Consider the following 56079-nt stretch of genomic DNA (forward strand, 5'->3'; position numbering starts at 1 on the left):
GCGCAGGCGGGCGGTCACCACCGTGTTCGCGCCCGTGTCGACCGCGACGTCGGCGAGCCCCAGCCACCGCTGCCAGGGCCCCTGGCGCAGCTGTACGCTCTGCACCTTGGCGTGCGGCACCAGCGAGAGCGTGCGGGTGAACAGGCCCTTGGCGGCGGCGAAAACCGTGTCGTCGGCCGTGTGGCCGAGGCCGCGCCACCGCACCGGCAGGCAGAGCCAGGCCCGCCGCGGGGCCGGGCGCAGCGCCGCCCGGACGGCCTCGATGTCGGTCCGCGGCAGGACCTGCGCGATCACCCGCTGCGCGGTGGCCAGGTCCGCGACCGGCAGCAGCACGCCGTTGTGCGTCCCCGCGACATCCATCTCGATCCGCACCCAGCCCTTCCGCCGCCACAGCAGCGGCCGGACGATCCGTACGGCCTGGATGCGGCCCGGCGGCACCGTCTCGTGCTGCCGGTCGAGCAGCCCGTGATCCAGCCGGAGCCCGTCGGGGGACGCGCCGACCGTCCAGTCGTACTCGCTCAGATAGCGCCCGCCGGTCACCGCCCAGAGCGCCCCGGACGCGGAGACGGCCATCACCAGGCCCGTCCACAGGCTGTCCAGGAACTGCCAGGCGAGGGCGGTGGACACCAGCCCGCCCAGCAGCAGACAGAGGGCGGCGCCGTTCAGCGCCACCGCCGCGGCGAGGGTTTTCGGGTGCACCCGCGCCAGTTCGCGCGTCGGGGCCTCGCCGAGGTCCGCCGCGTCCTCGGGCGCGAACCCGGCGGCGCGCGCGAGGAGTTCGGCACGCAGCTCGCGCGCGCGCCGCTTGCCGAGGAAGGCGAGCTCGTCCTTTTTCTCGGTGCCCAGGACGTCGAGGGTGAGTTTGGCGACGCCCGCCAGCCGGGCGAGCAGCGGTTCGGCGATCTCGACGGCCTGGAGGCGGTCGAGGCGGATGTGTACGGAGCGGCGGAAGAGCAGGCCGCTGCGGATGCGCAGTTCGGTGTCGGTGAGGGCGTAGTACGTGCGGCGCCAGGACAGGTAGCCGTATGTGCCGGCGGCGAGTATCAGCAGCACGATGCCGGCCGCCAGCCAGCCGGGGTCCAGGCCGAGCGCCCAGTTACGGGCCCAGTCCTCTTTCACGAGAAACGCCACCCCGGCGAGTGGTGCCCAGGCCCGGAGCAGCGGCGTGACGGGATGCAGCCGCCGCTCGCGCACGGCGGGCCGGACGGGTGCCCCGGCGGCCGGCTCGTCCATGGCCCCCGTCACCCGCGTAGCCCCTGTCGCCCCCACTGCCCCCGCTGCCCCTATCTCTCCCGGTTCCCCCCGCTCGCCGCGTTCGCCGCGTTCTCTCAGGCCCGCCCGTTCTGCCTTCGGAGCGCCGGTTCTCCCCGTCACAGCCCCGCCGATCGTGCCTCGCCGAGTTCGGTCAGCCGGTCCCGCAGCCGCGCGGCTTCCTCGGGGGCGAGCCCCGGGATGCGCGCGTCGCTGGTCGCCGCCGCGGTGTGCAGCTGGACACCGGCCAGTCCGTAGCGCCGCTCCAGCGGCCCCGAGGTGACCTCCACCAGTTGCATCCGCCCGTACGGCACGACCGTCAGCCGGCGCCACAGCACGCCCCGGCTGATCAGCAGGTCGTCGTCCCGCTCGGCGTACTTCCAGGACCGCCAGTTGCGCGCCAGGAGGTGCCGGATCCACAGCAGGAGCAGCAGCGGCAGCAGTGCGGCCGCCGCGAACGGCGGGCCCGCCAGCCATCCCGCCAGCGCCCCGCCGGCCACCGCGATCGGCACCAGCGTCAACGCCAGGACCAGCCGCCGCATCCGCAACAGCTCTCGCGGCACCCCACGCCACTCCTCGACCGCCACCGAGCCCCCTCCCAGGACCGGTGCTGCGCCCGGTGCCGAACCCGACGGGCCGGAGCCCGCCACCGGTCCCACCGCCCCGGCCGGCCCGTCCTTCTCTCTCCCCGTATCCACCCCTGCACCCATCCCCACGCCATTCCTCCCGGCTTGCCTCCCACACCCTAGGCACAGCCGGTGAACTGCGAGACTGTTCCCATGACGGAGACGACGGTCGGCATCGGCGGCGCGGCGGAGAGCACCGACATGGTGCTCAACATCGGCCCGCAGCATCCCTCCACGCACGGCGTGCTGCGGCTGCGTCTGGTCCTGGACGGCGAACGCATCCAGCACGCCGAGCCGGTGGTCGGCTATATGCACCGCGGCGCCGAGAAGCTCTTCGAGGCGCGCGACTACCGCCAGATCATCATGCTCGCCAACCGCCACGACTGGCTGTCGGCGTTCTCCAACGAGCTCGGGGTGGTGCTCGGTGTCGAACGGATGCTGGGCATGGAGGTCCCCGAGCGGGCCGTCTGGTCCCGTACGCTCCTCGCCGAGCTGAACCGCGTCCTCAACCACCTGATGTTCCTCGGCTCGTACCCCCTGGAGCTCGGCGGCATCACGCCCGTCTTCCACGCCTTCCGCGAGCGCGAAGAGCTCCAGAACGTCATGGAGGAGATCTCCGGCGGCCGGATGCACTACATGTTCAACCGTGTCGGCGGCCTCAAGGAGGACCTCCCGGCCGGCTGGCTCGGCCGGACCCGGGACGCCGTCGCCGCGGTCCGCTCCCGGATGGACGTCTTCGACAACCTGGTCCTCGGCAACGAGATCTTCCGCGGCCGGACCCGCGGCGTCGGTGTGCTCGCGCGCGAGGCGGTGCACGCGTACGGCGTCTCCGGGCCGATCGCCCGCGCCTCCGGTGTCGACTTCGATCTGCGCCGCGACGAGCCGTATCTGGCGTACGGCGAACTTCAGGACACTCTCCGGGTCGTCACCCGCGAGGAGGGCGACTGCCTGGCCCGCTTCGAGTGCCTGCTCGACCAGAGCCACAACTCCCTCGATCTCGCCGACGCCTGTCTGGACCGGCTCGCGCAGCTGCCGCCCGGCCCGGTCAACCAGCGCCTCCCCAAGGTCCTCAAGGCCCCGGAGGGCACGACCTACGCCTGGACCGAGAACCCCCTCGGCATCAACGGCTACTACCTCGTCTCCAAGGGCGAGAAGACCCCCTACCGCCTCAAACTCCGCTCCGCGTCGTACAACAACATCCAGGCGCTGACGGAGCTGCTGCCGGGCACCCTGGTCTCCGACATGGTGGCCATCCTCGGCTCACTGTTCTTCGTCGTCGGCGACATCGACAAGTAGCGCGCGGAGCGCGCATTGCGCTGGCCCCACTGGCTTGAATCAGTACCTTGCCCCTCTCTCGTTCCGCTACGTAACTTCGCCCTCACCCACCGCACTTGGACACGGCACCGCCGTGCCCGGTGCCCAGGAGAGGAGATTGCGTGACCGAGCCCATCGAACCGTCCTCGTTCATCACCGAGACGAACCGCGCGGCGAAGGACACGCTGCCGTTCGACGACAGCACCGATTACCGCGACGCGCATCGCGGACTGCTGGCCGTACCGGACCAGCCCTACATCGTCGCGCGCGACAACCCGGAGCGCGTGGTGTGGAGTTTCGCCGACTACGAGTTCCTCGCCGATGCCGAGGAGGTGCCCGCCACGGTCAACCCGAGCCTCTGGCGGCAGGGCCGGCTCACCTCCGTCGCCGGGCTGTTCCACGTGACCGACGGCATCCACCAGGTCCGCGGCTACGACCTCTCCAACATGACGATCATCAAGGGCCTGGCCGGTCTCGTCATCATCGACCCGCTCGCCAGCCGGGAGACGGCGTACGCCGCGCTCAAGCTCTACCGGGACACGACCGAGGACCAGAGCCCGGTCACCGGCGTCATCTACACGCACTGCCACGTCGACCACTTCGGCGGCGTGCGCGGCCTGTTCGGGGAGCAGGGCGACGCCGTCCCGGACATTCCCTTCATCGCCCCCGACGGCTTCCTCGAACACGCCGTCAGCGAGAACATCTACGCCGGGCCCGCGATGGCCCGCCGCTCCGCGTACATGTACGCCGCCGCGCTGGACAAGGGCCCCACCGGGCAGGTCGGTTCGGGTCTCGGCCTGACGGTCTCCACCGGCGAGGTGACCCTCATCCCGCCGAACCAGAGCATCACCACCGCCACCGCCACGCCCCGCGACCAGTGGCAGGCCGCGGACCGGATCCCCTGGCGCCCCGGCCTCACCCGGCTGGTCGTGGACGGCGTACGGCTGATCTTCCAGCTCACGCCCGGCACCGAGGCCCCGGCGGAGATGAACATCTATCTGCCGGAGAAGCAGGCCCTGTGCATGGCGGAGAACGCCACGCACACCCTGCACAACCTCCTCACCCTGCGCGGTGCCCAGGTCCGCGACCCGCACGCCTGGTCCACCTATCTCACCGAGGCTCTCCAGACCTTCGCCGAGCACACCGAGGTGGAGTTCGCCTCCCACCACTGGCCCACCTTCGGCAACGACCAGATCATCGAGTTCCTCAGCAGCCAGCGGGATCTGTACGCGTACCTCAACGACCAGACGCTGCGCCTGATCAACACCGGTTCGACCGGCATCGAGGCCGCCGAGGATTTCGAACTCCCCGCCTCCCTCAAGACGCAGTGGTACAACCGCGGCTACTACGGCTCGGTCAGCCACGACGTCAAGGCGGTCTACCAGCGCTACATCGGCTGGTTCGACGGCAACCCGGCGCACCTGTGGAACTACCCGCCCGCCGAGGCCGGCCGCCGCTACCTCGACGCCATCGGCGGCGTGGATTCCCTGCTGGCCAAGGCGCAGGAGGCGTACGACAACGGCGACTACCGCTGGGTGGTGGAACTGACCAATCACGCCGTCTTCGCCCCCGGCGTCACCGACGAGTACGCCGGCCGGGCCAAGGACCTCCAGTCGCAGGCGCTGACGCAGCTCGGCTACGGCTCCGAGAACGGCACCTGGCGGAACTTCTTCCTCACCGGCGCCAAGGAGGTCGTCGAGGGGCCCGGCGGCACCCCGACCCAGCCCGGTCTCGACCTCGTCCAGAGCCTCAGCCTGTCCCAGGTCTTCGACACGCTGGCGCAGACCGTCGACGGTCCGCGGGCAGGCGCGGAGCAGTCCGCGCCGATCTCCTTGCAGTGGCATGTGACCTCGCCGCAGCAGCAGGGCGTGACGACCACGCTGCGCAACGGCGCCCTGATCCACGTACCGGGCAAGGACCTGCTGGTCGCCAAACCGCAGGCGACGATCACGCTGACCCGGGATGCGCTGGACAAGGTGCTGATCGCGGCGGCGGTGGCCAAGGGCGGCTTCAAGGAGGCGTTCGAGGCGGCGGTCGCGGAGGGTGCGGTCTCCGTCACCGGCGACGACCCGACCGCCCCCTCAACGGTGTTCGGCTATCTCACCAAGCCCGACACCAACTTCGCCATCGTGACGCCGTGAGGCGGTGCCGCCATGACGCCGTGCTGCCGTGACGCGGTGGCCCTCGTTGTCGTGGCGCGGTGACGTGGCGCGGTGACGCGCGTCGGGCCCCGGTGCCAGATATGTACCTTGGCGCCGGGGCCCGCTTCATCCACAGCCTGTGGACAAGGTGGGGACGGCCGGTATCCGATATCCGGCATCCGAGAACCCGGAACCCAGAGCCCGGAGCCGGGAGTTCTCCCGGAACGGAGAAGCCGGTACAGCGGTCACAGGCCGGTCAGTCTGTCTGCGTGCCTGCCGGCCGGCAGGCAGGCACGCAGACAGCTCAGTCGTTCTGCACGCCCTCGGGAAGCTTGCGGAGCTTCACCTCCGTATGCGTGTGGAACGCGTAGTCGAGCATCTTCGTCGCGTCCGGGTAACGGTTGGTGTTGTCGTTGAGGATGGTGCCGACGACGGTCCGGTTGCCCCGCTTGGCCGCGAACACCAGGCAGGCACCGGCCTTGGTGCCGGTACCGGTCTTGACGCCGATGGCGCCCTGATAGGAGCCCAGCAGCTTGTTGGTGTTGTACCAGGTGTACGTCCGGTTGACGTTGGCGGCCTTCTGCTTGGTGCTGGTCGCCTTCACGACGGTGGCGAACGAGCCGTTGCCCAGCGCGTGGCGGGCGAGTTGGGCCAGGTCGCGGGGCGTCGTGTAGTTGCCGCCGTGCGTGGAGATGCCGTCGAACGAGTCGTACTTGGTGTTGCGCAGCCCGAGCGCCTTGGCGCGGGCGTTCATCTTGTCGATGAACGACTTGGTGCGCTTGGCCTCCGTGTTGCCGCTGCCGAAGGTGTCGGCGAGCGCGTACGCGGCGTCGCAGCCGGACGGCAGCATCAGCGCGTACAGCAGCTGGCGGACCGTCAACTGGTCGCCGGCGCGCAGGTCCGCGGTGCTGGCGCCGTTACGGGCGACGTAGTCGCGGTAGGACTTCTTGACGGTGACCCGCTTGTTCAGGTCGACACCGCGGGTGTCCAGGACCACGACCGCCGTCATGACCTTGGTGGTGCTGGCCATCTCCCGCTTGGTGTCGGCGGCTTTGCCCCACAGCTGGCGGTTCGCCCCGCTGTCCAGCAGGTAGGCACCCAGCGCTTTGACTCCCGAGGGCCCGCTCGCGGCCTCGGCCGTGGACGCGGGCAGGGCAACGGCGATCGCCGCCGTGGACGCGGTCAGCGCAACTCCCCAACGCCGGACCGTGTTACCCCCACAAAGCTTCATTGACGCTCCATTCCGTCGATGTCACGTGGCTTGTCGTGCCGGTACACAACACGACACAGCACGACATGCCATGGCATGCCACTGGATTGATCGACATCGCCTGAGATCACTTGGGTTTGCTTGGCATCGCTTGAGATTGATGAGGATTGCCGGAGAATGCCGGGTATTTCCTCGCGCAATGTGGTGAAGCGAGCGAATACTGCCACTCAAGGCACCCGGACAGGAAACGCAAGATCAATGGCGTTTCGGACCGCGTCAGATTGCTTCCGGGTTGCCGTCGGGTTGAGTTCAGGATGGTGCGGTTTCTGCCCGGGGTTGGCTGTGGGTGATCGGGGGCGGGTACGGCCTTCGGGGGTCTCCGGAGGAACTCCGGGGCGATCCAGGAGGGGGATCCAGGGGGCGCCCCCGGCGAAGGTCCCGCCTGGACGAGCTCGTCCGCACCCGTGCGGCACCGTTCCGCGAACAGGGGGCGTGGGGGCGGCGCTCCCCTGCCGTCACTTCTCGGGTTGCTCGGGTTGCCGAGACCGCTGGGACCGCCAAGACCGCTGGGGTTGCCAGGACTGCTGGGGCTGCCAGGACTGCCGGGGTTATGGGGTCCGGCAGGACGGCTGGGACCGATAGGGCTGCTCGGGCTCCTGGGGCTGCTCGGACTACCGGGGCTGCTCGGTACGGGGCGACTTCTGGACGGCGTCGTGGTCCTGCCAGGCGTAGAAGGTGCCGTCGACCGTGGCGCCCGACCAGGTGCCGCACTGCGTATCGACCTTCGCCGCGAGGTCCTTGGGGAACCAGTCGGCCGCCAGCTTCGGCTTACCCTGCGCCTTCGCCGCCCCCTTGCCGGTGACGCATTCGGCGGGCAGCCCGGCGTCCTTGAACTTGGCCGCGATCAGCCGGTCGTCACCCGTCGTCGAGAAGACGTACTTGATGTCCGTGGCGTCGTCCGACAGCCAGCGCGGCATGGAGGTGCGGGCCTTCTTCGCCTCGGCACCGGTGGCGTACTCCGACCGCTGCTCGTGATGGTCGAAAGGGTTCCACGAATCGGAACCGGAGCAGCCGGTCAGGACGGCACCGGCGGCCAGCGTCACGGCGGCCACTGCCAGCGGACGGGCGGCGGGGCGGGCGAGTACGCGGGCTCGGGCTCGGGAGAAAGTGCGCAGGGAATTCGGCACGGGGGTTCCTTCCGGAAGCGACGGCGGGTGCCTCAATCCTTGCGGCGGATCGGCGGCCGACCGTGCTACCGGGGGAGGTTCTTGCCCGTATGCCTTTGGTCCCACCGCATCCGGCCCCCACCCTCCACAGGAGTACCCGGCGGGGGCCGGAAGACAGACCCGGAGACCTGAGGAGAGAGAACCGGCGGACGGAGGCGGCGGAGAGCTGGGGTGGTGGAGAGCCGAGGTGGTGGAGAGCCGAGGGCTCAGGAGATGGCGCTGCGCAGTACGGCGACGTCGAACTGTTCGGTCTCGTCATGCGCGGTCAGGTCGATGACCTCACCGACACCATCGGCCGGCCTGCCGCCGGGTGCCTTGCCACCTGGCGCCGCGGCTGCTGCCGCCTCGTCGCCGGCGGCCACGTCCTTGTCCTCGTCCTTGTCCTCGTCCGCCACGACGGCGTCCGGCTCGCGTCCGTCCCCCTGGGCGTCCACACTCGCCTGCGCACTCGCCGCGTGCGTACGAGCCTCGGTAAGGGCCGGCGGGGCCGGCGTACGAGCCTGCGCGCGGGCCGACTGCTCGGCGAGTGCTTCGTCGCCGACGACATCGGCCAGGTCGTCCTCCAGCGGCGCGGTGAGCTGACGCCGTTCGGCGGCCGCGTTGCCGAAGAAGTCGAAGCCGCCGAGCGCACGGGAGGTGACGGGGCGGGGCACGGCGGGCGCCGGGATGACGGCGGCGGCGGCCGGAATCCGGCGGAGCGCGGGCACGGCAGACGTGTTCGTACGGGCGTGCCGCGCACCGTTCGCCAGCCGCGCGGCGACCGCCCCGGACTTCTCCTGGCCTCCCGCACCATCCACAGCATCCGTACGGTCCGCAGCGCCCGAACTGCCCCGGCCGCTCCGGTCGTCCTGCTCACGCCGGTCGTCCTGCCCGGTACGGCCGCCCGGCTCGCTACGGCCACCACGGCTGCTCCGACCGCCAGGTACGTCCTGACGGTCCTCGCTCTCGGCACCGGCCGCACCACCGGAACCGGCCGCACTGTCGATCTGCCCCGCGCCGTCGAACCGACCCGCGTCATCGGACCGGCCCGCACCGTCGAACCGTCCACCCTCACGACGGGCCGCGCCGTCGGACCGGGCGCCACCCTCGCGACGGACCGCGCCATCGGCACGACGCGTCGGACCATCGGGATGGACCAGGCCGGCTCGGCCAGGCGCACCGTCCTGCCGCGCCGCACCGTCGCGAGAGGCCGTGTCATCGCGAGGGGCCCCGCCACCCGGACCGGCCGCGCCGCCCCGGGTCTTCGCACCGTCCGGCGTCCGCAGGGCCTCCTGGGCCCGGTCGCGCTGGCGGGCGGCGCTGCCGACCAGCCGCCGCAGCGCCTCGTCGGCCTGCGCGAACGCGGCGGTGCCGAGCCGGCCGTCCGACACCAGGCTGCCCCGGCCGTCCCGCTCCGGACCGCCCTGTTCCGAGCCGTCGTCCGCCGGACCGTCAGCGTCGGCGGGCGGCAACGCCGGGGCCGAGGAGGTACCCGGGGCCGCCGCCTCGATCTCCAGGAGACGCCGGCCTTCCAGCGCGCTGGCCCGCTCGGTCTCCGCGGTGGCGTAGCGGCGCAGCAGTTCGGCGTGCTCGCTGCGCAACCGGGCCAACTCGGCACGCTTGGCCCGGAGTTTGGTATCCAGCGCGGCGCGGATCTCGCGGGCCTCCTCGACATCCGATTCGAGCTCGGCCACCCGCTCCTCGGTCCGCCACTCCTCGCGCGTCCGGGCGCGACTGAGCTCGGCGACCTGCTTGCCGGCCTTACGGTCCCAGGTCCGCAGCAGGACCGCGCCGCCGACCGCGGCGGCCGCCGCGCCCGCGGCGAGCACGCGCTGTGTGAGGTCGTCGCCGACGAACCACGCTCCCGTGGCGCATGCGATCGACGCACCGGCGACCGTCGAGGGAGGAAGCAGCCGGTGGAGGGTTGGTGAATGGCGGTGGCGTCCTCGTGGCATGGCCAGAAACTTACCGTGCGTGCGGGACCGATGGGGCCCCGCACACCGATCCGTTTCCCTGTGGTTACTTCTTGATCAGATCTTTGGACTTCAGATATGCCTGCGCGACATCTGCCGGCTTGAGTCGCTCGGCATCGACCTTGCGGTTCAAGTCGATCAAGTCCTTGGTCGTCAGCACCGCCGTGAGCTTGCCGAGAGCCGTCTCGATCTCCTTGTCACCGGCCCTCTTCGCATTCACCACCGGCAGCACATTGTCGGCGTTCTGGAGCTTCTTGTCGTCCTGGAGGAGCACCAGACCGAAGTTGTCGAGCGTGGCGTCCGTGGTCGTGGTGAGCACCAGTTGATCCGTGCCGTCCTTGACCGCCTGCTTGGACTGCGGGGTGCCGACGCCCTTGGGGTCGAGGCCCGCGATGTCCATGCCGTACGTCTTCTCCAGGCCCGGCTTGCAGAAGGGCCGCGTCTCGCACTCCTCGCCCGACGCGAGTTTGATCTTCTGCTTCGACGCGCCCAGGTCGGAGAGCGTCTTCAGCTTGTGCTGGTCAGCGAATTCCTTGGTGACCGCGAAGGCGTTCTGGTCCGTGGCCTCGCCCACCGGCAGCACCTTGAGACCGCGCGGCTCGGCGAGCTTCTTGAGCGCCGTCACGGTGTTGTCTATGTCACTGGAGGCGACGGGCTTCGCCTTGGGGCCGTTCTGCTTCGCGTTGAGGAATTCCGCGAGAGTCGAGGCGTATTCCGGCACGACATCGATCTGGCCCTTCTCCAGAGCCGGTTCATACAGCTCCCGATTGGCCAGCGTCTGGACGCTCGTTCGGTAACCCGCTTCGTTAAGGATCTTGGAATACATCTCGGCGAGCACCTTCGACTCGGTGAAACCGGCCGAGCCGACGACGATCTCGCCCTTCCCACCACCCTTGCTCTTGCTGCCGCCTTTGTCCTCCAGGCTCTCGCCACCGCACGCGGCCAGCCCGGCCGCCAGCGCGATCACTGTGCCCGCGACAAGCGCGGTGCGCGCCACGCGCGACTTGCTGCTCATGGAATTCACCATTCAGTTCGTTCGGTCAGATCTGGTCTGGTCTGGTGCTGGGTGGAGCGTGCCGAGTGCGGTCAGGTGGGTGAGGTGGTGATCGGAAACGGGGACCGGTATCGGGACCGGGTAACGGGGCTGGGTACAGGGCCGGGTAACGGTGGCTGGGTAACGGAGACTCGGTGTCGAAAGCCCGGGACCAGGGCCCTCATCGGGCCACCGGGGACCGGACCACTCCGGACCGCTACGGACCGGACCGGACCGCTCGGCAGCATGGCAAAGTCGGGGCACCGCGTCAGGCGAGTTTTCCCGACGCGACCGCATCCCCACCGCGGCCGGACCCACCGGTCACACCAGGCACGCCCAGCCCGCGGGGCTCACCGGACCTCTGGGCCGCGCCAACCCCGCCCGGCCCGGCCGACCCCTCGGGCGCACCGGGCACACTGGAGCCAGAGCCGGTGCCGGAGCCCGTCCCGGGACCCGCATCGCCGCGCCCCGTACCCCCTGCCATGCCTCGCGCCGCCGTACGGGCCCCGCGCCGCCGCCCCCGCATCGGGTCGAAGAACCGGTCCGCCAGGACGAGGGCGCCCTCTACGGCCAGCGCCAGCACGGCCACCAGCAGCGCGCCCGCGACCACCTGCGCGGTGTCGTAGTTGCCGAAGCCCGCGGTGATGATCCGGCCCAGACCCCCGCCGCCGGCCAGTGCCGCCAGCGTCGCCGTGGCCACCACCTGCACCGTCGCCGACCGCAGGCCGGTCATGATCAGCGGGTAGGCGAGGGGTATCTCGACCCGCAGCAGGAGCTGCGGCCCCGACATGCCCATCCCCCGGGCCGCCTCGATCACATCGCGGTCCGCCTCCCGCATGCCCACATAGGCGTTGGTCAGCAGCGGCGGCACCGCGAACAGCACCAGCGCGATGATCGTCGGCCAGTCCCCGTGCGTCCCCAGCGGGCTGAGCGTCAGGAGCACCAGCACCGCGAAGGTCGGCACCGCCCGCCCGACGTTGGAGATATTGACCGCCAGCGCCCCGCCCTTGCCGATATGCCCCAGCCAGAGGGCCACCGGCAGGGCTATCAGGCAGGAGATGACCAGGCACAGCGCGCTGAGGTAGACATGCTCGCCCAGCCGGTGCCATACGCCCTTCTCCCCGGCCCAGTTGGCGGCCGTCGTCAGCCACTGCCACGCGCCCGTGATCGCGTCCATCGCTCAGGCCACCGCCTTCGTCGTGCCCGCCCCGCGCCGGGCCCGCGTCCTCGCCCGCGTCCGTGTCCAGGGCGTCAGCAGCCGCTGAAGGCCCATCAGCAGCAGGTCGGCCAGCAGCGCCAGCAGTACGCACAGCACCGTCGCCGTCAGGACCTCCGCCTTGAAGAAGCCCTCCATACCGCTGGCTATGAGATTGCCCAGACCGCCGTAGCCGACGACCGAACCGATCGTCGTCATGGCCACCGTCGAGACCGTCGCGATCCGCAGACCGGCCACCATCGCGGGGAGCGCCAGCGGGAGTTCCACCTCGAACAGCAGCCGCGCGGCGCCGTACCCCATCCCGCGGGCCGCCTCCCGCACCTCGTCCGGCACCGCCGTCAGCCCGGCGAGGATGTTCCGCACCAGGATCGTCAGCGAATACATCACCAGACCGGTGATCACCACCGCCGCCGAGACCCCGAAGACCGGGGTCAGCAGCGCGAACATGGCCAGGGACGGGACGGTGTAGAGCACCGTCGTCAGCCCCAGGACCGGCCCCGCCGCGGCCCGCCAGCGCCGGGCCACCAGCGCCAGCGGAAAGGCCACCAGCAGGCCGATGATCACGGATACGGCCGTGATGCCGATGTGCTGGACGGTCGCGTCCAGCAGCTCGTGGCCACGGGTGCGGACGTACTCACCGCAGATCCAGTCGTTCGCCTGCAAACAGCTCTGCTCAGCGGCCTGCGCGACCGTAAGAGCGCTCGGTCCGGCGTCCATCGTCGTCACCTCCCCCGCCCTGTCGCTCACAATTTCGGTGACTGTCTGCGACCCTATCCCCCACCACTGACAATCGGCCCGGCCCGCCATCCACTCGACACACCGCGTTCACGACCGCCTGCCCACAATGGGGAATCATGATCCGCTTCGACCACGTCACCAAGAGCTACGCCGACGGCACCACCGCCGTCGACGACCTCTCCTTCGAAGTCGCCAAGGGCGAACTGGTCACGCTCGTCGGACCCTCGGGCTGCGGCAAGACCACGACGATGAAGATGGTGAACCGGCTCATCGAGCCCACCAGCGGCACGATCTACCTCGACGGTGACGACATATCCGCCATCGACCCCGTCGAACTGCGCCGCCGCATCGGCTATGTCATCCAGCAGGTCGGGCTCTTCCCCCACAAGACCATCCTGGACAACACCGCCACCGTCCCGCACCTCCTCGGCTGGCCGCGCAAGAAGGCCCGTGCCCGCGCCGCCGAGCTCCTCGACCTGGTCGGCCTGGACCCGGCCACCTACGGCGACCGCTACCCCGACCAGCTCTCCGGCGGCCAGCGGCAGCGCGTCGGCGTCGCCCGCGCGCTGGCCGCCGACCCGCCCGTGCTCCTCATGGACGAACCGTTCGGCGCCGTCGACCCGGTCGTCCGCGAGCACCTCCAGAACGAGTTCCTGCGGCTCCAGTCGACGCTCCACAAGACGGTGCTCTTCGTCACCCACGACATCGAGGAGGCGGTCCGGCTCGGTGACCGCATCGCCGTCTACGGGGCGGGGCGCATCGAGCAGTTCGACACCCCCGCGACGGTCCTGGGCGCCCCCGCGACCCCGTACGCCGCCGAGTTCGTCGGCGCGGACCGCGGGCTCAAGCGGCTCTCCGTCACCCCCGTCGAGACCGGCGACCTCGAACAGCCCCCGATCGTCCACCTCGACGACGAGGTGCGCCACGCGGCCGGCCGGCTGTCCGCCGACGGCGCCCCCTGGGCGGTCGTCCTCGACGCCGACGACAATCTGCACGGCTGGGTCTCCGCGGCGACGCTCACTGGGGCGGCCGCGGCCGGGGGCAGCACCGCCGCCGGGAAGGACACCGCCACCGCAGCCGCCGCGGACGGCGCCCCGCGGGGTGCCACCGTCCGTGCGCACGCCCGGCGGATGGACGCGTGGCTGCCGCTCGGCGCCCCGCTCAAGCAGGCGTTCAGCACGATGCTCCAGTACGACGCGGGCTGGATCGCCGTCCTGGACGGCGACCGCTTCCTCGGCGTCCTCACCCCCGCCAGGCTGCACGAGGCGCTGCGCCGTTCCACCACCGCGGACGCCGCGAACATCGCCCGCGACGAGGTGTCGCTCGACACCGTCCACGACGTCTGATCCGGGCGGCCCCGGGGCGGCCGGTACGGGGACGGCCGACGCGGGGCGCGCGCACGGACAGCGGGCACGGGGCGCGGGCCACGGCACCGCCGCGGCCCGCGCCGGGCGCATCGGCCGCGGGCGCCGTTACGCCGGCGTCGCGCCCGCGTGGTCGTCGTCCTCCGGAAGCTTGCAGATCCGTTCGAGGAAGAGTGCGGCCGCGACCACTGCCGCGCCCGCCAGGACCGAGAAACCGGCGTAGATCGCCTGGTCCCGGCGCGTCGCGACGTCCAGCCCCGCGGTCAGCAGGAAGACCCCGACGCCGCCGTACAGCCCGGCGACCAGCGCCGCCACCAGGGCGCTGGCCTGCCCGAAGACCACCGCACGGGCGGCCACCAGCGGATCCACGCCCTTGGCGCCCGGCCGGCGCTCGCGCTGTGCGCGCAGCCGGGAGCGGATCGAGAGCGCGGTGGCGGTCAGCACGGCGGCGATCAGTGCCAGCACGATCGGCGCGGCCACCGGCACTCTCGGGAGTGTGCCCAGCGAGTCCCACAGCCGGGCGCCCGCCCAGGCCAGCGCCCCGGCCGCCAGGAAGAGCCCGACCAGCACCTTGATGTGTAGCTGCTTCACCGAGCGATCGCCCTTCGCACCGTCATGGCCGTTCCGTCCGTTCCCCATACATGTGTGCCGTTTCCATGTATGCATGCCATCCGGAGGCGTTCCGTACGCATCCGCGGGCACCCGCGCCGAACGCGAGCGGCCCACATCCTTTAACGGCTACTCCGGCAGCCGCAGTTCCAGGTCCGCGCGCGGCACCACACCCTCGTGGCCGACCGCCGCCAGCAGCTCGGCCACCGCACCGCGCCCGGGGACGACCGCCTCGGGGTCGATGTCGTGCCACGGCACCAGGACGAACGCACGCTCATGGGCCCGCGGGTGCGGCAGCGTCAGCTGCGGGTCGTCGGAGATCACGTCCTGGTACGCCAGGATGTCGACGTCGATCGTGCGCGGGCCGAAGCGCTCGTCCCGTACCCGCTCGAAGGCTTCCTCGATGGCGTGCCCGCGCTCCAGGAGGGAGGACGGCGGCAGGGTCGTCTTGATCAGCACCACGGCGTTGAAATACGTGGGCTGCGAACCGGGCTCGACGCCCCACGGCTCGGTCTCGTACACGGGGGAGACCGCCTTGACCCGCAGGCCGGGGGTGTCCTCCAGGGCGTCGATGGCACCCTGGAGCGTCTCCAGGCGGTTGCCGAGATTGCTGCCGAGGGAGATCACTGCGCGTTTGGGGTTGGAGAGCGTCACATCCGCGGCGTCCACGCGCTCCACGACGGAGGCGGGCACCGGCTGTACGGTCGGGTCGCTGCTGGTGTTCATACTCGGCTCCGGGTGATGGTGATGGTCACGTCGTCGAAGGGGACGGTGATCGGCGCGTCCGGCTTGTGCACCACCACCTCCACCTCCTGTACCCCCTCGTGCTTGAGGCACTGATCGGCGATCCGCTCGGCGAGGGTCTCGATGAGGTCGACCGGCTCGCCCTCCACGACGGCCACCACCTCTTCGGCCACGATCCCGTAATGCACGGTCTTCGCGAGGTCGTCGGAGGCCGCCGCCGGGCGGGTGTCCAGACCCAGCACCAGATCGACGAGGAAGGTCTGGCCCTCCTCGCGCTCCCGGGGGAACACTCCGTGGTGCCCTCGGGCCTTCAGGCCACGCAGCGCGACACGATCCACGCGAATCACTCCCACTGGTCTCACTGGCACTTCCGCACCACTGAATCGTCGGAAATTCCGGGCACGCACCAGTCAAACCCGGCGCACAGCCCCTCTCGTTTATCGAATCTACCTGCGAGCACTGACAACGCTCGCCCATGGGGGCTATGGACAACGCCCCGTAGTGCTGCTAGCCGGCCGGGAGGTCGCCCGCGCGGCCTCTTACCCCTGTCCCCACACCCCACCCCTGCCCGTCCCCGACTTGGCTCGAACGGGTGCGCCCCGGTCACCCCGCTGACCCCTGCCGCTGACCGGTACGCGGCGCCGGGGCGGCAGGCCCCGGGCGCCCCGGACGGCGCGGCACGGGCCCGGCGAAGAGGACCGGTTCACACCCCGCCCGGCGCCCCCGCCCCGCCTGCCGGACCGGACGCGTCCCCGTCCTCCCCCTCGTCGCCGTCGCCGTTCCCGTCGTCCTCGCGGTCCGCCAGCACCGGCGACCCGTGGTGCGACCACACCCGCCAGCCCGCTTCCGTACGCCGGAAGACATTGGTCGCCACGACCAGTTGGCCGATCAGCGGGCCCACCGAGCCGTCCTCCTCGGCGGGTCCGCCGCTGAGGATGTTCTCGGTGCACGTCACCAGCGCGGTGTCGCCGATGACGTCGATCTCCACGTCCGTCAGAAAGAACTGGATGTACTCGGTGTTCGCCATGATCAGGGCGTACGAACGGAGCACCTCGCCGCGCCCGCGCAGCACCGGCCACCCCGGGTGCACCACGCTGACCTGGCCTTCCAGCCAGAGCTCGGACAGCGCCTCGTGATCGCCGCGCTCGATGGTCTCGTACAGGGTCGTGTTCGCCTGTTCGACCAGCTCGATGTCCGTCAGTGGGCCCAAGCCGCTCACACCGTTCCCGTCACGTTGGTCGCGTTGACTGCCGTGTCCGCCGGGCCCGCCGCCGTACGCGCCGTGCCCGTCGTCCGTCTCGTGCCCGTCGTAGGTACCGTGCTCGTCATTCCTGTCGTCCCCCCCGTGCTCCCGTACCAGCGGTGCCGGCCGTTCCGGTCACCGTGCTCTGCGCCGCGCCCTCCACCGCACGGGCCACCCGTACGGCGTCCGCGCTGGCCCGGACGTCGTGCACGCGCACCGCCCAGGCCCCCTCGCGCGCCACGATCGCCGACACCGCCGCCGTCGCGGCGTCCCGCTCCCGCGCGGGCGGCGGAGCGGCTCCCACGCCGCCCGCCAGCACTCTGCCCAGGAACCGTTTCCGCGATGCGGCGACCAGCAGCGGCCTGCCCAGCGCCCGCAGCCGCGCCAGCTGGGCGACCAGGGCGAGATCGTGTCCGGCGTCCTTGGCGAAACCGAGGCCCGGGTCGATCACGATCCGCTCCGGGTCCACCCCGCCGGCCACCGCGCGCTCCATGCTCTGCGCCAGCTCGTCGACGACCTCCGTGACGACGTCGGTGTAGACGGCACGGTTGTTCATGTCGATGGACCGGCCGCGCCAGTGCATCACCACGAACGGGACGTACGCCGCGGCCACCACCGGCACCATCGCCGGGTCGGCGGCGCCCCCGCTCACGTCGTTGACCAGCCGCGCACCGGCCTCCACGGCCTGCTCGGCGACGCTCGCGCGCATCGTGTCGACGGACACCACGACACCGGCCGCGGCCAGTTCCCGGACGACCGGGACGACCCGGCGCAGCTCCTCGGCCTCGTCCACCCGCGCCGCGCCCGGCCGGGTCGACTCGCCGCCCACGTCCACCACGTCGGCGCCCTCGGCCACCAGGTCGAGGCCGTGTTTGACCGCGAGTTCCGGATCGAACCACTCGCCGCCGTCGGAGAACGAATCGGGTGTGACGTTGACGACGCCCATCACCGCGCAGCGGTCCCAGTCCGGCAGTCCGGCCACCCGGCCACGCAAGGTACTCATGGCACAAGCCTAGGGCGTGTCGTCACGGTGGCGCCGCTCGCCCGGAGGGCGGGGCCCGCGGCGTCCGGTGCGGTGCGTCGTACGGCGGCGGGGCACCCCGGTACCGGGTGTGCCGGGGCGGGCGCCACCGTGCCGACGCGCCCCAGGGCGTGCGCCGGCCGGGCGGACGGCCATCCGCCGGGGCGGCCGGACGGCGGGGCGCCGGGCGGCCCCGCGACGTGCCCGGGGGCGTACGGAACCCGAACCGGCTCCGTACGCCCCCCGGGCGACCCGCTCCGCCGGACGGCTCTCCGGCCGCCCGGCGCACGGTCCTCAGGCCACCTTCTCGACCGCGGGCGGGGCCGCCTCCGCGGTGTGCGCGCAGGGCTGCGGCTCCGTCCCCTTCCGGCGGCGCAGCACGCGCGGCAGGCCCAGCTCCAGGTAGCCCTCGGCCTGCAACGTCGCCAGGCCGATGCGCGGGATGTCGCGGCTGTTGCGGAAGACGACGAAGCGGGGCTCCCAGCGGGGCTGGAACTTGTCGTTGAACTTGTACAGCGACTCGATCTGGTACCAGCGGGAGAGGAAGACCAGCATCCCGCGCCAGATCCGGATGACCGGCCCGGCGCCCAGCTTCTCGCCGCGCTCCAGAGAGGAGCGGAACACCGCGAAGTTCAGCGACACCCGCTTGATCTTCAGATCCGGTGCGGCCTGCAACGAGGCGACGATCAGCAGCTCGTTCATCCCCGGGTCGGCGCCGCGGTCGCGGCGCATCAGCTCCAGGGAGATCCCGTCGGTGCCCCAGGGCACGTAGTGCTGCATGGCCTTGAGGTCGCCGAACGGGCCGCCCTCCTCGCCCTCGGCGGGGGCCAGGTGCGCGGTCGCGATCACCGCGTCACCGTCGGTCACCGCGTCGATACGGCCGAGCGCCATGGAGAAGCCGCGCTCGGTGTCGGTGTCCCGCCAGGCGTCCGCGGCCCGCTGGATGCGGGCCAGCTCCGCCGGCTCCAGATCCCGCACCCGGCGTACGCGGGTCTCGTAGCCGTTGCGCTCGATGCGCTTGACCATCTGCCGTACGTTGCGCATCGCGCGGCCGGAGAGGGTGAAGTCGGGGACGTCCACGATCGCCTCGTCGCCCAGCTCCAGGGCGTCCATACCGGTCTCCCGGGTCCACACCTGGCCACCGGTCTCGCTGCACCCGGTGACGGCCGGCGTCCAGGAGTGCGCCCGCGCCTCCTCCATGAAGCGCTCGATGGCGCCCGGCCATGCCTCGACGTCGCCGATCGGGTCGCCGCTCGCGAGCATCACGCCCGATATCACCCGGTAGCAGACCGCGGCCTTGCCGGTCGGCGAGAAGACGGCGCTCTTGTCGCGGCGGAGCGCGAAGTATCCGAGCGAGTCCCGGCCGCCGTGCTTGGCGAGCAGCTCGCGCAGCCGCTGCTCGTCGTCCGCGGTCAGCCGGGCCACCGGGTGCTCGGGGCGGAAGGCGAGGTACGCGGTGGTGGCGACGGTCAGCAGGCCGAGGGCGCCGAGGGAGTAGCCGACGGTGTAGTCGACCTTGTGCGTGTAGCCGACCGGGCCCTCGAAGCCGAACATGCCCCACAGCACGTGCTGCGCCTTGTCCCAGAAGGAGGGCGAGCCGACGATCTTGTGGGGGTGGGAGCTGACGATCACCATGCCGATGGCGAAGCTCACACCGCCGAGGACGATGAAGTTGGCGACGGCTTTCCAGCGGCTGCGCGGGTCGGGGAGGGCCGCGAACTCGCTGCGGTGCCGCACCAGGAACACCAGCAACAGAAGGGAGAGCACCGCGCCGGCAATGGAGTGGCGGTACACCAGCTGGGCGGCGATCCCCACCGGGAGCAGCGCCACCGCGGCCACCCAGGCCCGCCGCTTACGGCGCTTGAGCCCATGGGCCAGCAGGAGCAGGAGGATACCGACGACGATCGACGCGGCGGCCGCCAGCGGGCTCACCGCGCCCGGCAGCACCTCGGCCAGCGCGTGCACCCGGCTGTGCCGGAAACGCGGGAACATACCGGCCGCGAGGTTCAGCAGGCCGACGACCGCTCCGGCCGTACCGATCAGGGTCGGCACCGATTCGGGTCGAGGTCCACGGAGCCAGCGTGGCGTGCGCCACGCAACCGTCTCCGACTTTTCGCCATCTAGCCTGTCAGACATCACTTTCCCGTCGCCCCGGTCGAGAGAACATGCGAGCCTTGTCGCAGCATCTGGACTTTTTGCGCCCTGTATGACGGCGTTTCAGGGCTCGGGGTTCCATTAGCGGCCACGGTTGGACCGGCCGCCCGGCAGAAAGCACCACATGGGTCTCACCAGCAAGAAAGTGCTGCTTCTTGCCGTCCTCCTCGCAGTGGCACTTTTCGTCCTCACCATTTGGCTCTGGCCCCGTCTGTCGAAGGGAAACTGGCGCGCCGTCCTCGGCCGCGTCGGGCTGCTGCTCGCGACCCAGCTCTCCCTCTTCGCGTCGATCGGCCTGTTCGCCAACAATTCCTTCGGCTTCTACGCCTCCTGGGCCGACCTCTTCGGCCAGGAGCAGCAGCCGGGCGTAGTGACCAACTACGAGTCCGGGCCGGACGGAACGAAGCTGAAGATGCTGGGCACCGAGCGCGTCAGCGTTCCCGGTGGTTCCCGCGCCGAGGTGGGCGGCCGGATCGACAAGGTCCTCGTGCGCGGTGCGAAGTCCAAGATCACCAGTCCGGCGTTCGTCTATCTGCCGCCGCAGTACTTCCAGGCGAAGTACGCGAAGAAGAAGTTCCCGGCGTCCGTGGTCCTCACCGGCTACCCGGGCACGGCCGAGGCCCTCTACAAGAAGCTGCACTTCCCGCAGACGCAGCATGATCTGCTGCGGGAAAACAAGATGCAGCCGACGGTCCTGGTGATGATGCGGCCGACCGTCGCGCCGCCCCGCGACACCGAATGCGTCGACATACCGAATGGGCCGCAGACCGAGACGTTCTTCACCAAGGACTTGCGCGCGAACCTCTCGGAGCACTACCGAATAGGGGAGAAAGCCAAGAGCTGGGGCATCATCGGCGACTCGACCGGCGGCTACTGCGCGCTGAAGATGACCATGCGGCACCCGAATGACTTCTCCACCGCGGTCGCCCTCTCCGGCGCCTACAAGGCCCCGATCGATGCCACCACCGGTGATCTTTTCGGCGGCAGCAAGAAGCTGGAGCGGGAGAACGATCTGATGTGGCGCCAGAAGCATCTGCCCGCCCCGCCGGTCAGTCTGCTGGTCACCAGCAGCAAGCACGGCGAGGAGAACTACAAGGACACGCTCAGTTTCATCGAGCAGACCAGGTCACCGTCCCGTGTCTCCTCGATCATCCTCGACAGCGGCGGCCACAACTTCAACACCTGGCGCCGCGAGATCCCCGCCGCCCTGGAATGGCTCGGCGGCCGTCTCAGCGTCTGAGGTGACACCCCGTAGGGCCGGGGGCCGTGGCACCAGCCACGGCCCCCGGCCCTTTGCGCAGCGGCCCCGCGCGGGTCAGCGGCCGATGATCAGGCTCATCGCCTCGGAGCGGGTCGCGGCGTCCCGCAGCTGGCCGCGGACCGCCGAGGTGATGGTCTTGGCGCCCGGCTTGCGGATACCGCGCATCGACATGCACATGTGCTCGCACTCCACGACGACGATCACGCCGCGCGGCTCCAGTATCTGCATCAGGGAGTCGGCTATCTGCGTCGTGAGCCGCTCCTGCACCTGCGGGCGGCGGGCGTAGACGTCCACGAGGCGGGCGAGCTTGGAGAGCCCGGTGATCTTTCCGTCGGCGGACGGGATGTAGCCGACATGCGCGACGCCGTGGAAGGGCACCAGGTGGTGCTCACAGGTCGAGAACACCTCGATGTCCCGGACCAGCACCATTTCGTCATGGCCGATGTCGAACGTCGTCGTCAGCACGTCCGCCGGCTCCTGCCACAGCCCGGCGAAGATCTCCTTGTACGCGCGGGCGACCCGGGCCGGCGTCTCCAGCAACCCCTCCCGGTCGGGGTCCTCGCCGACCGCGATGAGCAGCTCGCGTACAGCGTTCTCGGCGCGTTTCTCGTCGAATGCGCCGATCGTGCCGTCGCCGTCCAGCGTCACGGGGTCCGTCATGTGGTGCCTCGCTCCTTCTGCGCCCGCTCGAAACGCGGAATGCCGCGCCCCCAGGCTAAAACCTGTGGGGCGCGGCATTCATTCCGGGGCCGGTGACGGCTCCGGATCAGCTCTCGGAGCTGCTGTCCTCGGGGGTGTCCGTCTTCTTCTCCGTGGAGACGGTGGCGGACGTCGGGACGGAGCCGTTGGCCGGACCCAGTTCCTTCGGCGACAGCACCGGCGGGCGGGTCGAGGGCGTACGGCGCGAGGAGCCGGTCCACGCCGGGCGGGCCGGACGCTTCACGATGTGCTTGAAGACCTCGGCGATCTCGTCCTTGCCCAGCGTCTCCTTCTCCAGGAGTGTCAGGACCAGGTTGTCGAGGACATCGCGGTTCTCGACCAGGATCTCCCACGCCTCGTTGTGCGCGGTCTCGATGAGCTTCTTGACTTCCTCGTCGACCAGCGCGGCGACCTCTTCCGAGTAGTCGCGCTGGTGACCCATCTCGCGGCCCAGGAAGGGCTCGGAGTTGTCGGTGCCGAACTTGATCGCGCCGAGCCGCTCGGTCATGCCGTACTGCGTGACCATCGCGCGGGCCGTGGCGGTGGCCTTCTCGATGTCGTTCGCGGCGCCCGTGGTCGGGTCGTGGAAGACCAGCTCCTCCGCCGCGCGGCCGCCCAGCATGTATGCCAGCTGGTCGAGCATTTCGTTGCGGGTGGTGGAGTACTTGTCCTCGTCGGGCAGGACCATGGTGTAGCCCAGGGCCCGGCCGCGGGACAGGATCGTGATCTTGTGGACCGGGTCGGAGTTCGGGGAAGCCGCCGCGACCAGGGCGTGTCCGCCCTCGTGGTACGCGGTGATCTTCTTCTCCTTGTCGGACATGATCCGGGTCCGCTTCTGCGGTCCGGCCACGACGCGGTCGATCGCCTCGTCCAGGAAGTGGTTGTCGATCAGCTTCGCATCACTGCGGGCCGTCAGCAGCGCGGCTTCGTTCAGGACGTTGGACAGGTCCGCGCCGGTGAAGCCGGGGGTGCGCTTGGCGACGGCCGTGAGGTCGACGTCCGGCGCGACCGGCTTGCCCTTCTGGTGCACCTTGAGGATTTCGAGACGGCCCTGCATGTCCGGGCGGTCGACGGCGATCTGCCGGTCGAAGCGGCCGGGGCGCAGCAGCGCCGGGTCGAGGATGTCCGGGCGGTTGGTGGCGGCGATGAGGATCACGCCGCCCTTCACATCGAAGCCGTCCATCTCGACGAGGAGCTGGTTGAGCGTCTGCTCGCGCTCGTCGTGGCCACCGCCCAGGCCCGCACCGCGGTGCCGGCCGACGGCGTCGATCTCGTCGACGAAGACGATCGCCGGGGCGTTCGCCTTGGCCTGCTCGAAGAGGTCGCGCACCCGGGAGGCACCGACACCGACGAACATCTCGACGAAGTCGGAGCCGGAGATCGAGTAGAACGGCACACCGGCCTCGCCGGCCACGGCGCGGGCGAGCAGCGTCTTGCCCGTACCGGGCGGGCCGTACAGCAGCACGCCCTTGGGGATCTTGGCGCCGACGGCCTGGAACTTCGCCGGCTCCTGGAGGAACTCCTTGATCTCGTGGAGCTCCTCGACCGCCTCGTCGGCCCCGGCGACGTCCGAGAAGGTCGTCTTGGGGGTGTCCTTGGTGATCAGCTTCGCCTTCGACTTCCCGAACTGCATGACCCGGGAGCCGCCGCCCTGCATCTGATTCATCAGGAACAGGAAGACGACGACGATGAGGACGAAGGGGAGCAGCGAGAGCAGCACGCCGACGAACGGGTTCTGCTTCGACGGAGCGACGGTGTACCCGTCCTTGATCTCACCCGTCTGGTACTTGGCTTGCAGGTTCTTCGCCACGTCGACGCCCTGGTCGCCGATGTAGCTCGCCTGGAGCTTGTTGGAGCCATCGATCTTGTTGTCACCCGACAACTCGATCTTGATCTTGTTCTCGTCGCCGGTCGTCAGCTCGGCGGATTTCACCTTGTTGTCAGCGATCGCCTTGACGACCTGACCGGTGTCCACCGTCTTGTAGCCGCCGGACGAGCCGACGACCTGCATCAACACGACCACGGCGAGGACGGCCAGCACGATCCACATGACCGGCCCACGGAAGTATCGCTTCACGTCCATCCATACGGAGCCGCTGAGGCCCCGTCCCTCCTGCCACAGTGAGGCACAACAGCCCTGTGGAGAGCTGGTCGTGCGTACGGTGTATTACTGGCCCGAAAAAAGACTGCCATCGGACGGTACCCCAGCATTGTCACCCGACGCCGCCGCCCACGGTGAACAAAGCGGCCTGGGATTCCGTCCTTCCCTGTTCCAACGGCCGGAGCCCCCGGGGGGTTCCCACCGCCCGGCAGGGACGGGGTCCGGGCCCTCGGCCGGCCACGGTGACCGGCGAGTGGTGGTGCCGCCTCAGCCGCCGTAGACGTGCGGTGCGAGGGTGCCGACGAACGGCAGGTTGCGGTACTTCTCCGCGAAGTCGAGGCCGTAGCCGACGACGAACTCGTTGGGGATGTCGAAGCCGATCCACTTCACGTCGATGGCGACCTTGGCGGCGTCCGGCTTGCGCAGCAGCGTGCAGACCTCAAGAGAGGCGGGCTCGCGCGAGCCGAGGTTGGACAGCAGCCACGACAGCGTCAGACCGGAGTCGATGATGTCCTCGACGATCAGGACGTGCTTGCCCTTGATGTCGGTGTCGAGGTCCTTGAGGATGCGGACCACGCCGGAGGACTGGGTGCCCGCGCCGTAGGAGGACACGGCCATCCAGTCCATCGTGACGGGGGTGGACAGCGCGCGCGCCAGGTCCGCCATCACCATCACCGCGCCCTTGAGGACACCGACGATGAGCAGGTCCTTGCCCGCGTACTCCGCGTCGATCTTCGCGGCCAGTTCGGCCAGCTTCTCGTCGATCTCTTTTTTGCTGATGAGTACCGACTGAAGGTCGGCGCCCATGTCCTTGTCGTCCACCCGTGCCACTCTCGTTTGGTTCGGTGTTCATGCCAGTCGTCAGACTCATGAAAGCGGGGCGGCGCCCTGCGGCTCAGCCCTGCCGAATCACCAGTCTGCCACCCTGGCGTCGCACACCTACTCGCCCGGGGAGGTTGATGGCGCCCTGACCGCGCCAGGCCGTGATCAGCCGGTCCACTTCTTCGATGTGGCGGGCGAAGAGGGAACCGGCGGGGGAACCGGCGCCGATGGCGGCCCGGCGCAGCACTCGGCGGCGTACCGCGGCGGGCAGGGCGAAGAGGGCGGCGACGTCCAGGGCGCCGGAGTCGTCGAGCACGGTGCGCTCGGCGTCGGCGGCCCAGGCGTCCAGGGCATCGGCGTCGTCGCGGGAGAGCTGGGCGGTCCGGGCGAGCGCCTCGACGACGCCCTTGCCGAGCGCTTTCTCCAGCGCGGGCAGTCCTTCGTGGCGCAGCCGGGAGCGGGTGTAGGCGGGGTCGGCGTTGTGCGGGTCGTCCCAGACGGGCAGGGACTGCATCAGGCACGCCTTGCGGGCGGTCTGCCGGTCCAGTTCCAGGAAGGGGCGGCGGTAGCGGCCGTTGCGGCCGGTGGTGGCGGCCATACCGGAGAGCGAGCGGGTACCGGAGCCCCGGGCGAGGCCGAGCAGCACCGTTTCCGCTTGGTCGTCGCGGGTGTGGCCGAGGAGGACCGCGGCGGCGCCGTGGCGCTCCGCGGCGGCGTCCAGGGCGGCGTAGCGGGCGTCCCGGGCGGCGGCTTCGGGGCCGCCGTCCCTGCCGACGCGGATGGTGACGGCCTCGACGGGGTCGAGCCGCAGGGCCCGCAGCCGCAGGGCGACCTCGGCGGCACGGAGGTCCGAGCCCTCCTGGAGGCCGTGGTCGACGGTGATGCCCCCGGCGCGTACGCCCAGCCGGGGGGCTTCGAAGGTGAGGGCGGAGGCCAGCGCCATGGAGTCGGCGCCGCCGGAGCACGCGACGAGGACGAGCGGGGGGTCGCGGCGGTCCTGGGTGCAGTGCTGGTTCAGTACGTCGTGGAGTACGCGGCGGACCGCCAGGCGTATCGCGGCGACCGCTGGATGGGGACCCATGTCCGATTCCAATCGTTCAGCTGGGGTGCCTCGGGCCGTGGACGCGGATTCGTCACACAGAGTGCCTAGATGGTGACAGAGGCGAGCAGTTCCCCGAGCATTGCACGCCTATCCATCGGTCACGGTCCCTCAGACGGGTGATAAAAGGGGCGCTCTTCTGCCGTGCGGCGTGCCCAGCTCACGCCGCTGCCTTACGGTGCCCCGTCCGCTTTGCGATGCACCCGCGCGATCCAGTCCGCCGGTTTGGCGATCTCCTGCTTGGTGGGGAGGGTGTTCGGCGAGGTCCAGACGCGGTTGAAACCGTCCATGCCGACCTCCTCGGCGACCGCGCGGACGAACCGCTCGCCGTCGCGGTACTGGCGCAGCTTGGCATCCAGGCCGAGCAGCTTGCGCAGCGCCTGGTCGAGCCGGCCCGCGCCGCTGGCCCGGCGCTTCTGGAACTTCTCACGGATCTCGGCGACGGAGCCCACCACCTCGGGACCCACCCCGTCCATGACGTAGTCGGCATGGCCTTCGAGCAGCGACATCACGGCGGTCAGCCGGCCGAGGATCTCGCGCTGGGCCGGGGTCTGGACGAGGTCGGTGAAGCTGCGCTCGTCCTCCTCGCCCGCTTCGCCCTCGGGCTTGGCGCCGACCAGCGACTGGGCGGCCTCGCGCAGCCGCTCCAGGAGGGCGCCGGGGTCGATGTCGGTCTCGCCGAGGAACGACTGGATCTCGCCCTCGATGTGGTCGCGCAGCCACGGTACGGCGGTGAACTGGGTGCGGTGGGTCTCCTCGTGGAGGCACACCCACAGCCGGAAGTCGTGCGGGTCGACCTCCAGCTCGCGCTCGACGTGCACGATGTTCGGCGCGACGAGCAGCAGCCGGCCGCCCTGGGCCCCGGCCGGCAGATCGCGGGAGGGGGGCGCGAACGTCTCGTACTGGCCCAGGACCCGGGAGGACAGGAACGACAGCAGCATGCCCAGTTCGACGCCGGTCACCTTGCCGCCGACCGCGCCGAGCACCGCGCCGCCGGGGACCGTCGCGCGGCGGTCCGCCATCTTGGCCAGCAGGGGCTTGAGGACCGCCCGGAAACCGGCGACATTCGCCTTGATCCAGCCGGCCCGGTCCACCACGAGGACCGGGGTGTCGTGGGGCGCCTCGCCCGTCGCGCCGGGCTGCGCCATCCGCGTGAACGCGCGGACGTGCTGTTCGGAGGACTTGGCGTGCCTGCGCAGCTCGGCGACGATCGCCCGCGCCTCGTCCCTGCTCACCTCTGGACCAGGCCGTACGAACCTGGTCGCGGTCGCCACCGCGAGATTCCAGTCGACCATCTCCGCACCACCAAGGCTCGTCATGAGTTCACGGTACGTGGCCGCCCCGCCCGGGGGTAGCCGACTTGGGGTTCTCGCCGGTATCGGGTCCGGCGCCGCAGGCCGCGGCGGGGGCCGTGCCCTTCCGCCACTCCCGTCACTCGCGCCGCGGAGCGAGCGGGAGTCAGCGGCACCCGCACTCCGCCACCGCCGAGGCGAGGGCGTCCAGGGCCTTCTGGGCGCCCTGGGGATCGGTGGTGCCGCTGGTCATGAACGCGAAGACCAGCTGGCGTCCGTCGGCGTCGACGACGGTGCCGGCCAGGGTGTTCACACCGGTCAGGGTGCCGGTCTTGGCACGTACGGTGCCGGCGCCGGAGCTCTTGTCCGGATAGCGCCCGCTGAGGGTGCCGGTGAAACCGGCCACCGGCAGGCCGGTGACGACGGAGCGCAGTTCGGGATGGCCGGCCGAGGAGGCGTCCAGCAGCAGACGGGAGAGCAGCCCGGCGGAGACCCGGTCGTCGCGGTCCAGGCCGCTGCCGTCCGCGAAGACGGCGCCGGTCAGCGGGAGGTGCCGGGCGGCCAGCGCGTCGCGTACGGCGGTGCCGGCGCCCGCGAAACTGGCGGGCTTGCCCGCGGCGATGGCGGTCTGCCGGGCCAGGCCCTCGGCGATGTCGTTGTCACTGTGGATGAGCATCCGCTCGACGAGGGCGGCGAGCGGCAGCGAGTGGACGGTGGCGATCCGGCCGGCCTGCTGGGGGGCGCGGGCGGCGGTCGGGTCGCCGTCGACGGTGATACCGCGCTCGCGCAGCTGCCCGGCGAAGGCGCGGGCGGCGGCGACGGCCGGGGCGGCGTCGCGCGGCGCGGTGCCGTATTCGCTGTCGTCCAGGCGGGCCTCGTCGGCCATCAGTGCACTGACGGGGGCGATGTTCTCGTTGGGGCCGATGGGGTGCTGGTCCGGTCCGGAGTAGGCCGAGGTGTCGTAGCCGAGCGTGACGGTGGTGGTCCCCCGCTGCTTGAGGGCGCGGGCGGTGTCCTCGGCGAGGGTGCGCAGATTCGCGGGCCGGTCGGCGGCGGGGCCCGGTTTCGGCGCGTGGGCGGTGAGCGTCGGGTCGCCGCCGCCGACCAGGACGATGCGGTGTTTCCCGGTGTCCCCGGCCTTCCCGGCGTCCCTCGCCTCCCCCGCCTGCCCGGCTTTCCCGGCTTTCCCGGTGCCGTCCACGACGGTGGTGGCGATGCGGTGGTCGGGGCCGAGCGCGGAGAGCGCGGCGACGGCGACGGCGAGCTTGACCGTGGAGGCGGGGGTGGCGGGCTCGTCCGCCCGGACGCCGAACACCTCGCGGCCGGCGGCGACGTCCCGTACGGAGGCGGTGCGCAGCGGGCCGAGCGCCGGGTCCTTCAGCAGCGGGGCGAGCGCATCGGCCAGCCCCGCGCCGGTGGGCAGGGGCGCCCCGGCGCGGCCGGGGCCGCCGTGCGCGGACCCGCCGAGTGCGGACAGCACCGGGGGCGCGCTGCGGACCGGCTCCGGCCCCGCACCGTGCCGTTCGCCGCCGGACTCGGCCCCGGCCGCCACGGCCCGCTCGGCCGTACGCTGGCCGGCGTCCCACGGCCCGGACACCGCCACCGCACCGCCCGCGACGGCCAGACCGGTGGCGGCGGACACCGCCGTCAGCCGCCAGGTCTGGCGCGTACGGCGGGGAGCGGCGCGCCACCCCCGGAGCGCGGCGTCCCCCGCCGCCCTCGCCGATCGCTGCGCCGACTGCCATCTGACCTGCCACGATCTGGTCTCCGGCACTTCGGACCAGCCCCTTTCGCCACCACACACCTGCGTGGGGGACACTTAACCACCAGACGTATGTGTTGATCATGGAGGAGCCACCCGTGGAGTTCGACGTCACCATCGAGATCCCGAAGGGTTCGCGGAACAAGTACGAGGTGGACCACGAGACCGGTCGCATCCGCCTGGACCGTCGACTCTTCACCTCGACCAGCTACCCGGCCGACTACGGCTTTGTCGAGAACACCCTGGGCGAGGACGGCGACCCGCTGGACGCCCTCGTCATCCTGGACGAGCCGACCTTCCCCGGCTGTCTCATCAAGTGCCGTGCGATCGGCATGTTCCGGATGACCGACGAGGCCGGCGGCGACGACAAGCTGCTGTGCGTCCCGGCGTCCGACCCGCGCGTGGAGCACCTGCGCGACATCCACCACGTGTCGGAGTTCGACCGCCTGGAGATCCAGCACTTCTTCGAGGTCTACAAGGACCTGGAGCCCGGCAAGTCCGTCGAGGGCGCCGACTGGGTCGGCCGCGCCGAGGCCGAGGCCGAGATCGAGGCGTCGTACAAGCGCCTGGAGGCGCAGGGCGGCGCGCACTGACACCGCGGCCGGTGGCCGGGCGTCCGGCGGCTCTTCCTGACCGCCGCGCGCCGGGCCACGCACGCTGATTTTCGTACGCGAACGGGCGGCACCCACTCGGGGTGCCGCCCGTCGTGCGTGCCGGCCGCCGCGGACGGGGCCGGCGCCGTCAGAAGCCCCGGGTGCGCTTGGCGGCGCGGCGCCCGGCGCCCGGTTCCTCGGCGCCCGGCGCCCGCAGGAACAGCCGGGCCGTCTCGCTGCCGAGGTTGACCCCGACGGCGATGGCCAGTGCCAGCGAGACGGCCTTGATCAGCGAGGTGAGGCCGTCCTGCATATTGCCCTGGGCGAAGTTGAGCAGCCCGAAGTACGTGGCGCTACCGGGCAGCAGCGGGCCGATGGCCGCGGTGACGTACGGCAGCGCGGAGGCGTAGCGGTAACGGGAGAGCAGCTGGCCGAAGAGGCCGACCAGACCGGCCGCGATGGCGGTGGCGGGCACCGCGTTCACGTGGGCGACGTTGGCGAGCGCCCCGTAGACGACCCAGGCGACACCGCCGTTGACGGTCGCGAACAGCACGGTGTGACGTTCCTGCTGGAGCAGCACGCAGAACGCCAGCGCCAGCAGCATGGACGCGATGATCTGCACCACCGGCACGTTGTAGGCCGCCAGCGACTGCTGCGGGCTGAGCCGCTTGAGTCCGGGGTCCAGTTGCAGACCGAAATAGAGCACGGTGAGGACGCCGACGACGATGCCGACGATGAGGTAGCCGACCTCCAGCAGCCGGGCGGAGGCGGTGATGTAGTAGCCGGTCAGGCCGTCCTGGACACCGGCGACCAGCGCCCGTCCCGGGATCAGCGCGAACAGCCCGCCGGTGATCACCGCGGACGCCTGCACATTGGCGTGCACCAGGCCGAAGGCGACGCCCATCGCGGCGGGCGGCATCGCGGCGACCACGAACTGGTAGAACTCCGGCAGTCCGCGGCCGGAGGCGAGCCAGGCCAGCCGGTCGCCGAGCATCGAGCCCACCGCCGCCGCGAGGAACACCAGCAGCCCGCCGCCGACCAGCATGCTCGCGCCGCCGGAGAGCAGCCCGGAAGCGAGCGTCAGCGCCCAGCTCGGATAGGGGTGCCGGTTACGGCGTATCTCGGCGAGACCGCGGTACGCCTCTTCGAGGGTGATGCCCTCGGAGGTGATGTCGTCGACGAGCCGGAAGACCGCGGACAGCCGGGTGTAGTCGACGCCGCGGCGCCGAACCGTCCGGCTGGCCGTCACCGGGTCGTCGACCAGCGACGGCTGGTAGGAGATCGACAGCAGGGTGAAGGTGACGGTCGGCTCGACGCGCTCCAGCCCGTAGGCGTGCGCGACACCGAACATCGCGGCCTCGACGTCCTCGGCGCCCTCGCCGCCGGCCAGCAGGATCTCGCCGATACGCAGCGTGAGGTCGAGGACGCGCGGCACGGCGGGGCCGGTCTCGTCGGCGCGCTCGGCCCGCTCGGGGACGGGGCGCTCGCCGATCGGCATCCGCAGCATGGTCCGCATCCGGTCCTGCCAAGGGGCTTCCTTGGTGAGACTGATGAGGGGGACGCCGTGCGGCGGGGTGAAGGCGTAGCCGCCGGGCAGCGGCGTCTGGCCGGTGGTGCTGCCGGGCGGCGCGAACGCCGAGCCCTCCTCCTCGGCGTGCGTCTCCGGCCGCAGGCCCTGCGGCAGCGCGAACTCGGAGGTGGGGCTCTCGTCCTCGGGGAGCGGCGGGTACGGCACGCCCAGGGGCGGGGTGAAGGCGCTGCGCACCTCCTCGGGGTGCGGTTTGCGCACCTCCTCCGGCCGGCGCTCCTCGGGGATACCGCCGTGGTCCGCGGTACCGCCGCGGGCGCCACCGCTCCGCCCGCCGCCGCTGCCGTTCCGCGCACGCCTCGCGTCCTTGCCGGAGGGCGGCGTGCCGTTCGTGCCGTTTGTGCCGTGCTGGCCGCGCTCTGGGTCCGACGCCACGTCTCTCCGCTCCTCGTACGCCTCCGCAGACCGTCAAGGACACGATGCCTGATGCCGGGGGCGAGCGCGCGGGGCGGGGGGTACCCGTTGAGATGTGCGGGCGTGTACGGGTGCGGACGGGGAGTGTGGGGCGCACGGGGTGCGGCCCGGCGCACTCCCGGGAATCAGCGCTTGGCGTGCCGCCCGCGGCGGCCGTCGGACACCGCCGCCGGCCGCGGCGCGAACTCGTCGGCGACCGGTCCCGGCGTCCCCGCCGCGGCCTCCTTCTTCGCCTTGCCGCGGGCCCGGAGGAGCTCGATGACGACCGGCACCACGGAGATCAGCACGATCGCGACCAGGATCAGCTCGATGTGCTTGTGGACGAACTCGATGTTGCCCAGAGCGGCGCCGAGCAGCGTCACTCCGGCGCCCCAGAGGGTGCCGCCGATGATGTTGAAGACGAGGAAGGAGCGGTAGTTCATCCGGCTCACGCCCGCGATGATCGGCGTGAAGGTCCGCACGATCGGCACAAAACGGGCCAGGATCAGCGACTTCGGTCCGTGCTTCTCGAAGAACGCGTGCGCCTTCTCGACGTTCTCCTGCTTGAAGAGCTTGGAGTCCGGGCGCTTGAAGAGCGACGGGCCGACCTTGCGGCCGAAGAGATAGCCCGCCTGGTCACCGAGGACCGCGGCCAGCACGACCAGCCCGCACACCAGCCAGAGCGGCTTGTCCAGCTTGCCCGCCGTCACCAGCAGGCCGGTGGTGAACAGGAGCGAGTCGCCCGGGAGGAAGAACCCGATCAGCAGACCGGACTCCGCGAAGACGATGATCAGGACGCCGATCAGGCCGAATGTCGCGATGAGATAGTCCGGGTCCAGCCACGCGGGGCCGAGCGCGAGAGTATTCACGGGGTGAAGGCTCCTGGGTCGAGGGCGCCGGAATGAAGGGTACGGAGGGGGAGACGAACAGGTGACAGGCGCGGTGTGCGCGGCCAAAGCTATCAACGCCGGGTGAACCCCCTTCGTTCCAGTCGGCCCCCCGGCCACCGCCCCGCCCCGTTCCGGCCCTCGCGCCACGCCCTTCCCCGCGCTTCTCCCCGCCGCTCCCCCGCCTCTCCCTCCCCCGCGTCAGTCCCCGCCGCTCCTCCCGGTCCGCCGTCCCGCGCACCGCGACCGGTGGCCGGTCCCGCCGGGCCGGGTGATGCTGGCCGTAAGGAGGTGCGCGCCATGGGCATCGAGGAGTACAGCGGCGGGCAGCCGCCCCAGGCCGACGTTCTGGTGGTGACGACCAACGACGTCCCCGGATTCCATGTGCAGCAGGTGATCGGCGAGGTCTTCGGGCTGACGGTGCGCTCGCGGCACCTCGGCAGCCAGATCGGCGCGGGCCTGAAGTCGATGCTCGGCGGCGAGCTGCGGGGCCTGACCAAGACCCTGGTCGAGACCCGCAACCAGGCGATGGAACGGCTGGTGGAGCAGGCCCGCGCGCGCGGCGCGAACGCGGTGCTGATGTTCCGCTTCGACGTCACGGAGGCGGCCGACGTGGGCACCGAGGTGTGCGCCTACGGGACCGCGGTGGTGCTCGCCCCCAAGAGCTGAGCGCGCCTCGCGCGGGCGTACGGACCGGGCGGACAGCCCGGCCCGTACGCGAGCACAGCCGGCGGATCTCGGACAGGGCGGATCACCGCTGGCGGATCACAGCCCTCGGACCGCGTTGGCGAGAATCGCCTCCCGCAGATAGGCCGCGTACCCCGCCTTGACCGCGTCGTACGTGGCGGTGAAGCGTGCATCCGCCACGTACATCTCGGCGAGACAGGTGTGGATCTCATACGTGCAGTCGTAGAAGTTGCCGGTGATCTGCTGCCGGTGCTCCTCGGCGAGGTCCATCGCCGCCGCCGATTCCGGCTCGGCGCCGGTCTCCATCAGCGCCGCGAAACGCCGGTTGAGGTCGTCCGCCGCCTCCTGGATCCGCAGCCAGTCCGCCTTGCCGTACGACGCCGTCCTGCGCTGTGACTGCTGGTAGGCGTCGGTGGCGCCCCAGCGCTCCTCGACCTCCCCGGTGTACGCGTCCGGGTCGAAGTCGCCGAAGACCTCGAACTTTTCCTCAGGGGTGAGGGTGATGCCCATTTTCCGTGCCTCCATGGCGTGTTCGACGGCCGCGGCCATCTCCTGGAGTTTCCCGATGCGCGCGGTCAGCAGGTCGTGCCGGCGCCGCAGATGCTCGTACGGATCCGCGCCGGGGTCGTCCAGGAGGGCCGCGACCTCGTCGAGCGGAAAGCCGAGCTCCCGGTAGAACAGGATCTGCTGGAGCCGGTCCAGATCGGCCTCGCCGTAGCGCCGGTGACCCGCGTGCCGGCGCTCGCCGGGTACCAGCAGCCCGATCTCGTCGTAGTGGTGCAGGGTGCGCACCGTGATCCCGGCGAACCCGGCGACCTGTCCTACGGAGTAGCTCACGTCCGCTCCTTTCTCGTTCCGCGCTCCACGATGCGTCCTCACGCCGCGTGAGGTGCAAGTCCGGATACTGAAAGGCGGGTGGGGCGGCCGGTCCGGGGGTGGGATCCTGCCGCTCATGGTGGGGATAACGGATCTTTCTACGTACCTGGCGGGACTGGCCCTGATCATCCTGCTGCCGGGGCCGAACTCGCTGTACGTCGTCTCGGTGGCGGCCCGGCTCGGGCCGCGGGTGGCGTACCGGGCGGCGGCCGGGGTGCTCTGCGGCGACACGGTGCTGATGACGCTGTCGGCGGGCGGGGTGGCCTCGCTGCTCCAGACCAGCCCGGTGCTGTTCGCGATCGTGAAGTTCGCCGGAGCGGGGTACCTCTCGTGGCTGGCGTTCGGGATGCTGCGCGGTGCCTGGAAGCTGTGGCGGGGGCGCGACACCCGGCACGCGGCGCGCGCCGCGGCCACGGCGACCGCGGAGGGTACGGCCACGGGGACGGCCGCCACCGCCGAGGAGCGGCCCGCGGCCGGGTCCCCGGCGCCGAAGGGGGCCGTCGAGCGGCCGTACCGCAGGGCGCTGGTGGTCAGCCTGCTCAACCCGAAGGCGATCCTCTTCTTCATCTCGTTCTTCGTGCAGTTCGTGGACCCGGCCTATGCGCATCCGGTGCTGTCGTTCCTGACGCTGGGCGCCTGGGCGCAGCTGTTCAGCTTCACCTATCTGTCGGTCCTGATCTTCAGCGGGACGTTCCTGGCGGCGACCTTCCGCCGCCGCAAGCGGCTGACGGCCGGTCTGTCGGCGGGGGCCGGCGCGGCCTTCCTCGGCTTCGCGGCGAAGCTGTCACTGGCCAGCACGGGCTGACGGGGCGACCGGAAGCGGCCCGGGGCGCCCGGGGCGGCTACCGAGGGCCGGGGCCGGGCGCCTCAGACCCGGTCCCGGATCCGGACGAACACCCGGACCCGGCGCCGGACCTCGGCCCCGGCCGGACGGACACCCGAACGCGAGGCGACCAAAAAGCCCTCCATACCCCCTATGCCCGTATTGTCGGGCCCCAGGAGGTGTGCCCATGCCCGATACACCCGTGCCCGCCCACGTGAACGTCGCCGTCATCTACTACTCCGCGACCGGCACCGTCGCCCGGCTCGCCCAGCAGATCGCGGACGCCGCCGAGCACGCGGGCGCCGAGGTGCGGCTGCGCCGGGTCGCCGAACTGGCACCGCAGACCGCGATCGACTCGAACCCGGCCTGGGCGGCGAACGCCGCCGCCACCGCCGACATCCTGGAGGCCACCCATGAGGACATGCTCTGGGCGGACGCGGTGATCTTCGGCTCCCCCACCCGCTTCGGCAATGTGACGTCCCAGCTCAAGCAGTTCATCGACACCCTGGGCGGGCTCTGGCAGCAGGGCCGGCTGGCCGACAAGGTCTACAGCGGGTTCACCGCGTCCGCGACCCGGCACGGCGGCCAGGAGTCCACCCTGCTCGCGCTCTACCACACCGTCCACCACTTCGGCGGCATCCTCGTCCCGCCCGGCTATACGGACCCGGCGAAGTTCACCGACGGGAATCCGTACGGCACCTCGCACGTCGGCGGCCCGGAGACCCCGGTCGACGAGGACGCCCATACCGCCGCCCGGATCCAGGCGGAGCGTGTCGTGAAATTCACCAAAGCCATCAAAACCGGTCTTTCAATGGCCGGTTGAGGGTAGCTCCAGCACATGACACTCCACAGCGGCGCATCCGAAAGCGACCGGACACGCACCGGACACGCGGTCAACCCCTTCTACGGCGAGGCCGATCCGGTCGCCGGCATGGAAACGGCACCGCCGCGCCACACCCTGCCCGACGGCCCGCTCGCCCCCCACACCGCCTACCAGTTCGTGCACGACGAGCTGATGCTCGACGGCAACTCCCGGCTCAACCTGGCGACGTTCGTCACGACCTGGATGGAGCCGCAGGCCGGCGTCCTGATGGCCGAGTGCCAGGACAAGAACATGATCGACAAGGACGAGTACCCGCGCACCGCCGAACTGGAGAAGCGGTGCGTGGCGATACTCGCCGACCTGTGGCACGCGCCGGATCCGGCGGCCGCCGTCGGCTGTTCGACCACCGGGTCCAGCGAGGCGTGCATGCTCGCCGGGATGGCCCTCAAGCGCCGCTGGATGCGGCGCAACGCGGACCGCTACCCCGGCACCGCCCGGCCCAACCTCGTCATGGGCGCCAACGTCCAGGTCTGCTGGGAGAAGTTCTGCAACTTCTGGGAGATCGAGGCGCGCCAGGTCCCCATGGAGGGCGACCGCTTCCACCTCGACGCGGCGTCCGCCGTCGCCCTGTGCGACGAGAACACCATCGGCGTGGTGGCGATCCTCGGCTCGACCTTCGACGGGTCGTACGAGCCGGTGGCCGAGATCTGCGCGGCGCTGGACGACCTCCAGGAGCGCACCGGCCTGGACATCCCAGTCCATGTGGACGGCGCGTCCGGCGGCATGGTCGCACCGTTCCTCGACCCGGACCTGGAATGGGACTTCCGGCTGCCGCGGGTCGCCTCCATCAACACCTCGGGGCACAAGTACGGCCTGGTCTACCCGGGTGTCGGCTGGGCCCTGTGGCGCGACGCCGAGGCGCTGCCCGAGGAACTGGTCTTCCGGGTCAACTACCTGGGCGGTGACATGCCGACCTTCGCGCTCAACTTCTCCCGGCCCGGCGCGCAGGTCGCCGCCCAGTACTACACGTTCCTGCGGCTCGGCCGGGACGGCTACCGCGCGGTCCAGCAGGCAACCCGGGACGTGGCCTGCTCGATGGCCGAACGGATCGGCGCGCTGGACGACTTCCGGCTCCTCACCCGCGGCGACGAGCTGCCGGTCTTCGCCTTCACCACCGCCGACGACGTCACCGCCTTCGACGTCTTCGACGTGTCCCGGCGGATGAAGGAGCGCGGCTGGCTGATCCCGGCCTACACCTTCCCGGCCAACCGCGAGGACCTGTCCGTACTGCGGGTGGTCTGCCGCAACGGCTTCTCCCAGGATCTCGCCGACCTCTTCGTCACGGATCTGGAGCAGCTGCTGACCGAACTCCGCCGCCAGCCGCATCCGCTGGAACGCCCGGAGCGGATGGCCACGGCCTTCCACCACTGAGCGACCACGGCCGGGCCACCCACCGCGGGCGACCCGGCCGTCGGCGTCACGGGGCGCGGCGGGGCGGCGCCGACGGACCCGCCGACGGACCCTGAGCGCCCCGGCAGCCGGCCCCCGTCCGGCCGAGCTCGGCCCCCGGCCCCCGGCCCGCCCGCACCGCCCCAGTGACTAACCCACGTCCCCGCCGGCGCCCTCGCCACCGGCCCCATCGGCGCCCGCACCCTCCCGGCCGCCGTCCGCACCGCCGTCCCGCGTCGCGTACGGGTTCTCCTCCCCGTCCGCGAGCACACCGACGAACGGCGCCCCCTCCCCCGCGAAGACGTACGCCCCGCCCTCGATCCGCTCGATCAGCCCGCGCGTCCACTCGGCGCCGCTGTCCGCGGAGTGCACCCACATATGCATGATCTCGCCGATGTGGCCGAGCTGACCGGGCCCGCCCTCCGGCGTGTAGTACCCGGTGACCTCACTCCGCCACGCCGCCAGCGCCCGCACCCGCTCCTTGAGCAGCGCCACCGCCTCGGCCCGCGGCAGATCGAGGAGGAATCCGATGCCCGCGCTGAGCACATCGGCCTTCTGGTCGTGCTGCGAGAGCGCCGCGCGCAGCAGCGCGAAGAACTCCGCCTCGCCCGCCGCGGTCAGCTCGTACTCGGTACGCGGCGGACCGCCGGCGGTGCTCGGCGCGATGTCGTGGGCGTGCAGCAGCCCTTCCTTGGCCATCTGCTTGAGCGCGTGGTAGATCGAGCCCGGCTTGGCGTTGGACCACTCGTGGGCGCCCCAGTACTCCAGGTCGTTGCGCACCTGATAGCCGTGTGCCCGCCCGTGCTGCCGCACGGCGCCCAGTACCAGCAGCCGGATCGCCGACATCGTCTCCTCACCATCCCTCATACGCCCCCGGCCCACCGCACGGGCACCACTGCGGTCACCCTACGACGCCCACTGTTCAATTTTGACTAACGCTCCCGTACGGGCTCACCCCGCGCCCTGCTCCCGCTCCTCCGCCACCAGCTCGAAGGCCGTCTTGCCGTCCAGCGTTTCGCGGATGATGTCGGCGTGACCGGCGTGCCGGGCGGTCTCCTCGATCAGGTGCAGCATCAGCCAGCGCATCGACTGCTCGCCCCCCGGCGGGAACCAGGGCGCCTCGGGCAGCGGGAAGGTGTCGTTCAGGCTGGGTACGGAGCGGACGAACTCCTCGGTCCCCCGCGCGACCTCGTCCCAGAACGCCAGCATGCCCGCCGGCGTCTGCCCCTCCTCCAGCTGGAAGCTCAGGTGCCAGTTCGTCTCGTCCCGGGCGACAGAGCGGGGCACCTGGCGCGCCCTCTCGACCCAGCCCTGTTCGGTCTCCGCCGCATGCTTGACCAGCCCGGCCAGCGACAGGTCGCCGGCGGTCGGCCGCTGCGACGCCTGTTCGTCGCTCAGCCCGAGAACCGCGCGCCGCAGACCGCCGCGCTGCGCCTCCAGAAAAGCCAGGAGCGCACCGCGCTCGTCGCCGTCCGCCTCGGCAAGAACATGAGTGGGCATGAGAACCGCCTTCCGTGACATCCATGTGCGGACCGGCGATCCGCCGTCCCGCTTCCGACCTCACGCACGCTACGAGCCATCGCGGACAGCAGCTGTCCGCATTCCGCCGGGACACGGGCCACGAATTGCTCCGGGAGCGGAAACGGCCGCGGAGCGGCAGGCGCCACGGAGCGAACCGCCCCGGCCGCCCGCCCGCCTCAGAACGGGAACTCGGTCCGCCCGTGCTGGATGGAGACCCACTTCTGCGTGGTGAAGGCTTCGACGGTCGACTCGCCGTTGAGCCGGCCGAGCCCCGAGTACTTCTCGCCGCCGAAGGCGACCAGCGGCTCGTCCTGGACCGTGCCGTCATTGATGTGGATCATGCCGGTCTCGATCCGCCGCGCGAACCGCGCACCGCGCTCCACATTGCCGGTGTGCACCGCGCCGCTCAGCCCGTACGGGGAGTCGTTGGCGAGCCGTACCGCCTCGTCCTCGCCGTCGAACGGCACCAGCACCACCACCGGGCCGAAGATCTCCTGGAGGTGGATACCGGAATCCGCGGGCAGCCCGGTCAGCACGCTCGGCTCGACCAGGTTGCCGTGCGTACGGCCCCGCAGCAGGGCCGTCGCCCCCTCCGCGAGTGCCCGGTCGACCAGCGCGGTCAGCGCCTCCGCCTGGAAGGAGTTGATCAGCGGACCGATCTGGGTGCGCGGATCGCGTGGATCGCCGGTGCGCAGCGCCGCCACCCGGGCCACGAACTTCTCGGTGAACTCGGCCTCCACCGAGCGGTCGAGCAGCACCCGGTTGGCCGCCGTACAGACCTGGCCCTGGTAGATGAACCGGCTGAAGACCGCGGCGTCCACGGCGTAGTCGATGTCGGCGTCGTCCAGCACGATCAGCGCGCTGTTGCCGCTGAGTTCCAGGACGACGCGCTTGAAGTGCCCCGCGCTGACCGCGGCGATATGCCGGCCCACCTTGTCCGAGCCGGCGAAGGAGATCACCTTGGGGACCGGGTGCGCGATGAGCGCGTCGCCGACCTCGGCGATATCGGTGATCACGACGTTCAGCAGCCCGGCCGGCAGCCCGGCGTCCCGGAAGAGCGCGGCGATCAGTCCACCGCCGACGATCGGGGTGTTCTGGTTGGGCTTGATCACCACGGCGTTGCCGAGGGCGAGCGCCGGGGCCACCGACTTCATGGTGATCAGGAAGGGGAAGTTGAAGGGGCTGATGACGCCGATGACGCCGACCGGCCGCCGGTAGAGGCGGTTCTCCTTGCCGTCCACCGGAGAGGGCAGGATGTGCCCCTCCGGCCGCAGCGCCAGCTGTATCGCCTCGCGCACGAACTCCTTGGCGAGGCGCACCTCGTAGCCGGCCTTGGCGCGGGTGCCGCCGAGTTCGAGGACGAGCGCCTCGACGATCTCGTCCTCGCGCTCCTCGATGATCCGCAGCAGCCGTTCGAAGACGGGCCGCCGGGTGTAGGGACTCGTCGCCGCCCAGTCGCGCTGTGCCCGTTCGGCGGCGCGGTACGCCTGGTCCACCTGGTCCACACCGGCGACCGTGATGGACGCCAGCTTCTCCTGGTCGTACGGGTTGAAGTCGATGATGTCCCACGAGCCGCTGCCGGCCCGCCACTCACCGTCGATGAACTGGTGGGCAAGGTCGGCGAAGAAGGACATGACATCCCTACTCTGTGCGGCACTGCGGGGGGGGGCTGATCCGGCGTCATCCTACCGGCGGGTCAGGTCAGTTGGAGCAGACCGCGCAAAAGATCCCGGCTCTGCGAGGGGTTGGGGCTGTCCTCCTGGAGCCGCGTCATCGCCCGCTCGTACTGCCCGACCTCGTCCGGCTTGTCCACGTACAGGGCGCTGGTGAGCTGTTCGAGGTAGACGAGGTCGGAGAGGTCCGACTCCGGGAAGCGCAGCATGGTGAAGGCGCCGCTCTCACCCGCGTGCCCGCCGAAGTTGAAGGGCATGACCTGGAGCCGGACATTGGGCCGCTCGGAGATGTCGATGAGGTGTTTGAGCAGACCGCGCATCACGGCCCGGCCACCGTACGGACGGCGCAGCGCGGCCTCGTCCAGTACACAGTGCAACTGCGGCGCCCGCTCCGCGATCAGCAGCTTCTGCCGCTCCTGACGCAGCGCGACCCGGCGCTCGATGTCGGCGGCCGGGGCGCCCGGCATGCCACGGCTGACGACCGCGTGCGCGTACTCCTCGGTCTGCAACAGCCCGTGCACGAACTGCACTTCGTACGCCCGGATCAGGGAAGCGGCCCCCTCCAGCCCCACATAGGTCTGGAACCATCCGGGCAGCACATCGCCGTAACTGTGCCACCAGCCCGCGACATTGGCCTCTTTGGCCAGTGCGAGCAGCGCCTCGCGCTCCTTCTCGTCACCCACGCCGTACAGCGTGAGGAGGTCCTCGATATCGCGTGCCTTGAAGCTCACCCGGCCCAACTCCATGCGACTGATCTTCGATTCGGACGCACGGATCGAATAGCCGGCCGCTTCGCGGGTTATCCCGCGGGATTCGCGCAGCCGGCGGAGCTGCGACCCCAGCAGGATCCGTCGCACCACCGACCCGCTCGACTCACTTGCGGACACCTCTCCGACCCTCCCGTGGCCCCACCCCGTCCAACAGTGGGCCGCAGTCTGCCACGTTCAGGCTCCGTTGAGTGCTCATCCGGTTACTGATATGTGAGAGCACCTGCGACCCCTCCGCAAGAAGGCGTAGGAAAAATTACGCGCTAATCCGCCCGGCCCTACGCAATCGAGGCGCGTGCACGTGCATCTGCCCTTGCATCTGGCGTACGCATTGGGAACCATGGGCGTCGCACGCATGCACGCTCGTGAAAGATCCGCCAGATCCAGCTGACCGGCCAGGGTCATGACGTCCGCGAACGCCAGGAGTGCCTCGCATGGGGACCAAGGTTTTGACCATGCTCGCGCCGTTATGGCAGGGCCTACCTGCCGTTGACCCCTTGGCCGTCTCCGGATCCGCGTCCTGCGCCCTCCCGCCACGGTACGAATCGGTCGGCGGCGCACGGAAGTTCACCCGCGAGACACTGCACGGCTGGGAGCTGGACGAACTCTTCGACGGCGTCGCCCTGGTGGTGTCCGAGCTGGTCACCAACGCCCTGCGGCACGCCGTTCTCGACGCACCGGCGCTCGGCGCCGACGGGCTGCCGGCCCGGCTCCACCTGATGCGCTGGTCCTCCCGGCTGGTGTGCGCGGTGCGCGACCCCAGCGACGCCTCACCGGTCGCCGGGGAGGCCGATTCGGCCGCGGAATCCGGGCGCGGGCTGTACCTCGTGGACTCCTTCAGCGACAGCTGGGGCTGGCACCCGCTGTCCGGCACCGCCCACGGCAAGATCGTGTGGGCCCTCTTCCGGCTGCCGTAGGACGGCCGGAACGAGCGGGGGCGGACCGCTCCCGGCTCCGGGCGGCGGCACCCGCCCACCCCGGCCCGGCCGCGGCCCGCCCCGGTCGCGTACGCGGTGGTCAGTCGCGTACGAGGTGGTCGAACTCCCCGTCCTTGACACCCGCCAGCATCGCCGCCACCTCGGCCGGCGTGTAGATCAGCGCGGGGCCGTCGGGGAAGCGGGAGTTGCGTACCGCTATCTCGCCGCCCGGCAGTTTCGCGAACTCCACGCACGACCCCTGGGAGTTGCTGTACCGGCTCTTCTGCCAGGCCGCGCCATGGAGATCCGTTGCGGCCATGCCGTTGTATGCGTGGGTCACAAGGTTCTCCCGGTGATAACTGGTGTCAACTGCCCGGGATCATAGCCGCGTTCACATGCAGATGCATGCGCATATGCACGTGCACGACAGGGGGTACCGACGCAGTCACAGCTCGTCGAGCACCTTCCCCAAAGCCTCCGTCACAATCGCGCGCCAGCCGCCGCCCATGACCCGGTGCGCCTGCACCTGATACGGGTCGTCGGGGTCGAAGCCCTCGTGGACCAGGAAGAGGCGGGTGCCGCGCCCTTCGGGCTCCAGCGTCCAGGTGATCGTCCAGTCGGCGAGGTTGCCCTGCCCCTCGTCGGCGTCCCGCCACCGCATCCGCAGCATCCGCTCCGGCTCGTACGCCGCCACCTCGGCGATGACGGTGCCGGAGAAGTTGGCGTTCGGCCGGGGCAGCGCCGTCATCTCGTAGCGGTGGCCGACCTCCAGCCGGAAGTCGCCGGGCATCAGCCACCGCGCGATCAGCTCGGGTTCGGTCAGCGCCCGCCACACCTTCGCGGGCGGATGCGCCAGGAACTGCGCGACCCGGATGGTCGTCGGGTCGTCGTCGGTGGCTTCGAAGGTGTTCATTGCGCCTCTTCGTCGGGAATTCGGTCGAGCAGCTCACCCAGGCCCGCGAGTTTCGCGCGCCAGAACCGCTCGTAGGGGCCGAGCCAGTCCTGGACCTCGCCGAGCGGCGCGGCCTCCAGGCGGTAGATCCGCTGCCGGCCGGCCCGCTCCTCGCTCACCAGCCCGGCCTCCCGCAGCACCTTCAGATGCTCGGACAGGCTCGGGCGGCGCATCGCGAACCGCTCGGCCAGCTGCTGGACGGGCTGCGGCCCGTCCTCGCGCAGCAGCCGCAGCACCTCACGCCGGGTGCCGTTGGCGAGCGCCGCGAAGACCCGGTCCTGGTCGGATACGGAGCGGACGGCGGGCGGTACGGAAGTGGCTTTCACGCGGGAAACAATACGTAGGCGATGCCCTACGCGTCAAACGTAGGAATTTCCCTACGTATTGATCACCGCCACTCCTCCGCCGCTCACCCCGCCCCCGTCACCGCGACGGGTACGGCAGCAGCGCCATCTCCCGGGCGTTCTTGACCGCGCGGGCCAGCTGCCGCTGCTGCCGGGCGGTGACCCGGGTGATCCGGCGGCTGCGTATCTTGCCGCGGTCCGAGAGGAACTTCCGCAGCAGACCGGTGTCCTTGTAGTCGATATAGGTGATCCCCGCCGCGTCCAGCGGATTGGGGCGGTGCGCGGGCTTGCCGCGGGGGTCGTGCCGACGGGTCATGGCGGAGAGCTTCCTTACCTGGGCGAGACGGGCGGGACGTGGGCGAGGAGGCGCCGTGGCGGGCGGCCGGAATTACGGGACGGGGTCGAGGAGTTCGTCGAACGCTGGCGGCAGGCGCTTCCAGGCCGGCGGGCCGCCGGCGAACTCCGCGTCGGTGAGCAGACAGGACGCCAGCAGCGACGCCAGCCCCTCGCGGTCCAGCCCCGGCGAGGTGAAGACCAGATGCTGCGCGCGGTCGCCGTGCTCGGGATGCCAGTCCAGCGCGGCGGCGGCCCGCCGCATCGGCGGCACCAGCTCCCAGGCGGCGTCCGGCAGCGCTGCCAGCCACGGTCCGGCGTTCTCCACGCACAGCGCGCCGCCCGCCGCGTCCCAGGACAGCAGCGTGTCCGGGCGGTCGGCCAGCCAGAACCGGCCCCGGCTGCGCGCCGCGGCGCAGGTCAGGTCCTCCAGCGCCGTATAGAGCCGCTCGGGGTGGAAGGGCCGGGTGTGCTGCCAGACGAACGTGGTGACGCCCGCCGCGTCGGCCTCCTGCGGCAGCAGGGCACAGGCCGGATGCTGGCGCGCCGCGGCCGCCTCGACGTCGAAGCCGCCCATCGCGACGGCCGCCAGCTCCGCCGACTCGACCGGTATCCGGCGCGCGGTGGGGTGCAGCTGCGCGAGCAGCGCCAGATCGGCGGGCTCGGCCGTCTCCTCCCCCGTGGCGAGCGCCAGCACCGGCGCGTACTCCAGCTGCCGCGCCCAGGTGTCCGCGACGGTGCGCCGGTCGGTGGCCGCGGCGGCGAGCCCCGCCTCGGCGAGGTCGTCGCCGCAGCCGAGATAGGGCAGCAGCAGCGCGGGATCGACAGCGGTGATCACGCCGGTCAGCGCCAGATTCTCGCTGCCGCACGCGGTGACCACCTCGGCCATCGCCTTCGGCTCGACCGAGTCCCACAGCTCGACGACCGCCAGCCGGCAGATCCGCCCCGCGGCCAGCCGCTCCAGCTCGGGCACCAGGTCCTCGCGCAGCGCACAGCAGGCGCAGTCGTTGACCAGCGGGGCCTCGCCGGTGTCGAGCGTCCCCCCGGCGTCCCGGACCGTCCGCCGGACGGTGCCGGCGGCGGCCGAGGCGAGGTCGTGATGGAGGGCGACGCTGCCCGGGACGGTGTGCAGCAGCCGCGCCACGGCGGCCCGCCGCGCATCCGCGTGCAGGCCGCCCACCAGGACCACGCTGAGCCGCTCCATCAGCGCTTCTCGCGCGCGGCGTACCGGCGCTCGAACCGCTCCACGCGGCCCGCGGTGTCCAGCACCCGGGCGGTGCCGGTGTAGAAGGGGTGGCTCGCCGACGAGATCTCGACGTCGATGACGGGGTAGGTCCGCCCGTCCTCCCAGGTGACCGTCCTGTCGCTGGTGGCGGTCGAGCGGGTGAGGAAGGCGAAGTCGGCGGCCCGGTCGCGGAAGACGACGGGACCGTACGGGGGGTGGATACCGGGCTTCATGAGGCTCAGCGCTCCTCTCGGAAGGTGACGTGACGGCCGGCGACCGGGTCGTACTTGCGCAGTTCCAGGCGGTCGGGGTCGTTTCGGCGGTTCTTGCGGGTGACGTACGTGTAGCCGGTGCCGGCGGTGGACCGGAGCTTGACGACCGGGCGTAGTTCGTTGCGGGCCATGTGGTTAGTATACGGAAATGGTTTCCATTTTCAATAGGTCCTCACCAGGGCCTCCGACCGGAAGGACCGCACCGTGTCCGCCCACTGCCAGCTGACCGGCCGCAAGCCCGGCTTCGGCAACTCCGTCTCCCACTCGCACCGCCGCACCGCCCGCCGGTTCGACCCGAACATCCAGCGCAAGCGCTACTGGCTGGAGAGCGAGGGCCGGCACATCCGGCTCACGCTGAGCGCCAAGGGCATCAAGACCGTGGACCTGATCGGGATCGAGGCGGCCGTCGCCCGCATCCGCGCACGAGGAGGGCGGGTCTGATGGCGAAACAGAGCAAAATCGCCAAGAACGAGAAGCGGCGGGCGACCGTCGCGCGCTACGCGGCCCGGCGGGCGCTTCTGAAGGCCGTCATCCGCGATCCGCGCACCCCGCGGGCGGAGCGGGACGCCGCCCAGCGCGAGCTGGCCCGCCAGCCACGGGACGCCAGCGCCACCCGGGTCCGCAACCGGGACGCGGTCGACGGCCGCCCGCGCGGCTACTTCCGCGCTTTCGGCCTCTCCCGCGTACGGCTGCGCGAGCAGGCCCACGCGGGCTACCTGCCGGGCGTACGCAAGTCCAGCTGGTAGGCCGGCCCGACCGGCCCGCGCACCGGCCGTCCGGCCCGGGGTACCTCCCCCTGGCCGGGCGGCCGGATGTTCGGGTAATACTGGACAGACTGCCCGCAGGCATACCTGACGAAAGCGAGAGCGCCGTGTTCCGGAACGCCTTCGAACCCTGGCACCTGATCCTGATCGTCGCGGTCCTGGTGCTGGTCTTCGGCTCCAAGAAGCTGCCCGACATGGCACGCGGCCTCGGCCGCTCGATGCGCATCCTCAAGTCCGAGGCCAAGGCCCTCAAGGACGACCGCCCGGCCGCCGAGCCGCACCCCGAGGCCGCCGCCCAGCCGCCGCACCCCCGCCCGGAGTCGACGCCGACCCACTGACCCCCGGGTACGCGCCCGTCGGCGGCCTCAGCTGCCGGCGGCCCCCGACCGGCACGGCGAGTGCGACGAGCGCGACTGCGGCTGCGGCTGCGGCTGCGGCTGCGGCGAGTGGGACGTCGACGGTGCCCGGCGCGGGCTCTCCCCCGGGCGGCCTGCGCCGCGTCCCGCGGGCCCACGGCCCCCGAACGCCCCGGCGGGTCGCGCCACGGCTGGTCGAGCCGCTGCCCCGGTCACGTAACGGCACCGGTACGCCGGTCCGGTGCCCCGCGACCAGGCTCGCCACCCCATCCGTCACCTGCGTCACCGCACTTCACCGCGCATTTCACCGCGCCGCTTCAAACCCACCGGACCGCCGGTCCCCACCAATGAGCGAAAGCGCGGGCCCTCCCGTACCGGACGCGAATTCCCCGCGTTGGTCCTGATATCCGTCGTACGGCCCATCGGGCAGCTTCCAGCCGCAGCGCCGCCGGGCAGCAGAGGTACGACGACGCACGGTCGCGCCGCCGGTATAGCCGGCGGCCGCACCGGCCGGGCGGCCCAGGCCGAGCGGCCCGCCGGACCCGCTCGGCCGGCCGCCGAGGACCCGGCTCACCTCCGGCGCGTACGGCACCTGCGCAGCAGCAGCGCCCCGCCGAGCAGCGCCCCGGCGCCCGCACCGGCCACCGCGCCCGGTCGGTACGCGCCGGTTTCCGCCAGCACTGGTCCTGCCTGTCCTACCGTTTCCGCGGCCCCGGCCCCGGCCCCGGCTCGGGCCCCCGCAACCGCCACCGGCCGCCGCCCCGGCCCGCCCACGGCGCCCGCCACCGGGTCCGGCCGGTCCGACCGTGCGGTGGCCCCGCGCACCACCTGAGGGCGCTGTGCCACCTGAGGACGCTGCGCCACCGGGGAACGCCGCGCGGCGGGCCCGGACCGCTCCCCGTTCCCGCAGGACGTGCCCCCGGCGGGCTGGAGCAGCCCGACCACGGCGACGGTGTTGCCGCAGACGCCGACCGGCAGGTGGACCGGCGCCTGGACGGCGTTCCCGGACAGCACCCCTGGCGAGCGCGCGGCGCCGCCCCTGGCGGTGGCCCCACGCGGCCCGCCGTGCACCGCGTCGCCCCCGGGCCGCCGGTGCCGCCCGCCGCCCGTACCGCGGCCGCCGTCCCCGCACGAGTTGCCCATCCCCGGGTTCAGCGCGCCGACGCCCGCCACCGAGTTGCCGCACACCGTGACCGGCGCGTGCACCGCCACCTCGACGGTGTTCCCGGACAGCACCCCTGGCGAGTGCGTGGCGCCCCCGACGGCGCCGGCGTCCGCGTACACCGGCCCGCCGCTCGCGCCGAGCGCCCCCGAGGCCGCCGCCACGACGAGCACGCTTCTCTTCAGGCTCTGTCTCATGCCTCAGTTCTCCTCTGCACGTCATGCCACCCGGACCGGGCGCCCGCAGCCCGGCGGGAGGTACTCGCACGACCGGGCGGCCGGCAGCGCGAACGCGGTGCCGGCCGCCCGGGAGCACAAGCGGTGGAACGTAGCGGGCCGAACGGCCTCAGCGGTTGCCGCGGCCGTTGGCGGACAGCACCGGGATGTCGTCCACGAGGTGCGACAGCGCCTCGTCGCCCTTGGCCTGCGTCGAGTTCTCGGCGCACTGCTGGTTCTGCGGCGACGCCAGGACGTTGACGTCCTGCACGGTGATCGGAATGAGACCGATGAGCGAGCCGACGTTCACCTTCGCCGGCAGACCGACGCAGAGGTCGTTCAGGGAGCCCTGGACGGCACCGAGCTGGGTGCTCAGCGTGCCGTGCGTCGTGGAGTTGCCGTACGCCGTCTTGGCGCCGTTGCCGTTCACAGTGGTGGTCCCGTGGTCGTTGCCGACCGCCATCGCCTGCGGAGCGGCCGCAGCGGACAACCCGACCAGCGACGCGGCCACAGCCGCACCCGCCATCATCTTCTTCATCGTGCAACCCTTCAGGAGAATGAACTCCCGACTCGGGAGCCCTGTTTGAATAACCGATTACGAGGGTCCGGGTTCCGCACCATCACCCGAACAGATGGAATTCCGCCTTCCGAAAAGACGTCATCCGCCTTTTCGCGGCCCCTCATCCCGCATACGTTATGCCGCTTCCGTCCGCCCGGCGAATATCCCGGGCAATCTCTGCGCGGCGCGGGCAGCGGAAACCCGGGCCGCCCAGAAGAAGGAGGGCTGGGCGACCCGGGCGCTGTGCAACCGGTCAGCGGTTGCCGGCACCGTTGCCGGAGAGGATCGGAATCCGGTCCAGAATGTGCGACAGCGCCTCGTCGCCCTTGGCCTGGGTCGAGTTCTCGGTGCACTGCTGGTTCTGCGGCGAGGACAGGACGTTGAGGTCCTGAACCGTGATCGGGATGAGGCCGATGAGCGAGCCGATGTTCGCCTTGGCGGGCAGACCGATGCAGGGCTTGTTGAGCGAGCCCTGGATCAGACCGATCTGCGGGCTCATGTACCCGGTCGTGGTGGAGTTGCCGTACGCCTGCATCGCACCGTTGCCGTTCACGGAACTGGTTCCGTGGTCGTTGCCGACCGCCATCGCCTGCGGGGCGGCGGCAGCGCCAACACCGACAATGGACGCAGCCGCAGCCGCGGTCGCCAAAGCCTTCTTGATCATTATTGATCCTTCGTGTTTCGGAGTGCCCTTGGGCCGGGCGTTATGCCCAACTCGCAAGGGCGAGTTTGGTTGTGCTCATTCACTCAAATGAGCTTGTACCCTGATCCGTCTTGCCGGTTCGGGCAAACATCATGGGACATGCGGAACGATTCACCGGGTAGGACCAAACGGCACCGGCGGCCTGGAGTTCGGCCAGCTCTCGCGGTGCGCCGGTATACAGCCGATGCGGTGCGATATCCATGCCCGACCACCGGGAATCACCCCACGGCAGCGAAGTTCACGCGGCATCGAATTCCGTACGGCCGAGCGGCTATGGCGCCCACCGGCTGACGGCCGGCGCCCCGCCCGGGAATTACTTGCCGAGCGGCATACCGCCGAGCAGCGGGACGCTCTTGGTGGCCCCCGCGGCGGCACCGACCAGGCCCTTGGGGTCGGCCTTGACGCTGTCCGCCGCACCCTTGACCGACTTGACCAGCGGCTGGAGCTGGTGGCCGTCCAACTGCTTGCTGTTCAGGGCATCGGTCAGCCCGCCGTTGAGGCTCATGGTCGGCGTGGCGGTATCGGCGGCGAAAGCGGGAACGGCCGCGCCGAGCGCCATGACGGAACCGGCAACAACCGCGGCAGACTTCGCGTACTTCACTTCAACTGTCCCTTCTCGGGCGGTGCTTGCTGGGATCGCGGCGGCAGCGCCGCGTGAGCATGCACTTCGCTGCTCTGATCACCGCTTTCCTTATGACTAACGAGACCCGCCGCCCGGAGAAACTCCGAAGTTCCCGGTTCTTGGTGACGCCACCCGAAAGGTGCGCCCCTCACCTTCGCCGCGCACCGGGCCGGACGCCGACCGGCCCCGGCACGCATGGTCTGCATACCGGGGCCGGTTCGGAACGACGCGGCTGGGGTTATTCCGAATCAGGTGTTGAGGCAGTTGTTGCCGAACGCCGGGTTGAGCAGCCCGATGATGTCGATGGTGTTACCGCAGAGGTTGATCGGAATGGCGATCGGGACCTGGATGGTGTCACCGGAAATAACACCGGGAGATCCGACGGCAGCACCCGAGGCACCCGAGTCGGCGAAAGCCGGCGCAGCCGACCCCACCGCCATGAGCGTGCCGGCAGCGACTGCGGCGACCTTTGCGTACTTCACTTTCAGTCCTTCCCGCAGCGGGTCAGTAGCGGACACGTCCTTCGTGCCGCACGGCGCGAAACCTGCTCGCCCGTAACTCCGCTGTCGATGTGGATAACGATTTCCCCTCGCCAACGAAACTCCTGCGGGGAAGTTTTCGGAAAAATCGCCTGAATGATACAAAAACATTTCAGGAGATCACCACCGCGCATAGGACGCGGGAAAACCACCGCAGTTCGAATGGACAAGGGACCGCCGAATACGAATTCCTACCGAAAAGGGGGTCGAGAATTCCCGGCCCAACGGTTCGTAACGCGGTGCCGCAGGCCCGGATCACTCGGGAAGAGAGAGCCGGTGCTCCGAACCTGCGGCCGATAGCCGGCTCAGCGGTTGGCGACACCGTTGCCGGACAGCACCGGGATGCCGTCCAGGATGTGCGACAGCGGCTCGTCGCCCTTGGCCTGCGTCGAGTTCTCGGTGCACTGCTGGTTCTGCGGCGACGCCAGGACGTTGACGTCCTGCACGGTGATCGGGATGAGGCCGATGAGCGAGCCGACGTTCGCCTTGAGCGGCAGACCGATGCAGGGCTTGTTCAGCGTGCCCTGGATGAGCTCCAGCTGCGGGCTCATCTTGCCGTGCGTGGTGGAGTTGCCGTACGCCGTCTTGGCGCCGTTGCCGTTGACCGTGGTGGTGCCGGAGTCGTTGCCGACCGCCATCGCCTGGGGGGCGACCGTCGCCGAGATGCCGACGATGGACGCGGCTACAGCCGTCGTGGCCAGGACCTTCTTGATCACGATTTGCCCTTCTTGAAGCGGAGTGCCCGTATCCGGAGCGCACTGGTCAACTCGCTTAAGAGGGTGCGGTTTCGCCGATTCACCCAAATGCCACGAATCCATAGACACATATCACCGCATCCGGGCGTGGTGGGGCCGTGGGCCTTTGATATTGGGCATGCCAAAAGGCCGATACGCATTCGCGTACCGGCCTTTGTGCCGAGAGGCCCGTCCGAAAGCGACGGGCCTCAGCCACGGGCGGTGGTCAGCCGTTGACGCAGGTGTTGCCGAACGCCGGGTTGAGCAGCCCGATGATGTTGATGGTGTTGCCACAGAGGTTGATCGGCACATCGACCGGGACCTGGATGGCGTTGCCGGAGATGACACCCGGGGAGCCGTACGCGCCACCGATCGCGCCGGCGCCGTGGCCGTGCGGACCGCTGGTGGCAGAGGCCATGCCGGCCCCGCCGACGACGGCGATGCCCGCGATGGCGGACAGGGCAACAGCCTTGGAGACAATCTTCACGGCAAACCTCTTTAACTGAGCAGCGATCAGGGTCTGGAACGCGTCGCTTAGAGCGACAAGCTGCTCAACGCAACAACCGGGGCGGAGGTAGCGGCCCAATCGAGTGAACCTGTTCCTCTTTGTGCCAGGAGTGGCAGTGGTGATACCGAGCCGCTCCGTCGCCCTGGCCCGCTGCCGTTCCCCGCCATCGTCGCACGGTTCGATTGTCAGTGGCGGCATGTGCAATGGCGTATGACGAACGTGGTGAAGGTGACTCACGCCCAGGTGCCGGCCTGGCGGCTGCGGCGGCAGAGCCCGACGCCGCGTACGACCGCCGCTCCGGCTCGCCGGGGTCCGGGCACAGGTAGCCTCCACCGCCGAACCGGCCCTCGCGACCCGGCGGACGGCGCCGGCCACCGATGCCGTGCGGGTGGCGCCGGCGGCGCGTGCTGGTAGTTCCGGCTATCGCAAGTTGCGCAATGACGGCCCTCCAGCGCCGGTATCTCGTCATGATCAATCGCGATGGCTTTCGATGTCACTCGCCGCTTTTCCCTTCAACTAAGGAAGGCAGAAGGACACCGTTGCTGGATCTCAGCTGCGCGTCTTACCTACGTGCCCTTCCGTTGTGACTGCTATGGCCGTGCACGGGCTCGGTGCCAGACCGGTCGCGGAGCCGGAGGCTGATCAGCGCGGTAATCGTGAAGGCGGCGACCTGGTAGAGCATGGCGTGCCGGAACGCGGTGTCCGCATCGGCGGCGGGGGCGTAGTAGGCGAGTCCGGCCGCGGTCACTCCGATGGATCCGCCGAGCTGCTGTGCTGTGGGCAGCAGTCCGGAGACCGAACCGGCGGCGGGGCCGTGCACCTCGGCCAGGACCAGGGTGAACACCGAGGCGGTGAAGGCGCCGAACGCGGCTCCGCCGATGGCCAGCAGGGGCAGTGCCGCCTGGCGTCCCGCTGCCGAGCCGATGAGCGGGGCCAGCGCCAGGCACATCCCGGCCAGTACCAGGGACGCGACGGTGAGCACCATCGGCCCGTGCCGGCGGGTGAGAGCAGGCGCGGCTCTGCTGCCGACGACGGCGGCAGCGGCGAACGGTGCTGACGTCAGCGCGGCCGCCAGGGCCGAGTACCCGACGGCGGACTGAAGGTGGAGGAAGAGCAGGTAGGTGAAGGAGGGCACGCCCGTGTTGAACACGAACACCAGCAGCGTGCCCCTGCGCGCCGACCGGTCACGCAGCACCGCGGGATGGATCAGCGGGTCGGGCCGGTGCGGGAGGCTGTGGACGAAGTGGCCGAGGGCGGCAACAGCCACGGCGAATCCGGCCCATGTCCACCAGGGCCAGCCTGCTTCCCGCCCCAGCGCCAGGGGCAGGACCAGCGCGCCGGCTCCCACGGTGACCAGCAACGCACCCAGCTTGTCGACGCGGAGTCCGGCTGCCCCGCGGGTGCGGGGCAGCGCGGTCGCTCCGGCCAGCGAGGCGAGCGCCACCGGCACGGTGAGGAGCATCACCGGCCGCCAGCCGAGGCCGAAGAGATCGGCACTGAGTACGAGGCCGCCGATCAGGGGCCCGGCCAGGGACGCGACGGCCATGGTGGCGCCATACAGGCCGAGGGCGCGCGGTCGGCGTGTCGCGGGGGTGGTGGCCTGGATGAGCGACAGGACCTGGGGCGCGACCAGGCCGCTGCCCGCGCCCTGCATCAGCCGGGCCGTGATCAGTGATGCGGCGTCGGGGGCACACGCGCCGGCCACCGAGCCCGCGGTGAAGACCACGGTGCCCGCCACGAACAGGCGGCGGTAGCCGTACCGGTCGCCGAGCCGTGCGGCGGGGATGAGCAGGCACGCGTACGTCAGGGTGTATCCGGCGAGGACCAGTTGCACGGCGCCCGGACCGGCGCCCAGGCCGGCCTGTATCGCCGGCGCAGCCACCTGGGCGACAGTGACGTTGAGCAGTTGCACGAAAGTGGCGCTGAGCACCACCGGCAGCACGAGGCGTCCGCCGTTCACGGCAGCAGCGCCGCGGCGAGCTCATGGGGCCGGGCAGCGAACGGGCTGTGGCTGCCCGGGAGGGTGCGCACGGTGAACGGGTTGTCGGGCATGGCCCGGTCGGCTTCCGCGATCATCAGATCCTGCACGGCCATCGGCAGTGCCCGGTCGTCCGCGCAGCGCAGGAAGGTCCGCGGGATGCGCCCCCACCGTTGGAGAGTCACGATGACCGGGGTGGTGGGGATCGCCAGAGGTAGATCGGGGCTCAGTGCCGAGCGCCAGCGGTCGAAGCGGTCCAGGGGGGTGTCGTGGTAGTGAGTCTGCCGCAGTTCCTCGATGTAGGCGGGGTCCTGCGAGAGCGGGTTGATCCGCACGGCGCCCAGTTCCCCGGGGTCGCCGAGGTTCAGGCTCTGGCCTCGTGCCGTGGCGTTCTCGGGCGAGCCGAGGTAGTCGAAGAACCGGGGCCGTCCGGCGGGTACGAAGGCTGAGAGGTAGACGATCTCGTTGACGAGTTCGGGTGCGCGCTCGGCGGCGAGTGACGCGGGGCCGCCGCCCGCGCTGTGCGCGACGAGCACGACACGACGGTGGTGGCGGGCCTGGCGCAGCGTGTCCAGCACGGCCTCGGCGCTGTCGTCCATCGTCACGGTGGCGAGCGCAGACTTCTCGATCAACAGGCCCGGCTGGCCCGGCTGGAGGTATCCGCTGGGCAGTGGCGCGTCGAAGCCGTGCCCCGGCAGGTCGACGGCCATGCTCGCGGCACCGAGTGCGGCGAGTGCACGCTGCGTCGCCGCCCACTGCCCGGAACCGTGCCAGGCCCCGTGCACGAAGACGAAGACGGTGTCTGTGGAGGAAAGAGCAGTCATGACCGCATTCCATGCGACCCGACCCCGATCATCCATCGAAAGATCTGACAAGCTGACCTACGATACATATGAGATATGGATGGGAGGCTGACATGGAGGCGCGGCACCTGCGATACGCACTGACCCTCGCCGAGCACGCACACTTCGGCCGGGCGGCCGGTGCGCTGGGCATCGCGCAGCCTCCGCTGTCCAAGCAGATCGCCGACCTCGAACGGGAAGTGGGCGCCCGCTTGTTCGACCGCACCCGCCAGGGGGTGTTCCCGACAGCTGCGGGTGCGGCCTTCCTCTCCCGGGCCCGCAGGGCACTCGACGAGATCACGGCGGCCTCGGTCGACGCGGCCAGGGCAGCACGCGGCGAGACGGGACGGCTGCGCCTGGGGTTCATCGCCTCGGCGCTGCTCGAACCCCTGCCGGACGTCCTCGGCCGGTTCGGCCGCGAACGGCCCGACGTGCGGCTGGAACTGCACGAGATGGCGACCAACCGCAGCACGGCCGCGCTCGTCGCCGGCAAACTTGACGTGGCGATCGGCCTCGGCCGTCCACGAGGCGTCGGGGCCGAGCAGTTGGTATCGGTCCCGATCGGACACGACCACCTGGTCGCGGTCGTGAGCAGCACGCATCCGTACGCGGGGCAGTCGTCCGTGGACGTGGACCAACTGCGGCGACAGCCGCTGATCGTGGCGCCGGGCGAGGACGAGCCCGCCGTCGTCACCGGCCTGCGGACCCTGCTGGGCAAGGACTCCCCGGCGCTCTCCGGCGCGACCGTCGCGAGGGACATCCACACCATCATCGGCCTCGCTGCCTGCGGGGTGGGCGTCGGTCTGGGGCCCTCCCGCATGCTGACGGCCCCACGACGGGGCACGTGGTTCTGCGAGGTGACCCCGCACACACCTCTGCCCGATCTGGTCCTGTCCTTCCAAGCCCGGGACCGCTCCCCGGCACTGAACGCCTTCCTCGACATCATCCGCCAGAACTGCCCCGAGGTCGGTGCCGCGCTCGACCACCGGCTCCGCCCACTCGGACCACAATGAAGAAGGCGACGGTGCCTCGACTCCTACCTGACTTTGCCTCGCCGGACGAGTGGGAGGAGTTCACCGCCGTTCCTGTGCTTCGGCACCGAGCTCCGCCGCACTGCCGGCACGACTGAACCAGAACCCCATCGCACGTTCATCCCCAGGCGTCAGCTGCGGTGAGCGATCTCGGCGGCGTAGTTGTTGTCCTGGCCGCCGATGCGTCTCCAGGTGTCGGCGGTGTTCTGGTGAATGCCGAGCAGTCGGCTCACTATGACGGCGGGCAGCTCGGAGGCCAGCTCGACGAGGGCAGTGCTGCGGGCCATGCGCGGCCGAACACCGAGCGGGTGGAGGCGGCGGACCAGCTGGCTGCGGCTGAGGTGCTGACTCGGGAAGCGGCCCGGAAGCAACCAGCGCTCCCCGGCTGTGTCCGTGGCCATTGCCCGGACGTGGAGCGTTCGGATGTAGTCGTCCAGAGACAGGGGCATCTGGGCCGGGACCTCTCCGAGCCGGAGCAGCACCGTGCTCGGGCTGACCTCCACGTGTTTGGCGGCGAGGGCAACGATCCGGGACAGGTCCTGGGCGAAGAGGAGAGCGAGGAGTCCGGCTGCTTTGTCGGACACCGGGATCTCGTCGTCGTGGATGAGCCGGTTGACCAGCTGCCAACGGGTGTCCCTGGCGATGAGTTGACCGGTGAAGGTCGGGATGGCGAGTCCGACAGCCATCTGCCGGGTGTGTCCATTGCGGCTGGTCCAGGCGAGAAAGCCGTGTACCCGAGGGCCGCGGGCGGGGTAATCGTCCAGCCAGGCGTCCAGAAGGTCCTGGGTACATGCGCTGAGGGCGACATTCTGGGTGCGGAGCCAGTTGGGCAGCCGCACTACCTGGGTGACGTAGGCGCGGACGCCATGCGCTTGCGCCTGGCTGACCGGGCGGCGCTGAGAGAAGCGACGGAGGCGACGCAGCAGGTGCCAGGTGACGTACGCCTGGAGCACCTTGCGGCTTTCCGGGGCACGGACCTGTGCGGTCCTTGTCGGCAGCCAGCGTTCGAGGGCGGCGAGTTGCTCGTCGCGCGCGGGCAAGGCGCCGCCGGCGACCAGGTGCATG

58 protein-coding genes and 1 pseudogene (2 of these 59 only partly in view) are annotated in these 56079 nt (G+C 70.9%); 14 read left to right on the plus strand and 45 right to left on the minus strand.

The features are described 5' to 3' along the window. Both ACLJWH_RS34660 and ACLJWH_RS34665 read right to left on the minus strand, forming a co-directional pair. Window positions 1-1233 carry the 5' portion of a PH domain-containing protein gene (locus tag ACLJWH_RS34660; RefSeq protein ID WP_411145767.1) on the minus strand. Its footprint begins 96 nt before the window's first position, so the window shows 1233 of its 1329 coding nt (coding positions 1-1233); its start codon is at window positions 1231-1233; its stop codon lies beyond the left edge, outside the window. A gap of 137 nt (window positions 1234-1370) precedes the next feature. Continuing rightward, complete coding sequence (locus ACLJWH_RS34665; RefSeq protein WP_411145768.1) at window positions 1371-1961, minus strand: PH domain-containing protein; 591 nt, start codon at window positions 1959-1961, stop codon at window positions 1371-1373. Window positions 1962-2030: 69 nt separating this feature from the next. On the opposite strand from ACLJWH_RS34665, the gene ACLJWH_RS34670 reads away from it, so the two are divergent. Together ACLJWH_RS34670 and ACLJWH_RS34675 are read left to right on the plus strand one after the other, a co-directional pair. Continuing rightward, on the plus strand, window positions 2031-3173 hold the full coding sequence (locus tag ACLJWH_RS34670) for an NADH-quinone oxidoreductase subunit D (protein ID WP_411145769.1): 1143 nt from the start codon (window positions 2031-2033) through the stop codon (window positions 3171-3173). Window positions 3174-3313: 140 nt separating this feature from the next. Further along, window positions 3314-5332 carry an alkyl/aryl-sulfatase gene (locus ACLJWH_RS34675; protein ID WP_411145770.1) on the plus strand — a complete coding sequence of 673 codons (2019 nt, stop codon included), beginning with the start codon at window positions 3314-3316 and terminating at the stop codon, window positions 5330-5332. Window positions 5333-5636: 304 nt separating this feature from the next. On the opposite strand, the gene ACLJWH_RS34680 is transcribed toward ACLJWH_RS34675, so the two are convergent. From ACLJWH_RS34680 to ACLJWH_RS34710, 7 genes and pseudogenes are all read right to left on the minus strand, one after another. After that, window positions 5637-6563, minus strand: a complete 927-nt coding sequence (locus tag ACLJWH_RS34680) for a D-alanyl-D-alanine carboxypeptidase family protein (protein WP_411145771.1) — start codon at window positions 6561-6563, stop codon at window positions 5637-5639. Next, entirely contained in the window at window positions 6560-6769 is a 210-nt protein-coding gene (locus tag ACLJWH_RS34685; protein WP_411145772.1) for a hypothetical protein, read from the minus strand. The genes ACLJWH_RS34680 and ACLJWH_RS34685 overlap by 4 nt, the downstream gene beginning before the upstream one ends. A gap of 444 nt (window positions 6770-7213) precedes the next feature. Further along, window positions 7214-7729: a hypothetical protein gene (locus tag ACLJWH_RS34690; protein WP_411145773.1), complete on the minus strand. Its 516-nt coding sequence runs from the start codon at window positions 7727-7729 to the stop codon at window positions 7214-7216. A 245-nt stretch (window positions 7730-7974) separates the two neighbouring features. Next, window positions 7975-9702, minus strand: coding sequence for a hypothetical protein (locus ACLJWH_RS34695; RefSeq protein WP_411145774.1), 1728 nt, complete (start codon window positions 9700-9702; stop codon window positions 7975-7977). Between the two features lie 64 nt (window positions 9703-9766). Then, entirely contained in the window at window positions 9767-10735 is a 969-nt protein-coding gene (locus tag ACLJWH_RS34700; protein ID WP_411145775.1) for an ABC transporter substrate-binding protein, read from the minus strand. A 427-nt stretch (window positions 10736-11162) separates the two neighbouring features. Then, window positions 11163-11930, minus strand: a pseudogene (locus tag ACLJWH_RS34705) (ABC transporter permease); the annotation flags it as partial. A gap of 3 nt (window positions 11931-11933) precedes the next feature. Further along, window positions 11934-12686, minus strand: a complete 753-nt coding sequence (locus tag ACLJWH_RS34710; protein WP_411145776.1) for an ABC transporter permease — start codon at window positions 12684-12686, stop codon at window positions 11934-11936. 137 nt (window positions 12687-12823) lie between these two features. Between ACLJWH_RS34710 and ACLJWH_RS34715 the strand changes: the two genes are divergently transcribed. Then, the gene (locus ACLJWH_RS34715) at window positions 12824-14053 is read left to right on the plus strand and encodes an ABC transporter ATP-binding protein (protein WP_411145777.1); all 1230 of its coding nucleotides are present in this window, start codon (window positions 12824-12826) and stop codon (window positions 14051-14053) included. A gap of 126 nt (window positions 14054-14179) precedes the next feature. Here ACLJWH_RS34715 and ACLJWH_RS34720 read toward each other — a convergent pair whose 3' ends face one another. The 6 genes from ACLJWH_RS34720 to ACLJWH_RS34745 form a co-directional block, all read right to left on the minus strand. After that, window positions 14180-14662 carry a DUF3180 domain-containing protein gene (locus ACLJWH_RS34720; protein ID WP_411145778.1) on the minus strand — a complete coding sequence of 161 codons (483 nt, stop codon included), beginning with the start codon at window positions 14660-14662 and terminating at the stop codon, window positions 14180-14182. A gap of 147 nt (window positions 14663-14809) precedes the next feature. Next, window positions 14810-15406, minus strand: coding sequence for a 2-amino-4-hydroxy-6-hydroxymethyldihydropteridine diphosphokinase (gene folK, locus ACLJWH_RS34725; protein WP_381682195.1), 597 nt, complete (start codon window positions 15404-15406; stop codon window positions 14810-14812). Beyond that, window positions 15403-15762: a dihydroneopterin aldolase gene (gene folB, locus ACLJWH_RS34730; protein ID WP_052861500.1), complete on the minus strand. Its 360-nt coding sequence runs from the start codon at window positions 15760-15762 to the stop codon at window positions 15403-15405. Before folB ends, folK begins: the two co-directional genes overlap by 4 nt. Window positions 15763-16127: 365 nt before the next feature. Further along, window positions 16128-16634 (minus strand): nuclear transport factor 2 family protein, encoded by a 507-nt coding sequence (locus tag ACLJWH_RS34735; RefSeq protein WP_411145779.1) that lies wholly within the window; start codon window positions 16632-16634, stop codon window positions 16128-16130. A gap of 115 nt (window positions 16635-16749) precedes the next feature. Next, window positions 16750-17670: a dihydropteroate synthase gene (folP, locus tag ACLJWH_RS34740; RefSeq protein WP_411145780.1), complete on the minus strand. Its 921-nt coding sequence runs from the start codon at window positions 17668-17670 to the stop codon at window positions 16750-16752. 312 nt (window positions 17671-17982) lie between these two features. Further along, on the minus strand, window positions 17983-19824 hold the full coding sequence (locus ACLJWH_RS34745) for a phosphatidylglycerol lysyltransferase domain-containing protein (protein ID WP_411145781.1): 1842 nt from the start codon (window positions 19822-19824) through the stop codon (window positions 17983-17985). Between the two features lie 142 nt (window positions 19825-19966). Between ACLJWH_RS34745 and ACLJWH_RS34750 the strand changes: the two genes are divergently transcribed. Further along, window positions 19967-21082: an alpha/beta hydrolase gene (locus tag ACLJWH_RS34750; RefSeq protein ID WP_411145782.1), complete on the plus strand. Its 1116-nt coding sequence runs from the start codon at window positions 19967-19969 to the stop codon at window positions 21080-21082. Between the two features lie 75 nt (window positions 21083-21157). On the opposite strand, the gene folE is transcribed toward ACLJWH_RS34750, so the two are convergent. From folE to dacB, 6 genes are all read right to left on the minus strand, one after another. After that, window positions 21158-21763: a GTP cyclohydrolase I FolE gene (folE, locus tag ACLJWH_RS34755; protein ID WP_411145783.1), complete on the minus strand. Its 606-nt coding sequence runs from the start codon at window positions 21761-21763 to the stop codon at window positions 21158-21160. A gap of 106 nt (window positions 21764-21869) precedes the next feature. Continuing rightward, complete coding sequence (ftsH, locus tag ACLJWH_RS34760) at window positions 21870-23885, minus strand: ATP-dependent zinc metalloprotease FtsH (protein ID WP_411145784.1); 2016 nt, start codon at window positions 23883-23885, stop codon at window positions 21870-21872. 285 nt (window positions 23886-24170) lie between these two features. Then, on the minus strand, window positions 24171-24710 hold the full coding sequence (hpt, locus tag ACLJWH_RS34765; protein WP_411145849.1) for a hypoxanthine phosphoribosyltransferase: 540 nt from the start codon (window positions 24708-24710) through the stop codon (window positions 24171-24173). 88 nt (window positions 24711-24798) lie between these two features. Beyond that, entirely contained in the window at window positions 24799-25806 is a 1008-nt protein-coding gene (gene tilS / locus ACLJWH_RS34770; RefSeq protein WP_411145785.1) for a tRNA lysidine(34) synthetase TilS, read from the minus strand. A gap of 191 nt (window positions 25807-25997) precedes the next feature. Then, window positions 25998-27143, minus strand: coding sequence for a zinc-dependent metalloprotease (locus ACLJWH_RS34775; RefSeq protein ID WP_094793866.1), 1146 nt, complete (start codon window positions 27141-27143; stop codon window positions 25998-26000). 139 nt (window positions 27144-27282) lie between these two features. Continuing rightward, window positions 27283-28890 (minus strand): D-alanyl-D-alanine carboxypeptidase/D-alanyl-D-alanine-endopeptidase, encoded by a 1608-nt coding sequence (gene dacB / locus ACLJWH_RS34780; RefSeq protein WP_411145786.1) that lies wholly within the window; start codon window positions 28888-28890, stop codon window positions 27283-27285. A gap of 86 nt (window positions 28891-28976) precedes the next feature. Between dacB and ACLJWH_RS34785 the strand changes: the two genes are divergently transcribed. Then, a complete protein-coding gene (locus ACLJWH_RS34785) occupies window positions 28977-29471 on the plus strand; it encodes an inorganic diphosphatase (RefSeq protein WP_003968257.1) in 495 nt (164 codons plus the stop codon). Between the two features lie 148 nt (window positions 29472-29619). On the opposite strand, the gene ACLJWH_RS34790 is transcribed toward ACLJWH_RS34785, so the two are convergent. Then, on the minus strand, window positions 29620-31434 hold the full coding sequence (locus ACLJWH_RS34790) for a threonine/serine exporter family protein (protein WP_411145787.1): 1815 nt from the start codon (window positions 31432-31434) through the stop codon (window positions 29620-29622). A gap of 164 nt (window positions 31435-31598) precedes the next feature. Continuing rightward, complete coding sequence (locus ACLJWH_RS34795) at window positions 31599-32321, minus strand: DedA family protein (protein WP_411145788.1); 723 nt, start codon at window positions 32319-32321, stop codon at window positions 31599-31601. A 318-nt stretch (window positions 32322-32639) separates the two neighbouring features. Here ACLJWH_RS34795 and ACLJWH_RS34800 point away from each other — a divergent pair, with 318 nt between their 5' ends. Further along, window positions 32640-33008, plus strand: a complete 369-nt coding sequence (locus ACLJWH_RS34800; protein ID WP_052861483.1) for a YbjQ family protein — start codon at window positions 32640-32642, stop codon at window positions 33006-33008. Window positions 33009-33104: 96 nt separating this feature from the next. Here the strand turns inward: ACLJWH_RS34800 and ACLJWH_RS34805 are convergent, their stop codons facing one another. After that, window positions 33105-33863: a MerR family transcriptional regulator gene (locus tag ACLJWH_RS34805; RefSeq protein WP_411145789.1), complete on the minus strand. Its 759-nt coding sequence runs from the start codon at window positions 33861-33863 to the stop codon at window positions 33105-33107. Window positions 33864-33978: 115 nt separating this feature from the next. Here ACLJWH_RS34805 and leuE point away from each other — a divergent pair, with 115 nt between their 5' ends. From leuE to ACLJWH_RS34820, 3 genes are all read left to right on the plus strand, one after another. Then, complete coding sequence (leuE, locus tag ACLJWH_RS34810) at window positions 33979-34707, plus strand: leucine efflux protein LeuE (RefSeq protein WP_411145790.1); 729 nt, start codon at window positions 33979-33981, stop codon at window positions 34705-34707. 220 nt (window positions 34708-34927) lie between these two features. Further along, on the plus strand, window positions 34928-35548 hold the full coding sequence (wrbA, locus tag ACLJWH_RS34815) for an NAD(P)H:quinone oxidoreductase (protein ID WP_411145850.1): 621 nt from the start codon (window positions 34928-34930) through the stop codon (window positions 35546-35548). A 15-nt stretch (window positions 35549-35563) separates the two neighbouring features. Continuing rightward, entirely contained in the window at window positions 35564-36979 is a 1416-nt protein-coding gene (locus ACLJWH_RS34820; RefSeq protein WP_411145791.1) for a glutamate decarboxylase, read from the plus strand. A 168-nt stretch (window positions 36980-37147) separates the two neighbouring features. Here the strand turns inward: ACLJWH_RS34820 and ACLJWH_RS34825 are convergent, their stop codons facing one another. The 4 genes from ACLJWH_RS34825 to ACLJWH_RS34840 all read right to left on the minus strand — a co-directional run bounded on the left by ACLJWH_RS34825 (window position 37148) and on the right by ACLJWH_RS34840 (window position 41078). Further along, on the minus strand, window positions 37148-37843 hold the full coding sequence (locus ACLJWH_RS34825; protein ID WP_411145851.1) for a PadR family transcriptional regulator: 696 nt from the start codon (window positions 37841-37843) through the stop codon (window positions 37148-37150). Window positions 37844-37948: 105 nt separating this feature from the next. Further along, on the minus strand, window positions 37949-38497 hold the full coding sequence (locus ACLJWH_RS34830) for a DinB family protein (protein ID WP_411145792.1): 549 nt from the start codon (window positions 38495-38497) through the stop codon (window positions 37949-37951). Between the two features lie 197 nt (window positions 38498-38694). After that, window positions 38695-40152 carry an aldehyde dehydrogenase family protein gene (locus ACLJWH_RS34835; protein WP_411145793.1) on the minus strand — a complete coding sequence of 486 codons (1458 nt, stop codon included), beginning with the start codon at window positions 40150-40152 and terminating at the stop codon, window positions 38695-38697. A gap of 62 nt (window positions 40153-40214) precedes the next feature. Next, a complete protein-coding gene (locus ACLJWH_RS34840) occupies window positions 40215-41078 on the minus strand; it encodes a helix-turn-helix domain-containing protein (RefSeq protein WP_131125871.1) in 864 nt (287 codons plus the stop codon). Between the two features lie 314 nt (window positions 41079-41392). On the opposite strand from ACLJWH_RS34840, the gene ACLJWH_RS34845 reads away from it, so the two are divergent. Next, the gene (locus ACLJWH_RS34845; protein ID WP_411145794.1) at window positions 41393-41875 is read left to right on the plus strand and encodes an ATP-binding protein; all 483 of its coding nucleotides are present in this window, start codon (window positions 41393-41395) and stop codon (window positions 41873-41875) included. A gap of 100 nt (window positions 41876-41975) precedes the next feature. On the opposite strand, the gene ACLJWH_RS34850 is transcribed toward ACLJWH_RS34845, so the two are convergent. The 7 genes from ACLJWH_RS34850 to rpmG all read right to left on the minus strand — a co-directional run bounded on the left by ACLJWH_RS34850 (window position 41976) and on the right by rpmG (window position 45132). Beyond that, window positions 41976-42215 carry a DUF397 domain-containing protein gene (locus tag ACLJWH_RS34850; RefSeq protein ID WP_411145795.1) on the minus strand — a complete coding sequence of 80 codons (240 nt, stop codon included), beginning with the start codon at window positions 42213-42215 and terminating at the stop codon, window positions 41976-41978. Between the two features lie 105 nt (window positions 42216-42320). After that, on the minus strand, window positions 42321-42788 hold the full coding sequence (locus tag ACLJWH_RS34855; protein ID WP_411145796.1) for an SRPBCC family protein: 468 nt from the start codon (window positions 42786-42788) through the stop codon (window positions 42321-42323). Beyond that, window positions 42785-43153, minus strand: a complete 369-nt coding sequence (locus ACLJWH_RS34860; RefSeq protein WP_411145797.1) for an ArsR/SmtB family transcription factor — start codon at window positions 43151-43153, stop codon at window positions 42785-42787. The genes ACLJWH_RS34855 and ACLJWH_RS34860 overlap by 4 nt, the downstream gene beginning before the upstream one ends. A 97-nt stretch (window positions 43154-43250) precedes the next feature. Beyond that, entirely contained in the window at window positions 43251-43487 is a 237-nt protein-coding gene (rpsR, locus tag ACLJWH_RS34865) for a 30S ribosomal protein S18 (protein WP_411145798.1), read from the minus strand. 72 nt (window positions 43488-43559) lie between these two features. After that, the gene (locus ACLJWH_RS34870) at window positions 43560-44708 is read right to left on the minus strand and encodes a CobW family GTP-binding protein (RefSeq protein WP_411145799.1); all 1149 of its coding nucleotides are present in this window, start codon (window positions 44706-44708) and stop codon (window positions 43560-43562) included. Continuing rightward, window positions 44708-44962, minus strand: coding sequence for a type B 50S ribosomal protein L31 (locus ACLJWH_RS34875; protein ID WP_411145800.1), 255 nt, complete (start codon window positions 44960-44962; stop codon window positions 44708-44710). The genes ACLJWH_RS34870 and ACLJWH_RS34875 overlap by 1 nt, the downstream gene beginning before the upstream one ends. 5 nt (window positions 44963-44967) lie before the next feature. Continuing rightward, entirely contained in the window at window positions 44968-45132 is a 165-nt protein-coding gene (rpmG, locus tag ACLJWH_RS34880) for a 50S ribosomal protein L33 (protein WP_052861459.1), read from the minus strand. A 73-nt stretch (window positions 45133-45205) separates the two neighbouring features. On the opposite strand from rpmG, the gene rpmB reads away from it, so the two are divergent. The 3 genes from rpmB (at window position 45206) to tatA (ending at window position 46103) form a co-directional block, all read left to right on the plus strand. Then, complete coding sequence (gene rpmB / locus ACLJWH_RS34885; protein WP_052861458.1) at window positions 45206-45442, plus strand: 50S ribosomal protein L28; 237 nt, start codon at window positions 45206-45208, stop codon at window positions 45440-45442. Beyond that, window positions 45442-45747: a 30S ribosomal protein S14 gene (rpsN, locus tag ACLJWH_RS34890; protein ID WP_411145801.1), complete on the plus strand. Its 306-nt coding sequence runs from the start codon at window positions 45442-45444 to the stop codon at window positions 45745-45747. The genes rpmB and rpsN overlap by 1 nt, the downstream gene beginning before the upstream one ends. Window positions 45748-45872: 125 nt before the next feature. Further along, entirely contained in the window at window positions 45873-46103 is a 231-nt protein-coding gene (gene tatA, locus ACLJWH_RS34895; protein ID WP_411145802.1) for a Sec-independent protein translocase subunit TatA, read from the plus strand. Window positions 46104-46691: 588 nt separating this feature from the next. Here tatA and ACLJWH_RS34900 read toward each other — a convergent pair. From ACLJWH_RS34900 to ACLJWH_RS34940, 9 genes are all read right to left on the minus strand, one after another. Beyond that, window positions 46692-47480, minus strand: a complete 789-nt coding sequence (locus tag ACLJWH_RS34900; RefSeq protein WP_411145803.1) for a chaplin — start codon at window positions 47478-47480, stop codon at window positions 46692-46694. 148 nt (window positions 47481-47628) lie between these two features. Next, window positions 47629-48036, minus strand: a complete 408-nt coding sequence (locus tag ACLJWH_RS34905; RefSeq protein WP_411145804.1) for a rodlin — start codon at window positions 48034-48036, stop codon at window positions 47629-47631. Between the two features lie 274 nt (window positions 48037-48310). Further along, window positions 48311-48721 carry a rodlin gene (locus tag ACLJWH_RS34910; RefSeq protein ID WP_411145805.1) on the minus strand — a complete coding sequence of 137 codons (411 nt, stop codon included), beginning with the start codon at window positions 48719-48721 and terminating at the stop codon, window positions 48311-48313. 352 nt (window positions 48722-49073) lie between these two features. Further along, window positions 49074-49361 carry a hypothetical protein gene (locus ACLJWH_RS34915; RefSeq protein ID WP_052861446.1) on the minus strand — a complete coding sequence of 96 codons (288 nt, stop codon included), beginning with the start codon at window positions 49359-49361 and terminating at the stop codon, window positions 49074-49076. A 269-nt stretch (window positions 49362-49630) separates the two neighbouring features. Then, on the minus strand, window positions 49631-49864 hold the full coding sequence (locus ACLJWH_RS34920; RefSeq protein ID WP_411145806.1) for a chaplin: 234 nt from the start codon (window positions 49862-49864) through the stop codon (window positions 49631-49633). A gap of 362 nt (window positions 49865-50226) precedes the next feature. Further along, window positions 50227-50637 carry a rodlin gene (locus tag ACLJWH_RS34925; RefSeq protein ID WP_094793855.1) on the minus strand — a complete coding sequence of 137 codons (411 nt, stop codon included), beginning with the start codon at window positions 50635-50637 and terminating at the stop codon, window positions 50227-50229. A gap of 244 nt (window positions 50638-50881) precedes the next feature. Next, complete coding sequence (locus tag ACLJWH_RS34930) at window positions 50882-51142, minus strand: chaplin (RefSeq protein ID WP_411145807.1); 261 nt, start codon at window positions 51140-51142, stop codon at window positions 50882-50884. Window positions 51143-51725: 583 nt separating this feature from the next. Beyond that, window positions 51726-53123, minus strand: a complete 1398-nt coding sequence (locus tag ACLJWH_RS34935; RefSeq protein ID WP_411145808.1) for an MFS transporter — start codon at window positions 53121-53123, stop codon at window positions 51726-51728. Then, window positions 53120-53965 carry an alpha/beta hydrolase gene (locus ACLJWH_RS34940; RefSeq protein ID WP_411145809.1) on the minus strand — a complete coding sequence of 282 codons (846 nt, stop codon included), beginning with the start codon at window positions 53963-53965 and terminating at the stop codon, window positions 53120-53122. The genes ACLJWH_RS34935 and ACLJWH_RS34940 overlap by 4 nt, the downstream gene beginning before the upstream one ends. A 92-nt stretch (window positions 53966-54057) precedes the next feature. Here ACLJWH_RS34940 and ACLJWH_RS34945 point away from each other — a divergent pair, with 92 nt between their 5' ends. Further along, a complete protein-coding gene (locus tag ACLJWH_RS34945) occupies window positions 54058-54996 on the plus strand; it encodes a LysR family transcriptional regulator (protein ID WP_411145810.1) in 939 nt (312 codons plus the stop codon). A 149-nt stretch (window positions 54997-55145) separates the two neighbouring features. Here ACLJWH_RS34945 and ACLJWH_RS34950 read toward each other — a convergent pair whose 3' ends face one another. Further along, window positions 55146-56079: the 3' portion of a hypothetical protein gene (locus tag ACLJWH_RS34950; protein WP_411145811.1), read on the minus strand. The gene runs 548 nt beyond the window's last position; only the last 934 of its 1482 coding nucleotides appear in the window; its start codon lies beyond the right edge, outside the window — the gene reads right to left on this strand; it ends in the stop codon at window positions 55146-55148.

Origin of the sequence: Streptomyces sp. x-80 (assembly GCF_046549095.1) — a bacterium.
Classification (GTDB): Bacteria; Actinomycetota; Actinomycetes; order Streptomycetales; family Streptomycetaceae; genus Streptomyces; species Streptomyces celluloflavus.

Coding starts and splice junctions, on each gene's coding strand:
- ACLJWH_RS34665 (WP_411145768.1), bottom strand. CDS start 1,961: ATGGGTGCAGGGGTGGATACGGGGAGAGAGAAGGACGGGCCGGCCGGG.
- ACLJWH_RS34670 (WP_411145769.1), top strand. CDS start 2,031: ATGACGGAGACGACGGTCGGCATCGGCGGCGCGGCGGAGAGCACCGAC.
- ACLJWH_RS34680 (WP_411145771.1), bottom strand. CDS start 6,563: ATGAAGCTTTGTGGGGGTAACACGGTCCGGCGTTGGGGAGTTGCGCTG.
- ACLJWH_RS34695 (WP_411145774.1), bottom strand. CDS start 9,702: ATGCCACGAGGACGCCACCGCCATTCACCAACCCTCCACCGGCTGCTT.
- ACLJWH_RS34700 (WP_411145775.1), bottom strand. CDS start 10,735: ATGAGCAGCAAGTCGCGCGTGGCGCGCACCGCGCTTGTCGCGGGCACA.
- ACLJWH_RS34710 (WP_411145776.1), bottom strand. CDS start 12,686: ATGGACGCCGGACCGAGCGCTCTTACGGTCGCGCAGGCCGCTGAGCAG.
- ACLJWH_RS34715 (WP_411145777.1), top strand. CDS start 12,824: ATGATCCGCTTCGACCACGTCACCAAGAGCTACGCCGACGGCACCACC.
- folK (WP_381682195.1), bottom strand. CDS start 15,406: ATGAACACCAGCAGCGACCCGACCGTACAGCCGGTGCCCGCCTCCGTC.
- folP (WP_411145780.1), bottom strand. CDS start 17,670: ATGAGTACCTTGCGTGGCCGGGTGGCCGGACTGCCGGACTGGGACCGC.
- ACLJWH_RS34745 (WP_411145781.1), bottom strand. CDS start 19,824: ATGTCTGACAGGCTAGATGGCGAAAAGTCGGAGACGGTTGCGTGGCGC.
- ACLJWH_RS34750 (WP_411145782.1), top strand. CDS start 19,967: ATGGGTCTCACCAGCAAGAAAGTGCTGCTTCTTGCCGTCCTCCTCGCA.
- folE (WP_411145783.1), bottom strand. CDS start 21,763: ATGACGGACCCCGTGACGCTGGACGGCGACGGCACGATCGGCGCATTC.
- ftsH (WP_411145784.1), bottom strand. CDS start 23,885: ATGGACGTGAAGCGATACTTCCGTGGGCCGGTCATGTGGATCGTGCTG.
- hpt (WP_411145849.1), bottom strand. CDS start 24,710: ATGGGCGCCGACCTTCAGTCGGTACTCATCAGCAAAAAAGAGATCGAC.
- tilS (WP_411145785.1), bottom strand. CDS start 25,806: ATGGGTCCCCATCCAGCGGTCGCCGCGATACGCCTGGCGGTCCGCCGC.
- ACLJWH_RS34775 (WP_094793866.1), bottom strand. CDS start 27,143: ATGACGAGCCTTGGTGGTGCGGAGATGGTCGACTGGAATCTCGCGGTG.
- ACLJWH_RS34800 (WP_052861483.1), top strand. CDS start 32,640: ATGGGCATCGAGGAGTACAGCGGCGGGCAGCCGCCCCAGGCCGACGTT.
- leuE (WP_411145790.1), top strand. CDS start 33,979: ATGGTGGGGATAACGGATCTTTCTACGTACCTGGCGGGACTGGCCCTG.
- ACLJWH_RS34820 (WP_411145791.1), top strand. CDS start 35,564: ATGACACTCCACAGCGGCGCATCCGAAAGCGACCGGACACGCACCGGA.
- ACLJWH_RS34825 (WP_411145851.1), bottom strand. CDS start 37,843: ATGTCGGCGATCCGGCTGCTGGTACTGGGCGCCGTGCGGCAGCACGGG.
- ACLJWH_RS34830 (WP_411145792.1), bottom strand. CDS start 38,497: ATGCCCACTCATGTTCTTGCCGAGGCGGACGGCGACGAGCGCGGTGCG.
- ACLJWH_RS34835 (WP_411145793.1), bottom strand. CDS start 40,152: ATGTCCTTCTTCGCCGACCTTGCCCACCAGTTCATCGACGGTGAGTGG.
- ACLJWH_RS34845 (WP_411145794.1), top strand. CDS start 41,393: ATGGGGACCAAGGTTTTGACCATGCTCGCGCCGTTATGGCAGGGCCTA.
- ACLJWH_RS34855 (WP_411145796.1), bottom strand. CDS start 42,788: ATGAACACCTTCGAAGCCACCGACGACGACCCGACGACCATCCGGGTC.
- rpsR (WP_411145798.1), bottom strand. CDS start 43,487: ATGACCCGTCGGCACGACCCCCGCGGCAAGCCCGCGCACCGCCCCAAT.
- ACLJWH_RS34870 (WP_411145799.1), bottom strand. CDS start 44,708: ATGGAGCGGCTCAGCGTGGTCCTGGTGGGCGGCCTGCACGCGGATGCG.
- ACLJWH_RS34875 (WP_411145800.1), bottom strand. CDS start 44,962: ATGAAGCCCGGTATCCACCCCCCGTACGGTCCCGTCGTCTTCCGCGAC.
- rpmG (WP_052861459.1), bottom strand. CDS start 45,132: ATGGCCCGCAACGAACTACGCCCGGTCGTCAAGCTCCGGTCCACCGCC.
- rpsN (WP_411145801.1), top strand. CDS start 45,442: ATGGCGAAACAGAGCAAAATCGCCAAGAACGAGAAGCGGCGGGCGACC.
- ACLJWH_RS34900 (WP_411145803.1), bottom strand. CDS start 47,480: ATGAGACAGAGCCTGAAGAGAAGCGTGCTCGTCGTGGCGGCGGCCTCG.
- ACLJWH_RS34905 (WP_411145804.1), bottom strand. CDS start 48,036: ATGAAGAAGATGATGGCGGGTGCGGCTGTGGCCGCGTCGCTGGTCGGG.
- ACLJWH_RS34910 (WP_411145805.1), bottom strand. CDS start 48,721: ATGATCAAGAAGGCTTTGGCGACCGCGGCTGCGGCTGCGTCCATTGTC.
- ACLJWH_RS34940 (WP_411145809.1), bottom strand. CDS start 53,965: ATGACTGCTCTTTCCTCCACAGACACCGTCTTCGTCTTCGTGCACGGG.
- ACLJWH_RS34945 (WP_411145810.1), top strand. CDS start 54,058: ATGGAGGCGCGGCACCTGCGATACGCACTGACCCTCGCCGAGCACGCA.